Genomic DNA, 55684 nt, shown 5'->3' with positions numbered 1-55684 from the left:
GGGAAGCGAGCCGGAGATCCGTGCCCGCCGCCGGCGACCGAAAGCAGCTCCTCAGAGCCAGCCCCGGCGCTTGAAGTAGAGGAAGGGAAGTGCCGCCGACAGCAGCATCAGCAGGACGGCCCAGGGATAGCCGAGGTGCCATTGCAGCTCGGGCATGAGGCTGAAGTTCATGCCGTAGACGGAGGCGACCAGCGTCGGCGGCAGGAAGACGACCGAGGCGACGGTGAAGATCTTGATAATCTGGTTCTGCTCGAGGTTGATGAGGCCGAGCGTCGCATCGAGCAGGAAGTTGACCTTGCCCGAGAGGAAGGTCGCGTGGTCGCCGAGCGAGACCGCGTCGCGCTGCAGCATCTTGACGCGCTGGCGCACTTCCTTGCTCGGCCGGCGCTGCGGGCTTTCGAGCGCGGCGTGATAGGCGACGAGGCGGGAAATGCTGACAAGGCTCTCGCGCACGCCGCCGAGGAAATCGCCCTTCTGGCCGAGCTGCTCGATCAGCGACTGCAGGTCCTTGGTCTTCTTGGTCGAAGGCGTCGCCTTGCCGCGGAAAACCTCGCGCGAGATGCCGTCGATCTCGTTGCCGATGCGCTCCAGCACGTCCGCCATCCGGTCGACGATCGACTCGACGATCCCGAGCATCACCTCCTCGCCGCAGCCATAGGCCTGGGCATTGACGCGCAGTGCCCGGTGCACAAAGGCGATGAAGGGCTTCGGGTCGGCATAGCGCACCGTCACCAGCGTTTCGCCCTTCAGGATAAAGGTGACCGGCGTCTTCGCCGGCGTGTCGCCGTCGAGATTGGTGAGCGCCGTCAGCGTCATGAATTCCCCGCCGTCCTCCTGGTAGAGGCGCGCCGAAAGCTCGATCTCCTCCATCTCGTCGCGGGTCGGGATCGCCAGGCCGAGCGCCTGCTCGACATGCCGGCTCTCGGCCGGCGTCGGGCTCACGAGGTCGTACCAGAGAACCGGTGCGACGGCCTCTTCGGCGACGGTGTTTTCGGTGACGGCTTCTTCGGACTTGTCACGCAGAACGAGGCGCTCTGCTTCACGGAAATAGATGCGCAGCATGGATATGCTCCTTCGGGCTTTTTATTGCCGTCCGGAGCGGACACGAAAGTCGGGCCCTTACCGGACGGAACGGCAGAACGTGATCGACCTTCGACTGTCAGGGTCCATTTGAAGTGTCCTCGGATGGAGCGACATTTGTCGCGACGCCCTTGAGATGGGCCTGAAACGCCGCCGCGTCAAGCCGGTATTTTCCGCGGTGCAACGAAACGGAATAGACCCGCAGCCGCTTGCCAAAAGACACCGGCCCGTGCATGGCTCGGCGACGCCTTCCGTCCCTCCAGAGATACGTCCGGATCGCCCATGACCGCCGCCCGCTTCTCACCCGACGAACTCCTCGACCGCCTGCGCGGCCTCCATCCGGAGCTCGCCATTCTCGGCCCCACCGATCTCTCGGGCCGCCATCCGGGCGAGCATCCGGATAATCTCGCCGGCGGCGTCCTGGCGCAGCCCGGCTCGACGGCAGCTGCCGCGGCGCTGGTGCGCTGGTGCACGGAAAACGACGTCGCTGTCGTGCCGCAGGGCGGGCTCACCGGCCTCGTCGGCGGCAATGTGAGCCGGGCCGGCGAGGTCATCCTCTCCTCCGCGCGGCTCAACCGCATCCTGGCGATCCGGCCGGACGAAATGACCGCGGAGGTGGAGGCCGGCCTCGCGCTCGAAGCGCTGCAGCAGGCGGCGGCAGGCCATGGGCTGACGACCGGCATCGACCTCGGCTCCCGCGGTTCGGCGACCGTCGGCGGCATGGTTTCCACCAATGCCGGCGGCATCCTCGCCTTCCGCAACGGCGTCATGCGCCACCAGGTGCTCGGGCTGGAGGCCATCCTCCCGTCGGGCGAGATCTATTCGGACATGACCCGGGTGGTGAAAGTCTCCGCCGGACCCGACCTCAAGCAGCTCTTCATCGGCGGAGAAGGCGCCTTCGGCTTCGTGACCAAGGTGGTGCTGAAGCTCGAACCCTTGCGCCCCCACCGCGCGACCGCCATCCTCGGCGTCACCGATGCCGCCGCCGCACTCGCCGTCATCCACTATTTCCGCAGCCTCTCCGGCGTGACACTGGAGGCCGCCGAAATGATGTGGCCGCGCTACATTCGCGATCACGCAGCCCTGAAGGGTTTCGATCTCTCCTGGCTGGAGGACGGTGCCGGCGCCCTGCTGGTCGAACTCTCCGCCGAAACGGTGGAGCAGGCGACCACAGCGCTGGAAAACGGCCTCGAAGCCCTCTGGGAACCGGTGGCACTCAAGGGCGGCATCGTCGCCCAGTCGCTCGACCAGGCGCGAAAATTCTGGGACATCCGCGAGGATTCCGGCTTCTATTATGCGGCGATCCCGGATGCCGCCTCCTTCGATGTCTCCGTGCCGCCGACCTTCCTCGACGCCTATGTCGACGGGCTAATGGCACGCCTCAGGGCCATCGACAGCAGCTACGGGGCTTACGTCTACGGCCACGTCGCCGACGGCAACCTGCACATCACGCTGATCAAACCCGGTCCGCTGCCGGAGGCCGAACGACGTGCCGTCGAGGCAGCCGTCTATACCGGCATCCGCGAGGCCGGCGGCTCCTTTTCCGCCGAGCACGGCGTCGGGCGCGAGAAGCGCCACGCCTACAAGACCTTCGCCGCCCCGGAGAAGCAGGCCCTCGCCCGGACGATCAAGCAGGCGATCGACCCGAAGGGGCTGTTCAACCCCGGCAAGGTGCCATTCTGACGGCAGCTGCCGGACGAAAGCAGAGACTCACTTAGGAACCCCGGCAATCTGAGGCGAGTGCCCCTTCTGACGACACCCTTCCCCTGACCCCATCCCCTTGCTAGTTTGCCGAAACGCAAATCAGCATGGAAGGAACAAGACGGATGGACCTCGGCATTTCGGCAAAGCGCGCGCTCGTTCTCGCCTCTTCGCGCGGGCTCGGGCTCGGCATCGCCCGGGCGCTCGCCGCAGAAGGCGCGCATGTGCTCCTTTGCGGACGCAGTGCCGACAGGCTCGCCGCCAATGTCGCGGCGATCGAGGCCGAAGGCGGAAAGGCCGATTATGTCGCCGCCGACCTGACCGATGCCGGCTTCGTCCCGGCGATGGTCGAGGCGGTCGCGGCGAAGCTCGGTGGCATCGACATCCTCGTCAACAACACCGGCGGCCCGACGCCCGGCACGGCCGAGGAAATGACGCCGGAAAAGCTCGACGGCTTCTTCCAGTCCATGGTGGTGCGGGTGATTACGCTCACCAACGCGCTGCTGCCGCAGATGAGGGCGCAGGGCTTCGGCCGCATCCTGACCGTCGCCTCTTCGGGCGTCTTCGAACCGATCCCCAATCTCGCGCTCTCCAACACGCTGCGCAGCGCGCTGGTCGGCTGGAACAAGACGCTCGCAACGGAAGTCGCAGGCTTCGACATCACCGCCAACATGCTGCTGCCCGGCCGCATCCATACCGACCGGATCGAAGAGCTCGACGGCGCCAATGCGGCCCGCTCCGGCCGCACGATCGAGGAGGTGCGCGCCGCCTCGGTGAAGACCATCCCCGCCGGCCGGCTCGGCCGCGTCGAGGAGTTCGCCGCCGCCGCCGCCTTCCTCTGCTCCGTCCCGGCAAGCTACGTCACCGGCACCATGCTGCGCGTCGACGGTGGTGCGGCCCGGTCGATCTGAGGCCTTCGCGCCGCGGTCTCCGTCCGCGGCGACTTTATCTGGCCCGCCCGCGCAATGCGCAAAATTCCTGTAGCGTCAAGACGACTCTCGACTATAGTGGGTGCGACAAATCGTTCCATGGGAGGAAAATTTGGAACAGGTTCGCACGATACTGACGGTCGCAGGACTACTGATAATCGCCGTCGGCCTTGCGTGGGTGGCGCATGGCATGGGCACGATCCATCTGCCGGCGTCCGACTTTATCACCAAGCAGAGCGTCTGGACGACGAACGGCTCGCTTGTCGCCGTCTTCGGCCTGATCGTGGTCCTGAGCTCGCGGCGCTTCCTGCGCTGAGCACCCGCCTTTCGCCCCGTCTTCCAGCGGACCGGGAGGCGGGGCACATTCTTTTGCGCCTCAGCGAGCAGTGACGCGCGCGATCGCCGATCGGCGCCTTTGTCGGGAGACGGATGCCATGTCGATGCGACGAATACTAACCTTGCTCGGCGTGATCGCCTTGCTGATGGGCCTCGTCTGGATCGGCCAGGGCAGCGGCTATTTCCCCTATCCGGCCTCCAGCTTCATGATCGACCAGAGCCCGTGGATCGCCTATGGCGCCGGCCTCGCCCTCGTCGGCCTTGTGCTGATCGCCATCGCGCGGCGCACTGCGCGCTAATACCAAATCCATTTTCCACCCTTGCCTTCCCTCTTCCTTCGTGGCAATAGCCGCCCTCCATTGCGGGGCGCGCTTGACGACGCCCCGTTTCGCGTTCGGGCGCTTCGCCCGGTTCAAGCATCACACGAACGGTTTGGGAGCGGCGGCCATGGCTGAAGCGCTGGGTCTTGATTTCGGCACGACGAATACGGTTCTGGCAGTCGCCGACGATGCCGGGGCGGCGACCGCTTCGGTCGCCTTCACCTCGTCCGCCGGCACGGCGGACACGATGCGCACCGCGCTTTCCTTCATGAAGGACAAGGCGCTCGGCGCGAAAGCGCTGAAGGTCGAGGCCGGACAGGCGGCGATCCGCGCCTTCATCGACAATCCGGGCGAATGCCGGTTCCTGCAGTCGATCAAGACCTTTGCCGCCTCGGCGCTCTTCCAGGGCACGCTCATCCACGCCCGCCGCTTCCAGTTCGAGGACCTGATGGAGGTCTTCCTGAGGCGGCTGGAAGCCTATGCCGCCGACGGCTGGCCGCGGGAGGCGAAACGCCTCGTCGTCGGCCGGCCGGTGCATTTCGCCGGCGCCAGCGCCGATCCGGCACTGGCCGTCACTCGCTACAACGAAGCGCTGACCCGCCTTGGCTTTCCCGAGATCCACTATGTCTACGAGCCGGTGGCGGCGGCCTTCTACTTCGCCCAGCACCTCGCCCATGATGCGACCGTGCTCGTCGCCGACTTCGGCGGCGGCACCACCGACTATTCGCTGATCCGCTTCGAGACGTCGGGCGGGCGCGTCACCGCGCGCCCGATCGGCCATTCCGGCGTCGGCATCGCCGGCGACCAGTTCGATGCCCGCATCATCGACCACCTCGTCGCTCCGGAGATCGGCAAGGGCAGCCGGTTTTCGAGCTTCGGCAAGGTGCTCGACGTGCCGAGCAATTACTACACCAGCTTCTCCCGCTGGAACCAGCTCTCGGTCTTCAAGACCTCGCGCGAATATGCCGACCTCAAGGGCCTCGTCCGCCAGGCGCTGGAGCCCAAAAAGCTCGAACTCTTCATCGACCTCGTCGAGCACGACGAAGGCTACCCGCTCTACCAGGCGGTCTCGGCGACCAAGATGGCGCTCTCTTCCGCCGAGGAGGCCGAGTTCCATTTCGCGCCGCTCGGCGCCGCCGGCCGAAAGAACGTGCGCCGTGCCGATTTCGAGAGCTGGATCGCCGACGACCTCGCCCGCATCGAAGGTGCACTCGACGACGTTCTCACCTCGACCGGCACGTCCACGGGCGAGATCGACAAGGTGTTCCTGACCGGCGGCACCTCCTTCGTCCCCGCGGTCCGGCGCATCTTCACCGAGCGCTTCGACGCCGCCCGCATCGAAACCGGCAGCGAACTTGTCTCGATCGCCCACGGCCTGGCACTCATCGGCGAGCGCGACGACATCGCGCAATGGGTGGCGTGAGGACGCGCCGTCGCCACCCCTCCCAAACCCTCCCCACAAGGGGGAGGGCTTAACCCACCGAGCGCTTGGCGGCCTCCAGTCTCCCCGGCGACCAATGCCGATCCTCAACGGCTGTGGCCGAAGCATGGCCGCGAGTCCTCTCCCCCCTTGTGGGGGAGATGGCCGGCAGGCCAGAGGGGGGTATGGCGGCAGGGGGTATCACTGCAGGCACCGCTGACGCCCGCGTGTCACCCCCGGCCCGCGCGTCCCGCGCGACCTCCTCCCTCAAGGGGAAGGTGGGAGATCCTCAACCGATCTTCGCCCAGACCTGCGCGACCGTCGCTGCATCGATCCGCAGGCCGAAGGACGCGGCCAGCAGGTCTGCGAGTTCCGCCTCGGAAGCGAGCGTCCGCTCCTCCGTCCGGTCGCCGCGCACATGGCGGATGTCGCGGTTGAAGACGCTCAGGCGTCCGTCGTCGCGGCCGACCGTCATCATCAGGTGCTGAGGAAAGGGCGAAGCCTCCCAGCGCGCGCAGACGACGTTGGCTGCGACATAATCGGGCGGCGCGACCGGTACCCGGTCGAAGCCGTAGAGCGAGAACCAGATTTCGCCGTTCAGCCGCTGCAACACCTGTTCGCCGCTCGCCGCATCGCGCACCACGCGGAAGCGCTCGCCGCCGATCGTCTGCGGCGCCTCCGTCGAAAGGTCGACCGGCAGCCGCGGCCCCGGTCCGCCGAAGCCGGTATCGGCCAGCCAATCCCGGCCGTCGATCGCGACGACGAAGGCGTGATGGGCGCGCGGTCCGCCCGAGGGGGCGCCCATCCGCACTCGCCCGAGGACGGGTGTCGCCGCAAAGCCGAAGGCCGCGAGCGCTTCGCCGAAGAGCCGGTTGAGTTCGAGGCAATAGCCGCCGCGACCACCGGCGACAGTCTTGCGCCACACCGCGGCCGGATCGAGATCGGGAACAGTGCCGAGCAGGACCTCGATGTTCTCGAAGGGGATCGTGGCGATCTGGGCCGCCTGCAGCCGCGCAAGCCCCTCTGCATCGGGGCGGATGTCGGCGCAGGCAAGGCCGATGCGGGCGAGATAGGTGTCTTTGTCGAATGTCATGGCCGGTCTCCGTTTGCGTCCTTCTCGCGGAATTGACAGCCCCACGGCAATCCGCAATTTTGCATGGGACCATGCATGGGCGGATACCCCGATGATCTCCGACTGGAGCGACCTTCAGACCATTCTCGCGATCGCGACCGAAGGCACGTTGAGCGGTGCCGCGCGTCGGCTTGGCGTCAACCAGTCGACGATGTCGCGACGGCTGCAGGCGATCGAGCAGGCGCTCGATGCGGCACTCTTCCAGCGGCTCAACGACGGGCGGCTGCGGCCGACGACGGCCGCCGAGCGGCTGATCGAGACGGCACGGCAGGTCGAGGCGCTGGTCGGCCAGACCAACAGCGCGCTTGCGGCGAGCCCCGTGCCGCTCCGCCTCGCCACCTGCGAGGTGCTGTCGGCTGTCTTTGCCGCACCCGCGCTCGCCGGCTGGCGGGAGTTGGCCGGCGAGCCTGCCGAGCTTTCCGTCTACGACAATCTCTTCGTGCTGCCGACGGACGAGTTCGACGTCATGCTGACGCCGCTCGAATCTGCCCCGACCGACATGGTCGGCCGCCGCATCGGCCGGATCGACTGGGATTTCTACGCCGCGCCGGACTATGCCCGCGCACGGCCGCTTTCCGCGGATGCGACCGGGCTCGACGGGCACGACGTCATCCATGCCGCCGGTTCGCTCGCCGAGGTCGCCACCTACCGCCGGCTCGTGGATCTCGGCGGACGCTCCGTCTTCCGCTCGTCCAGCGTCGTCGCCCAGCGCGACATGGCCGTGACCGGCGCCGGCATCGCGCTCCTGCCCGCCTGCATCGTCCTGCCGGAACACGGCCTCGTACGGCTCGAAAACCGGCTGCAGCCGCCGCCGGCGGAGGTCTGGATGGTGGCGCGACGGGCGACCGCCGCCCAGCCGCGCGTGCGCCGCTTTCTCGACTGGGCGGGCGAGCATTTCCGCGCCACGCCCCCCGCGCTGAAGGCCGGCTGACCGCAGCGGCGACCGCGACCCGCGGCCTCGCCGCTCATATTGCCGCGACCGGTACGAAACTGTTTGCTTCTGCCGGGCGCTGGACTAGAACAGGCCGATGATTACCGCCCGCGACATGACCGCCGCCGAGCTCGCCGCGCTTCTGCATTTCCATGCCGAGGCGGGCGTCGAGTGGCTGGTCGAGGAGACCCCAGTCGACCGGCTGGCGGAATTTGCGGACGAAAGGCTGGCGCGCCAGCGTCCTGCGGCAGCAGCAACAACGGCAACGCCGGGTACCGCCGCCGCGCCCGAACGGCGACGCCCGGAGGCGCCCCAGCCGGCGCCCCGGCCGGCAGCCGCGGTCGCCATTCCCGACGAACATGCCGTCACCGAAGCGCGTTTCGCCGCCGAGAGCGCCCGCACGCTCGACGAACTCAGGACCGCGGTCGAGGCCTTCGGCGGCTGCAACCTGAAGACCAGCGCCCGTTCGACGGTCTTTGCCGCGGGCGATCCCGCCTCCGGCGTCATGGTGATCGGCCCGATGCCGAGCGGCGACGACGACCGCGAGGGGGCGGCCTTCTCCGGAAAGGCCGGCTTCCTGCTCGACCGCATGCTCGCCGCGATCGGGCTTACGCGCGAAACGGTACTGCTCTCGACCGTCATTCCCTGGAGGCCTCCGGGCGACCGGCCGCCCTCGGCGCCGGAAGCGGCGATCTGCCGGCCCTTCATCGAGCGGCAGATCGAACTCGTCGAACCGAAGGCAGTACTGCTCCTCGGCAATTTCACCGCCCGCTTCTTCTTCGGCGGCACCGGCACCATCCACACGATGCGCGGCGAATGGCGCGAGATCGCCTGCGGTAGCCACGCAGTCCCGGGTATCGCGACGCTCCATCCGCAGGAGCTCCTTACCGCGCCGGCCAGCAAGGCGCTCGCCTGGGCGGACCTGCAGGCCTTCCGCGCCCGCCTCGGCGGCTGACCGGCGCAAATTTTCGGCACTGGTAAACGAGACATGAAGAAAGTCATGCAAAAGGCGCATGGCAGTGCGGCAATCTGCGACATTGTCGAATCGATGTTGCAGCGCAATATTGCGGTCGGTGTCGTGGGAGGAACCGTTTAAGAAAGAGCCTCGTCATGACCATGCCCTGCCGCCCCATCCACAGCAGTTTCGAAACGCTCCGCCTTGCCGGCGAGAAGCTGGGCAGCGGCCACGGATATCACCGTTTCGGCTCCGCGACCCACGAGCAGTTGAGCGCAAGAGGCCTCGGCCGTTTCGGGCAACTCGCCCGCCCCTGCGCGATCTTCACCGATTTCCGGGAACGCTGAGCCGGCGCGCCGCGCCGGCCGAAGAGCGCCCTTCCGATCTTGTGCATTGCACAACGAAGGCTCGTGCCGCAGGATCGGGATAAATCGCAAGACACGCGAAAAACGCAAAGGTTCGTACCATGAACGTCAGATTTCATCCGCTTCGCAGTTTCCGCCGGGCCGTCGGCCAGATCGGCACCGCCGTCCAGGCCTCGGAGGAATACAGCCTCGCCCAGGCCGGTGGCGACGCGGAACGCCGGGCGCACCGCGACGTGAGCCCCGCCATCCTCGACATCCCGCTCTGAGACCGCGCTTCCCCGTCTGCCGGTTCAGCGTTCCTTCGCGGCCGGTCGAATGTCTTCGGGGCCGCAGAGGTTGAGCTTGCGGCAGGCATCCTGGTAGGCGTCGTCAATCGCCGCAAACTTGATCGCCTGCCAGCCGAGATATTCCTGCAGGAAATCACGGCTGAGATACAGTCCGTCCTTGCGCCCGTCCCCCTTCCGGACAAGGCAGCCTTCACTGATCGCCCGGTTGAGAAGCCGCTGCAGATGGGTGCGCGACATACGGAAGGTTTCGGCCATTGTGCGGGCATCGATCCGGCCGACGTCGACCAGTTCGGCCTCCGGGACGTCCGTCCCGACCCTGCGCATCAGTTCGTCCATCACCAGCCCGCCGGACTCCGTCCAGAGGAACATCGCGACCCTCGGCGGAGGTTCCCGCCAGCGCGCATCCCCGATCGTCTGCCGGGCGGCGCGCGGCTGGATCAGGCGGAAAAGTTCCGGATGGCCGGCCACCGTGACGGCGCGCGCGCCGCCGTCCATCTGGTCGAGCGCCGCCAGATTGGCGAGCAGCCAGCCGAACATCGCCTCAACGGTCACCTCCGTCGGCTCGAAGCGGCGGGGCCGCTTTGCCGTATCGCCGGCGACCCGCATGAAGCGGTAGGCCTCGAGCTGGTTGAGGAAATTCAGGACCGTGTTGCGGCTTGCCGCGTCCACGCCCGTCACCATGTCGCGCAGTCGGCTGATGGTGAGACCGGAGCGCGGCACGTCGGGATCGTATTCATTATGCAGGGCGAACGCCGCCTGGCTCAGCAACCACCGCTGCTGCGAAGCGAGAAAACGCGCGATGCGCGGATTGCCGTCGTGAACGCCACGCAGTTTCTCCGCAAGAAAGCGGACCGCCAATACGAAACGCGGATGCTCCTGCAAATCCGCAGCGGAATACGCCATTGTCAGCCTCACCTTTCCCAATGGGAGCCGCACCCCACTTCAGCGACACGCCGCCGGCCCGGAAATCCGGTCAGTAGCGCCGCTTACCCGCCCCCCCCCGGAGGGTATTCTTATACCTGAAATATGAATTAGTGCTTCTAGACAAAGAACCGTCGGGCACTCGGCATGAAGCCTAAATGATTGGCGATATTGGCAGAATACATCGTTGAGTGACATAGCGCAACCATATGAGGGCTATGCGCGATGCTACACGCAACCATACGTTGAATTGCTTTCCCGTCGACACAACCCTCGTTTCATCATAAAGGCTTGGCACTCTCCGAACGGAATCGGCCCCGATGCTGACAAGCCTCGCCTCCATTGCCGCCCTCATGGTGTCCACCCTCCTGATGATGACCGGGCTGGGGCTCATGAATTACCTGGTGCCGCTGCGTTCGCTCGCCGAAGGCTGGTCGACCGTCACCGTTTCGGTGATCGCCACCGCCTACACGCTCGGCTTCACGCTCTCCTGCATCGTCACACCAGTCCTGGTGCGTCGGGTCGGCCATGTCCGGGTCTTCGGGGCGCTCATCACCCTGCTCACCGTCTCGATCCTGTTTTCGGCCCTGCTCGTCGAGGTCTATGCCTGGCTTGCCTTCCGGGCGCTCGCGGGCTTTGCCATCGCCGGTAGCTACCTCATCATCGAAAGCTGGCTCAACGAGCGCGTCACCAACGACAATCGCGGCGCGGTCTTCTCCGTCTACATGATCACCTGCCTTCTTGGCTCGATCGGCGGCCAGTATCTCGTGCCGCTCGGCGATCCGAAGGAGATGGGGCTCTTCGTCGCTTGCGGCATCGTCTTCTCGCTGGCGCTTTTGCCGACCATGCTCTCGACCGCGCCCTCCCCGGCCCCGATCGCCGAGGCGCGCTTCGACCTCGCCCGGCTCTACCGGCGTTCGCCGATCGCCTTCGTCGGCTCGCTGCTCGCCGGCGCGCTGTCGGGCACCTGGGGCAGCCTCGGTGGCGTCTACAGCCAGGCGGTCGGCATGGATGCGACAGGCGGCGCGACGCTGCTTGCCGCAGTCCTTGCCGGCGGCGCACTCGCCCAGATGCCGATCGGGCGCATTTCCGACCGCATCGACCGGCGCCTGGTGATGATCGCCTGCGGCCTCTTCGGCGTCGCCGCGAGCCTCGCCATGGCCACCTTAGGAGGGCTCGGCGTCGTCGCCGCCTGCATCGCCGGCTTCTTCGTCGGCGCGGTGCTCTACCCGGTCTACGCGCTCAATGCCGCCCACGCGGCGGACATGGCGGAACCCGGCGAATACGTGACCGTCTCCGGCGGCGTGATGATCCTCTACGGCTTGGGAACCGTCACAGGCCCGCTGATCGGCGGCGGCCTCATGCAGGCCCTCGGGCCGGTCGGTCTCGTCTGGTTCCTGGCCTTCATCTTCGCCGTCTATGCCGGCTATGCCGCCTGGCGCATGGGCCGCCGGCGGGGCAAGGCCCGCGACGAGAAGACCGATTTCCAGGGTGCGCCCATTCCGGTGCTCGGCGCCGACCGGGTGAATGCGACCGTGCCGCCGGACGAAGACGGCGACGACATTCCCGGCAGCGAATCCGCCTGATACCTGCGACCGCGACGAACGTGCCCTACGGCGTCGAAGCCTTGCGTGCCGTTTTCCGTTCGAGTCCGAGCTGGTGTTCGCGGTAGATGATGAAGATGCCCGCGGCAACGACGATCGCCGCGCCGATGAGCGTCGTCAGCGTCGGCACGTCGCCGAAGAGCACGTAGGCGACGACCGAGCCGAGGATGATCGAGGTGTATTCGAAGGGCGCGATCGTCGAGACGTCGGCGTAGCGATAGCTCTCGGTGACCAGGATCTGCCCCATGCCGCCGAAGATGCCGGCGAGCGCCATCAGGCCGAGCTGGGTCCAGGAGAGCGACTGCCAGCCGAGGAACCAAGTGAAGGCGGCGAGCACCGAGGCGGTCAGCGAGAAATACATGACGATGGTCGGCGTCTTCTCCGTCTGTACGAGCTGGCGCACCTGCAGCATGGCGGCGGCGGCGAGCATGGCGGATGCGAGCACGGCGATCGCCCCGATCGCTGCCTCAGACTGCGCGCCCCCGGCGCCGAAGAGCGTCAGCTTCGGCCAGGAGATGATCGCGACCCCGATCATGCCGACGAAGACCGCCGTCCAGCGATAGACGCGCACAGCCTCGCGCAGGAAGACCGCCGCGAAGACGACGGCGATCAGCGGCATCGCGTAGCCGATGGCGATGGCGTCGGGCAGCGGCAGGAGAACGAGGCCGTAGAAGCCGACGCTCATCGACGCCACCCCGATCAGCCCGCGCTTCAGGTGGCCGAACGGATTGTTGGTGCCGAAGGCCGTGCCGATCTCCCGCCGCCAGGCGAGATAGGCGAGGATAGGCAGCATGGCGAAGGCGGAGCGGTAGAAGACGATCTGCCCCGACGGCATGCCGGCGCCGGCCAGCTTGATCGACGTCTGCATGCCGACGAAGACCATGACCGAGCAGACCTTCATGAGGATGCCGCGAAGCGGATCGGAAACGGCAGAGGCCATCTGTTGCTTCTCGTGAGCCCCGGACGGGACCATTCTGATGACGGGAGTGGGCGGCTGCTCGGCATCCGCCGCGAGGCAAGAGCATCCATCATCGGTCGGGGCGGCGCGTCTGGCAAGGCCGGCGGCGGCAGATCGGGTACGCTTTCGGGCAGCAGAAACCGTCGCAAGACACCGATCCGAACCCATCCGGCACCGGTCCTTGCTTGAGGGAGGCCGAATTTATCTGCCCGCGGGAAAGTATTCGTGATAATTTTAACAATCCTTCAGAAATTACTGCAATCATCCCGGCCGAAATCGCGCTGGCTCGTATATGATGTACGTTCGCGGGTGCCGGATTCATGCAAGACACCGAGCAGGAAGAATTCATGCGAACAGATACGGGCCGGATCATTCATCTGGCAGATTACCGCCCAACCGATTTCGTTCTGGAACGCGTTGATCTGACTTTCGAGCTCGATCCGGAGGCGACAAAGGTCGAGGCCCGCCTGATCTTCCACCGCCGCGACGGCGTCGATCCCGCGGCACCGCTCGTCCTCGACGGCGACGAACTGACGCTTTCCGGCCTGCTGTTCGACCAGATGGAGATGGCGCCCGAGCGCTATACGGCGACGCCGGACGCTCTCGTCGTCCGCGACCTGCCGGAGACCTCGCCCTTCGAACTCACGATCACCACGATCATCAACCCGCAGGCGAATTCGCAACTGATGGGGCTCTATCGCTCCAGCGGCATCTACTGCACCCAGTGCGAGGCGGAAGGCTTCCGCCGCATCACCTATTTCCCCGATCGCCCGGACGTTCTCGCGCCCTACACGATCACCATCATCGCCGACAAGGCCGCCAATCCGCTGCTGCTCTCCAACGGCAACTATCTCGGTGGGGGCAATTTCGACGAGGGCCGCCATTTCGCCGCCTGGTTCGATCCGCATCCGAAGCCGGCCTACCTCTTCGCGCTGGTCGCCGGCGATCTCGGCGTGGTCGAAGACAAGTTCACTACCATGTCCGGCCGCGAGGTCGCGCTGAAGATCTATGTCGAGCACGGCAAGGAGTCGCGCGCGGCCTATGCGATGGATGCCTTGAAGCGCTCGATGAAGTGGGACGAGGAGGTCTTCGGCCGCGAGTACGACCTCGACATCTTCATGATCGTCGCCGTCTCCGACTTCAACATGGGGGCGATGGAGAACAAGGGCCTCAACGTCTTCAACGACAAGTATGTGCTTGCCGATCCGGAAACGGCCACCGATGCCGACTACGCCAATATCGAGGCGATCATCGCGCACGAATACTTCCACAACTGGACCGGCAACCGCATCACCTGCCGCGACTGGTTCCAGCTCTGCCTCAAGGAAGGCCTCACCGTCTTCCGCGACCACGAATTCTCCGCCGACCAGCGCTCGCGCCCCGTGAAGCGCATCGCCGAGGTCCGGCACCTGCGCTCAGAGCAGTTCCCGGAGGATGCCGGCCCGCTCGCCCATCCCGTGCGCCCGGACAAGTATCGCGAGATCAACAACTTCTACACGACGACCGTCTACGAAAAGGGCTCCGAGGTCACCCGCATGATCGCGACCATCCTCGGCCGCGATCGCTTCAAGAAGGGCATGGACCTCTATTTCGAGCGCCATGACGGCGAGGCCGCCACGGTCGAGGATTTCGTCCGCTGCTTCGAGGATGCGAGCGGCCGCGATCTCGGCCAGTTCTCACTCTGGTACAACCAGGCCGGCACGCCGCACGTTACGGTGACCGCCGACTACGACGCCGCTGCCAAGACGCTCACACTCGAGATCGGCCAGACGGTTCCGCCGACACCCGGCCAGGCCCACAAGAAGCCGATGCATATTCCGCTGGATCTCGCCCTGGTGCTCGAGGACGGCACGATCGCCGTGCCCGCCTCGGTCGATGGCGCGGAGATGACCGGCAGCGTCCTCCATCTCAAGGAAGCCCGCCACACGGTGACCTTCACCGGCATTCCGTCCCGCCCGGCGCTTTCGCTCAACCGAAGCTTCTCCGCTCCGATTGTCGTCCGCTACGACCAGAAGCCGGCCGACCTCGCCCTCATCGCCCGCCACGAGACCGACCTCTTCTCGCGTTGGCAGGCGATCACCGACCTCGCGCTGCCGGCGCTCAAGGATGCGGCGCTTGCAGCCCGCAAGGGCGAGGCGATCCAGATCGACGTCACCTTCGCCGATGCGCTGCTCGCCGTCGCTGCCGATCCGGCGCTCGAGCCCGCCTTCCGCGCCCAGGCGCTGGCGCTGCCGAGCGAGGCCGACATCGCCCGCGAACTCGGCGGCGACAACGACCCTGATGCCATTCATGCCGGCCGCGAGGCGGTACTGACGGCGATTGCCCGCGCCGGCGCCGATGCCTTCCGCACCCTTTGCGACACGATGACCGCAGAGGGAGCCTACAGCCCCGATGCCGCGAGCGCCGGACGCCGCGCGCTGCGCAACGCCGCCCTGCTCTACCGCACGATCGCCGAGGATACGCCCGCCCTTGCCGCGGAAGCCTTCGCCAAGGCCGACAACATGACCGATCTCGCCCAGGCGCTGACGGTGCTCGCGCACCGCTTCCCCGAGGCGCCCGAGACGCACGCCGCACTTTCCGCCTTCGAGGCCCGCTTCGCCGAAAATGCACTCGTCATCGACAAGTGGTTCCAGATCCAGGCGACGATCCCCGGCGAAGGGGCGCTCGCCCGCGTCATGCGGCTCAAGGAGAACCGGCACTTCAACGAGAACAACCCGAACCGGGTTCGCTCGCTCGTCGGCGCCTTCGTCTTCAGCAACCCGACCGGCTTCAACCGCGCCGACGGCGCCGGCTACCGCTTCCTCGCCGAGGAGATCCTCAGGATCGACGCGAAGAACCCGCAGCTTGCCGCGCGCCTTCTGACCTCCATGCGCTCATGGCGGCAGCTGGAGCCCGGACGTGCGGAGCTTGCACGCGCGGCCCTCGTCCGGGTCGAGCGCGAAGTGCTCTCGAACGACGTCCGCGACATCGTCGACCGCACGCTGAAGGGATGATCGAAAGGGTGGCGTGCGCGCCACCCCGTTTCCCTGACGCCGTCGGCAGACCTGCCGCTATTCCTCGTCGGGATTGTCGATATACCACTGCGCATCGAGATTGGCGCTGTTCTGCAGGTCCTCGTAGCAGAGCGTCATCTCGCGGGCTTCGGAATCCCAATAGGCGTTGGCCTCGCCGCATTCGCTCGCCGTCAGCTTGATGCCGTCCTTCAGCTTGTAGGTGCCAGAAAAGACCTCGGCCACCATCTCCATCAGCCCGGCATTGCGGATCATCTCGCGGAAGTAGGCGAGCTTCGGGTCCTTCGTCTCGTCATAGGTGATCGTGAATTTCGTCTGGTCGCCCTCGCCGGCCTCGTGCGGCTTCAGCACGGTGCCCCAGCTCGCCGCCAGCGTCTGGTATTCTCCCGGGCATTCCTCGGCGCGATAATCTGGAAACTCCACCGAGTCGGCGAACTCCTTGAAACGCTTCGCGTTCTTGCCGAGCATCCAGCAGATCGTCGAATAGGCACGCTGCTCGTTGAGCCCGTGCGAATCCCAGGAGGGCATGTCCTCGGGCTTGGCATCGGGATCGGCCGAGAGAAACCAGATGTTCGCCCAGTCTTCCACCACGACGTTCAGATCCTCGTCGTCGGCCTCGAGCAGCAGCAGCATGGCGAGCCCGTCGACGGCGTCCTCCTCGCGGCCGAGCACCGGCAGCGAGAGCTCCGAGACCAGCATGTGGCCGGCTTCGTGGAAGACCGTGCCGATGGCGACGTTCAGCGTGAACTGGTCGGCCTCCTCCCGCTGCTCGTCGGTGAGTTCGCCGTAGAGTTCCGGCGGCGTCGGCTCGACGGCGGCCACCGGGGCCGCCGGCAGCAACGCCGAAAGAAGTGCAGCGGAACAGGCCGCGGAAAGACGGCGCAACGGTGAAGATAATGCCATTTGAAAAAGTCCCCGAACCCCGCCTCCAGTCGGCGGCCGGCACCCGTGCTACGGCAGCAGGCGGCCTCTTTTCAATCGGAATCAAGCGTTTGGCGAACTTCATCCAAAAAAAGCCGATTCCGATTAAGGGCTTAACATTTTGTTCACCATCCCCGTCTGGACAAGGCGAATCGCCGGTGATTCATTGAGTCAGATTCGAGCGGGCGGCGCTTCGAATCACACGAGGGAACAAGGTGGGATAATGGCGGACGTGCGGCGGGCTTCCGCGGCCGATGGGCGGCTGCGACTCAAATTTTCGGGATTTGGGGGTCGTATTGACGGGCTCGGACGGCGGCTGGCGATTGTCCTGACGGGCGGTGACGGCAATTCGCGGCAGGCGGAAACGCTGCTCCGGCGGGCCATCCCCGTCCTCATCATCGCCTTCCTTGCCGTCGTCGCGACAGCGCGCCTCAACGGCATTCTCGCCGAATATTCCCGCATGGAGGGCGCCTTCCGGCAATCGGCGACGCTTTCGGCGGCAACCGCCGCCGCTGCGCTCGCACCGCAGGGCGCCGTTCTCGCGACCTCCGACCGGCCCTCGGCCGAGGCGGTCCTTGCCGGCTACCTGCCGCAGGACCGGCTGGCCTCCGGCTCCTTCCTGCTGCTGATCGACGGCGAAGGCCGTATCTTCGCATCTTCGTCGGACGGGGCGCGTTATGTCGGCATGGATATGGCCGGGCTCCTGCCGCAGGCGAACAGCATCCGCTATGTCACGGACCGCAGCGGCGCGCTCGAAGCCTTCATCGACGGCATCCGCCACTATGTGGTACTGGTCCCGGTCGGCACGAAGGGCGCCTTCGTGCTGGCGGCACAGTCGCTGCAGCCGCTCGACACCTACTGGCGCAGCGAAGTCTCGCTGAGCGTCACGCTCTTCTCCGGCATTTCGCTCATCCTGCTTGTCATCCTCTATGCCTATTTCCAGCAGGTCAAACGGGCGCGCGAGGCCGACGACACCTTTCTCGAAACCAACCTGCGCGTTGAGGCGGCGCTGTCGCGCGGACGCTGCGGCCTCTGGGATTTCGACCTCCAGAGCCGCAAGCTCTTCTGGTCGCGGTCGATGTACGAAATGCTCGGCCTGCCGCCATCGGGCGCCGTGCTCGGCTTTGGCGATGCCGCCCAGCTGATGCATCCGGACGACGGCAATCTCTATGCGCTTGCCCGCGCGGTCGCCAAGGGCGATCCCCGGCAGATCGATCAGGTCTTCCGCATGCGCCATTCGGCCGGCCATTACGTCTGGATGCGGGCGCGCGCCCAGGTCATCCGCTCCTCGACCGGCTGCATGCACGTCATCGGCATCGCCATGGACGTCACCGAGCAGCACCGGCTCGCCCAGCGCTATGCCGAGGCCGACCAGCGGCTCGCCGACGCCATCGAGTGTACCTCGGAAGCCTTCGTGCTCTGGGACAAGAACGACCGCCTCGTGATGTGCAACGCCCATTTCCAGCAGGTCTACGGCCTGCCGGACAGCGTGCTGGTGCCCGGCACCGAGCGCGCCGTCGTACAGGCTGCCGCCTCGCGGCCGATCATCCAGCGGCGCGTCGCCGATCCCGACCAGACGGGCATGTCGCGCACCACCGAGGTGCAGCTCGCCGACGAGCGCTGGCTGCAGATCAACGAGCGGCGCACCCGCGACGGCGGCCTCGTCTCGGTCGGCACCGACATCACGCTCCTGAAGCGTCACCAGGAGCGCCTGCGCGAGCAGGAGCGCCGGCTGATGGCGACCATCGGCGACCTTTCCTCCTCGCAGCGCAAGCTCGAGCGGCAGAAGGCCGAGCTTTCGGTCGCCAACGCCAACTACCAGGCCGAGAAGGACCGCGCCGAGGCGGCCAACAAGGCGAAGTCGGAATTCCTCGCCAATATGAGCCACGAGCTCCGCACGCCGCTAAACGCCATCCTCGGCTTCTCGGAAATCTTGCTTACCGGCATGTTCGGGCCGATCGGCTCGCCGAAATACTCCGAATACGCCAAGGACATCCACGAGAGCGGCATGCACCTCCTCAACGTCATCAACGACATCCTCGACATGTCGAAGATCGAGGCGGGGCAGATGCGCATCCGTTGCGAGACCATCGACCTCGCACCGCTCATCGAGGAGAGCCTCAGGCTCACCGCGATCCCCGCGCAGCAGCGCAACATCCATGTCGAGCAGCGCGTCTCGTCCGGCCTCACCGTGGAAGCCGACCGCCGCGCCATGAAGCAGATCCTGCTCAACATTCTGTCGAACGCGGTGAAATTCACCAATGACGGCGGCAAGATCGCGCTGCGCGCCCGCAAGATCGACGGCGCCGTGATGCTCACCATCGCCGATACCGGCATCGGCATCCCGAAGACGGCGCTCTCGAAGATCGGCCAGCCGTTCGAGCAGGTGCAGAGCCAGTATGCCAAGAGCAAGGGCGGTTCCGGCCTCGGGCTCGCGATCTCCCGCTCGCTCGTCTCGCTGCACGGCGGCCGGCTCGGCATCCGCTCGCGCGAAGGCTGCGGCACGGTGGTCTCGGTGAAGATCCCCGACTGCATCGTCCGGCAGGCGACGCGGACGGCGTGAGGCATCGCGGCGATCAGCGTATCGGCGGCCCTCCCCGTCGCGCCGTTGAAAACGCCGTGCGAGAACTCCGAAATTTGGCAGCAATGCGGGCGGGCAATACCTGCGCGGAATTGGCGCTTTGCGCCTTCATGTTGGTCGCTTGAGCTGACGCGCGGAAATTCCGCAAGCAGACATTCAAGCGAAGCTGCGTCTCTGCCCCAGAAGCTGACCTCTTGAGCCATCCAGCGTCAGGACATAGTGAGATTTCATCTATGCTCGCCCTGATTGTCTTTTTTCTGGGGCGTGAATATATAGTGGTGGTGGTCTAAAAAGCAATCATTTTCGGCGCCTTAGGGAAGGCCAACTCATGTTCTTTACCATTGTCGAGGAGTTCCACGAAATACCGGCCGGTGTTCGCAGCGCTGCCTTTCTGGTGACGGACTACTGGGATGATTGGTTTAGTTTCCGCACCATGTTTAGCCTATGGCTATTTGATGAAGAGGGGAAACGCCATCAAGTCGGCTCTGTGAAGATTGGTCAGCACGGGCTTCGCTCATCACAGGGCATTCCGGCAGGGACGGAGATGCCGCCAGATACTCGGTATCCGAATTTGCCGCAAACCTTCGACGCCGTCGATGATCGGTTTTTCTCTCTTGGGCAGGACGAAAATTACTACGAGACGCTCAACGGCCTCTCCGAAAACTTGCGTATTCGTGTACTCTTGGGGCTGCGGGACTGCGCGTTCGACCTGAGGATCTTCGAGGCGGAACGTACGCAGCAGGTAATGGTTCGTTCATTGCTGCGTTCCGTCAGCGCGGCGAACGTAAGAGGACGCCTACACCGCCTGTCCACCGGCGACGCAACTCTCACTAAGTTTAAGTTCGCCTACGAATTTCCTGCGATCGGAGACGGTGTCGAAACGCCGATTTTGCTGTTCGAGGTAACGCCAGAATCGCAGCCGCCAACGAATGTCCATGTTCTCATCGGCCGGAACGGCGTCGGTAAGACACGTTGCATGCGCGGGATAGCAGAAGCGCTACTTGGCCGCAGGCCGGAAGATGACCGGCCGATAGGGCGGATCGTCGCCGAACCCGATGTCAATGCCGATGACGGCGAGGCGTGGTCGTTCTCAGGTCTTGCCATGATTTCGTTCAGCGCCTTTGACGATTTCGATCTTCGTCCTCGATCGGACGATCTCATTCGATCAAAGCAGGTCGGTCTTCTTCAGTGGCGTTTCGACGAGGAGCGCCGGCGAGAGTATTCCATGATGAAGACCCCGGCGGACCTTGCCAAGGACTTCCGTGAGAGCTTCGACATCTGTCGTCAGGGCCTCCGGGCAGCGCGATGGAGAGCTGCCGTCGAGACTCTTGAAGCTGATGACCTTTTCGCCGAGGCTAATGTCACGTCGCTACTCGATATGGATGACGAGCAGTGGGGACCGACCGCCGAAAACCTTTTCAAACGGCTGAGCTCCGGCCACGCTATCGTTCTCCTGACCATGACGCGCCTAGTCGAAGTGGTTGACGAGCGCACGCTGGTCTTGCTTGATGAGCCGGAAGGCCATCTTCATCCCCCGCTGCTGTCAGCTTTCATTCGTGCTCTGTCTGACCTCCTCGTGAAGCGCAACGGGGTGGCGATTGTCGCTACGCATTCACCTGTAGTACTTCAGGAAGTCCCTAAACAATGCGCCTGGAAGCTCCGCCGGGCGCGCGCGGTTGCCGTAGTGGAGCGTCCGACTGTCGAGACTTTTGGCGAGAATGTCGGCATTTTGACGCGTGAAGTGTTTGGCTTCGAAGTCACGAAGTCAGGTTTTCACGGTTTGCTAGACGAGGCTGTGAATCGGCGAGGCTTTGATTACGACAATGTTCTCGAGCATTTTGATGGTCAACTAGGAGCAGAAGCCCGCGCCATTGTACAAGCGCTTATCGCCGATCGCGACGCAGAAAGGTTATAGGCGCCTACATGCGACGTTTGAACCGCCCGCCATTTGCTGCCCGCGACGCCTTGAATCTCTGCATCGCGAGCATCCGAGACGAACAGCTTACCAGTCGCCTGGCATTGATCTGCGAGCAGGTTGCAGCAGCGGAAGCCGCCTATATCCAGCATGGCGACCAGCAAGAGCTTTTCCAGATACCTCAGACCCTAGGCATCGGCGACGTCAGCGCCGATGAGATGAAACGGGTCTACAAAGATACGTTCGCCAAGAGCGCGAGAACCCGCAACATCTACGACAAAATAAAGAAGCTGCCTGCGAATGACACCTGTCCGATATGTGGGCAGCGCACGGTAGGGAGCTTGGACCACTATCTTGCACAATCACTGCATTCGGCGCTGGTCGTTGCGCCTATTAACCTGGTTCCGGCGTGTAACGACTGCAACAAGGCCAAACTCGATGCGCAACCGGGAACTGCTGCAGAGCAGACGCTTCATCCATACTTCGACAACGTTGACGATGAGAGATGGTTGTATGCTGCCGTCGAGCTGACAAACCCGGCATCTCTCCGATTTTACGCTGACCCGCCTGCCGACTGGCATCCCGTGAAACGCGAGCGAGTCTTGAATCACTTCCGCAAATTCGGACTGGGTGCACTTTACGCCTCCCATTCAGGTGTGGAGCTGACCAATATCCGGTACGGCCTTCAGCGGATCGCTGAGCGCGGCACCAAGGAGGATATACGAGCGGAGCTGCTGAAGCGCGCGGAAAGCGCTAAGGCTGCACATATCAATTCTTGGCAGACAGCGATGTACCATGCCTTGGCAGAATCCGACTGGTTCTGCACGGGAGGCTTCAACTAAGCAGTCACTCCAATGTCCGCTTCGGGCCGATATCAGGAATTACCCCATATCCCGAAGGTCCGCTATCGCTACCGACGATGCCAAAATCCGCTCGTTCGCCTCCCGCCCCCATCCCGACCATTCGTCGAACTTCGAAAAGACCCGCCGAAAGCGTTCCTTGGTGGGCATTTGCTATAATTCCGGATAACGCTAACCTCCCCGAAATCCGAAACAGCAAGGCAAGGCTCCGCGTGCGCTCCATCTTCCCGGCCATCATCGCCCTCCTCTTCTCCGCCGGCATGGCGAGCGCCGAAGGCCAGGTGATCGAAAAGGTCGAGACCTATTCGGTCAGCGGCCGCACCGGTCCGGAACTCTACGCCTCGATCGGCGCGCGCGGGCCGCTGCTTGCCGGCAAGGTGCGCTCGATCGCCCATACCAGTTTCCGGCTTACCTGGCAGCGCGACTACCAGCAGCGCGGCGCGGCCTGCGTGCTCGCCTCGGCCAAACCCAAGCTCGTCATCACCACCGTGCTGCCGAAGGCCACGGAGCCGCTGGAAGAGCCGGTCCGCAGCAACTGGCGACGCTTCGTCGAAGGGGTCACCGCGCACGAGAAGGTGCACGGCACCTATATCCGGGAGCTGGTGAAGGAGATCGAGAAGGCGACCATCGGGCTTGCCGTCGAGAACGATCCCGGCTGCCGCAAGATCCGCGAGAAGATGCAGCCGATCCTCGGCGAGATCTCGCAGACGGAGCGCCGGAAAAGCCGCGACTTCGACCAGGTCGAGATGAACGACGGCGGCGCGGTACACCAGCTCGTCCTGCAGCTCGTCAACGGCGGGTGAGCGAAGCGATCGCCCGTCTTTTCCGGGCAAGCTCAAAACCGCTTTGCATTTCTCCAGACTAACTGCCTAGTATCAGTGCAAAGTCTGTTCAGGGGCACCGTCCCTGCACCCTTCCCGGAGCATGTCCGCCCATGACCGCCACGACCCTCGCCGCCGACCAGTTGCGCGCTGCCTGTGACCCGGCATCGCTGCCGTTCGAGACCACCGCCACGCTCGAGCCGCTCGACGCCCTGATCGGCCAGGACCGCGCGGTCGAGGCGATCCGTCTCGCCGCGCAGATGGAGCACCACCGCTTCAACCTCTACGTCCACGGGCCCGAGGGCAGCGGCAGGCACTCCACCGTGCTGAAGATCCTCGCCGAGGAAGCGGCCGGCCGGCCGGTGCCGTCCGACTGGGTTTACGTCCAGAATTTCAGTGATCCCGACCGCCCGCTCGCCATCGAGCTGCCCCGTGGCGAAGGCCCGCGGCTGCGGGCGGCGATGACGGCCCTGGTCGAGGACCTCGCCACCCAGATCCCCTCGCTCCTCGTCTCGGAAGAATACCAGAACCGTCGCATGGGCCTGGAGCAGGAGTTCGGTGCGCGCCACGAGACCGCCTTCGAGGTATTGCGCAAGGCCGCCGAGAGCCGCAACGTCGCGATCCTGCGCACGCCGATGGGCTTTTCGCTCGCCGCCATGCACGGCGGCGAAATCCAGAAGGCCGAAGCGCTGGCTCGCCTGCCCGAAGAAGAGCGCAAGAAGCTGCAGGAGGATGTCACCGCCACCGAACAGGAACTCGAGGACTTCCTGATGTCGCTGCCCGAACTCGAGCGGGAGCAGCGCAGCGCCATCAGCCGTCTCAACGAGGACATGGCGAAGGTGGCGGTCGATGCCGCGCTCGCGCTGGCGATGCGCGGCTTCGAGACCATTCCGGCGCTCGCCGCCCACTTCGAGGCGCTGAGGGCCGACCTGATCGCCCATGCCGACCTCTTCCTGTCGCTGGAGCGCGGCAAGGCCAACGATCCCTTCCCCGCCGAGCTTGCCGCCCTTCGCGAGGATCCCCGCTTCCACCGCTACGCGGTCAACGTCATGGTCACCCAGGCCGAGAATGTCACCGGCGCGCCGGTTGTCGTGGAAACGTTGCCGACGCTCGCCAATCTGACCGGGCAAATCGACTATATTCCGATGCAGGGCGCCCTCGTCACCGATTTCACCCAGATCAAGCCGGGGGCGCTGCACCGGGCGAACGGCGGCTTTCTGATCCTCGACGCCCGCCGGGTGCTGACCGAACCCTTCGCCTGGGATGCCCTGAAGCGCTGCCTGGAGACGAAGGCGGTGCACGTCATCACCGCGGCGGAGCGGCTCGGCCTGATCGCCACGACGACGCTGGAACCGGAACCCATTCCGCTCAAGGTGCGCGTCGTCCTCGTCGGCGACCGCCTGCTCCACCTGATCCTTTCGGAATTCGACCCGGATTTCGGGCAGTATTTCCGCGTCGCCGCCGAATTCGGCGACGACATGAACCGCAGTGCCGACTCGGTCGGCCTGTTTGCGCGCCTCGTCGCCACCGTCGTGACGCGCGAGCGGCTGCGCCCCGTCTCGCGCGACGGCGTGGCGAGCCTCGTCGATGCCGCAACCCGTGCCGCCCAGGACCAGCAGAAGCTGTCGCTTCGCATGAGCGAGATCTGGGACATTCTGCTCGAAGCCGACCACAGGGCCGGAAAGGCCGGTTCCGCCGCCGTCACCGCCGAGCATGTCAGGGCGGCGATCGAGGCCGCCGAACGCCGCCGCAGCCTGACGCGGGACCGGCTGCGGGAAGCGACCGTGCGCGGCATCGTCCAGATATCCACCCAGGGCAGCGTCATCGGCCAGGTGAACGGGCTCACCGTCAGCGAACTCGGCGAGGAGCGCTTCGGCGCGCCGGTGCGCATCACCGCCCGCGTGCGCATGGGCACGGGCCGTGTCGTCGACATCGAGCGCGAGGCGCGGCTCGGCGGACCGATCCACTCCAAGGCGGTTCTCATCTTGTCGAGCTTCCTTGCCACGCGCTACGTGCCGGAAACGCCCTTGTCGCTGTGGGCGAGCCTCGTCTTCGAGCAGAGCTATGGCGGGGTCGAGGGTGACAGCGCCTCGCTTGCGGAACTCTGCGCGCTGCTGTCGGCGCTGGCCGACGTGCCGATCTCGCAATCCTTCGCGGTCACCGGCTCGGTGAACCAGATGGGCGAGGTGCAGGCGATCGGCGGCATCAACGAGAAGATCGAGGGCTTCTTCGACCTCTGCCGGGAGATCGGGCTCACCGGGCGACAGGGGGTGATCATCCCGCAATCGAACGTCACGCACCTGATGTTGCGCACCGACGTCGTCGAAGCGGTGGCGGCCGGGCGCTTCCATGTCCACGCCGTCGCCAATGTCGACGACGCGATCGAGCATCTGACCGGCCTCACCGCCGGCAAGCGGATGCTGAACGGCGAATTCGAGGACGGGTCGGTCAACGCCAATGTCGAGGTGCGGCTGCTCGACTTCGCCGAGGCCCGTTCCTCGATGCTGCAATTGCGCCTGCCCGAGCAGACGGAAGACCAGGACGAAGGGTGAGCTGCCTCACGCCCCCGTCGCGGACACGGTTTCCGCAGCTTTCGGACGGCGCCTGAAGACGATGTCCTTTGCCGCAATCAGCGCGCCGACGACGATCAGCGCGCAGGCGAGCGCGACCGACCAGTGGAACTCGCCGTAGCCGAAGGCGAGGAGTGCGAGCACGGAGAGCAGCGGCGCGGCATAGGAAAGTGCGCCGAGCACCATGATGTCGCCGTGCTTGCAGCCCCAGTCCCAGACGTAGAAGCCGAGCCCGAGCGGGACCAGTCCGAGGATCGCGACCGCCGCCCAGGCGGAGGTCGTCTGCGGCCAGACGGTCTCCTCGAGGCCGAGATGCAGGAGAAACGTGACGATCGCCGTGATCAGGCAGTAGCCGGCCACCATGTCGACGGGGACCGCGCCGAAGCGGCGCGAGAGCACCGAATAGCCCGACCAGACGAAGGCGCAGAAGAGCGCGACCAGATGTCCCGGCATGAGCCCGCCGGCAAGGCCGACCTCACCGCCCTTGGTGATGATGGCGACGGCGCCGGCAAGGCCGAGCAGCACGCCGACGATGTGATGGCGCCGCAGTCGCTCGCCCGGCAGGAAGGAGGCGAAGACGACGATCAGCAACGGCCAGAGATAGGCGATCAGGCTGACCTCGATCGCCGGCGCCGACTGGATCGCGAAGAAATAGGCGCAGTGATAGATGCAGATGCCGGCGACCCCGACCGCCCAGACCTGCCACGGCTGCGCCAGCGCGCGGATCGCCTGCGGCCGGAACGGCCAGCTCACGACACCCACCATGCCGCCGAGGAAGAAGGCCATTGCCGCGAGCTGGAACGGCGGAACAGGCCCGGCAGCCTTCGAAAGAAGGGCCAGGAAGGCCCAGGTCAGGATGGCGATGAAGCCGATGAAAGTCGCAACCGTCTTGTTCATGATGCACCGGTGGTTGAGTGTCACCGCGTTTCTGCCACGGCGCGGCGGAAAATGATAGAAGGGATGCGACCGTTCCCTGTCGCAGTCCGGCGCGCGCATCAGCCCTCCGGTCGAGCGCTCGGCCTATGTCCTTGTATTGCTTGCCAGGAGCAAGCAGCTCGGGGACCGAGGGCTGGCGGGGACTCAGGCATCCAGCAGTTTTCGCGCGTCGCGGGCACCATTGCGACGGCTTTCGAACTACGCTTGAGTCATGCCGCAACGATCGCTACGATCAATGGTGCCGGCACTGCCGCAGCAACGTCGCGTCGGCCGCGTGTCACGACAAGGAGACGCCAGTCTTGTACTCGCTTGCCATCGACACGGACCGGGCCATCGAGGAGATCACCAAATACCTTCAGGAGATCGTCCGGCGCGACCATTCGCGCGGCGTGATCCTCGGACTGAGCGGAGGACTGGATTCCTGCGTGCTCGCCGCACTTGCGGTGCGCGCCCTCGGCCCGCAGGCGGTCAGTGTGATCTATATCGGCGATCGCGACAGCGACCCACTCATTGCAGATCGCGCAAAGGAGGTGGCGCGGCTGCTCGGCCTGACCCTCGAGACCACCGACATCAGCGGTGAAATGGCAGAGCGCGGCGTCTATGCGCCACTGTTCATCAGGCTGCTCAGCCTCTCCCCCGTCGTCGCAGCGATCAGCTCGACCGCCTATCGGCTGGTCCACGGCGAAGCTCCGTTCGTCTCCGCGCTCCGGGTCGGCGGCGGAGAGACGCTGACGCCGTGGTACAAGCGGCTTATGTACGATCTGACCATGCGACATGTCGACGAGGGCTTCTCGCAGCGTCACATCTGCCGACGCGCCATCACCGAACGGCTGGCGCGGGAACGGAACCTGTCCCTCATCGGCGCGGCGAACCTCTCCGAATGCGAAACCGGCTGGTTCGTCAAGGGCGGCATCGACGACCTGCCGGTGCAGCCGCTCGCCGGTCTCTACAAGACGCAGGTGCGCCAGCTCGCCGAGGCTCTCGATCTTCCCGAGGCCGTGCGCGCGCAGTTGCCCTCACCCGACATGGCGAGAGGCGTGACCGACGAATTCGGCATCGGCCACCTCTACCGCGACATCGACCTCGTCTTCGACGGCCAGGACCGCGGACTGCCGGCAGATGAGATCGCCAATACGGGAGTGCCGCCGGACGAAGTGCGCGCAATCCTCGAACTGCGCCGGCTCTCTGCGTGGAAGAGAACCTCGCCGCATGAGGCTCCACCGATCAGCGGGAGGTTCGGATCGCCGATCCGGCGCTGAAACAGCGCGCTGCTTTCCGACGGAGAGCCTCTAGCGAAAGACGCCCGGCAGTTTCACCGGCGCCTTGATCCGGAGCTGCTTGTTGACGTTGAAGCGCCCGAAGACGACGGTGATCGCGTGCGGCGCGACGCCGAATTCGCCGGCGAGGAAGCGCACCATGTGGTCCGTCGCCCGGCCGAACCGCGGCGCTTCCGTCACCGAGACCTGCAATTGCCGCCCCTTGGGCTTGCCGATCGCATCGCGGCTGGCGGCCGGCTTGCCGAGGATGTTGACGACCAGCACGTCGTCCTCCCACCAGAAGAACGTATCCCGCCCTTCAGTGCCGTCTTCGGCCGGTTTCGTCTTCGTACGCTGCCGCTTCATCCTGCCTCGTGCCCCCCCCCCCGTGCCCGTGCGCCGTCCCGCCTGCCATAGGCCGGGCCGAGGTGGTTGCGCAAGGAGAGACATCAAGGGACCGGCCAAGACGGCCACATCCCCTTCACCCCTTCACCCCTTCACCCCTTCACCCCTTCACCACCGTCTGGAACACCTTCCGCACCGCCTTCGAGAGCCGCTTGATCTCTGATTCCAGCGTCTTGATGTCGGGGCAGTCGCCGGCGCGGCAGACGAGGTCGATCAGCCCGGCCGGCACCGCGTCGGGCTTGAACGGCCCGTCGATGCAGAGCCGCGTCACCTGCGATATCTCGCTGTAGAGCCTGATCGCCTCGAGACAGAGGTCGAGGTCGTTCACGTCCATCAGCGCGCCGCCAGCCGCCTTCAGCGCCTCCTCGGTGGTGAGGCCGTTCACCTTGACGGCGATGCCGCGGGCGGGTGCGACGAGCGTCAGGTATTGCGCGATGAACTCGATGTCGATCAGCCCGCCGGCAATGAGCTTCAGGTCCCAGATGTCGCGCGGCGGCTTCTCCTCGTCGATCAGCTTGCGCATCTCGGCAACGTCGCGTGCAGTCTTCGCCTCATCACGCGGCCGCTCCAGCACCTCCGCGATGATCCGCTCGGCATCGGCGATCAGGTCCGCGTCGCCGCAGATCGGCCTGGCGCGGGTCAGCGCCATATGCTCCCAGGTCCAGGCCTCCTCCTTCTGGTACTTCTCGAAGGCCCGCAGCCGCGTCGCCACCGGTCCCTTGTTGCCGGAGGGGCGAAGCCGCATGTCGACCTCGTAGAGCACGCCTTCCGCCGTCGGGGCCGAGAGCGCCGAGATCAGCCGCTGGGTGAGCCGGGTGAAGTAGCGCACCGGATCGAGCGGCTTCGGCCCGTCGGATTCGGCGGCCTCGTCGTCATAGTCGTAGAGCAGGATGAGGTCGATGTCGGAACCCGCCGTCAGCTCGAAGCTGCCGAGCTTGCCCATGCCGGCAATCGCGACCCTGCCGCCGGGGAAGCGGCCGTGATGGGCCTCGATCTCGCGCAGAACGGCGGCGAGCGCTGCTTCCAGGATGAGCGCCGCGAGGTCGGTGAAGGCGCGACCCGCCTGCATGCCGCCGATCGTGCCCGTCAGAAGCCGGATGCCGATCAGGAAGCGGTGCTCGGCGGCGAAGATGCGCAGCCGGTCGAGCAGGTCCTCGTAGTGGCGGGCGCCGGCGAGAAAACTTTCGAGACGCCCGGAGAGATAGTCGCGGGTCGGCAGTTGCACCATCAGCGACGGGTCGAGCATGCCGTCGAAGACATGCGGCCTGGACGCGATGATGTCGGCGAGCCGCGGCGCCGAGGACATGATGTTGACGATGAGTTCGAGGAGCGCCGGGTTCTTGCCGAGCAGCGAGAAGAGCTGGATGCCCGCCGGAAGCCCGGAGAGGAAATTGTCGAAGCGCAGCAGCGCCTCGTCGGCGCGGCGGCTCTCGCCGAAGGCCTTCAGAAGTTGCGGCATCAGCTCGGTCAGCCGCTCGCGCGCCTCGACCGACTGCGTGGCGCGGTAGCGACCGTAATGCCAGGTGCGGATGACGCGCGAGATGTCCTCCGGCCGCTCAAAGCCGAGCGTCGTCAACGTCTTCAGCGTGTCGGGGTCGTCGCGCTGGCCGGTGAAGACGAGGTTGCCGTGGGCGCCGGACAACTCCCCTTCATGCTCGAAGAGCTTGGCATAGCGCCGCTCGACCGTCTTCAGCACGCTTTCGAGCCGCGCGGAGAAGCTCGCAGTGTCGGGGAACCCTGCCATCAGGGCGATGCGCCTCAGCTCCGTCTCGGTCTGCGGCAGGACGTGCGTCTGCTCATCGTAGACCATCTGGATCCGGTGCTCGATGTCGCGCAGGAACCAGTAGCATTCGGTGAGTTCGCTCCGGGTCGTGTCGTCGATCCAGCTGGCGTCGGTCAGCGCCTGCAGCGCCTCCTCGGTCGCCCTGACGCGCAGTTGCGGCATGCGGCCGCCGGCAATCAGCTGCTGGGTCTGGGCGAAGAACTCGATCTCGCGGATGCCGCCGCGGCCGAGCTTGACGTTGTGGCCCTTGACGGCGATGGCGCCGAACCCCTTGTGGGCGTGGATCTGCCGCTTGATCGAGTGGATGTCGGCGATCGCCGCATAGTCGAGGTATTTCCGGTAGACGAAGGGCACCAGCTCGCGCAGGAAGCCCTCGCCGGCCGCAAGATCGCCGCCGACCGGCCGGGCCTTGATGAAGGCGGCGCGCTCCCAGTTCTGCCCGCGCCCCTCGTAATAGAGGATCGCCGCCTCGACCGGCACGGCAAGCGGCGTCGAGCCGGGGTCGGGGCGAAGCCTGAGGTCGGTGCGGAAGACATAGCCGTCGGCGGTGCGCTCCTGCATGATCCGCACCAGCCGGCGCATCATCCGCCCGAAGGTCTCGGTCGCATCCTCGGGCGAGACAAGAATGCCGGCGAGCGGCTCGAAGAAGACGACGAGGTCGATGTCGGAGGAATAGTTGAGCTCGCGGGCGCCGAGCTTGCCCATGCCGAGCACGATGAGGCCGCTGCCGGCCGACGGAGCCGAACGGTCGGCGAGCTTCAGCTTGCCGGCGTCCTCGCCCGCGAGCAGCAGGTGGTCGACGGCGGCCGCAACCGCCGCTTCCGCCATGGCGGTGAGCCAGCCTGTCGTCTGCCGCCCGTCGAAGAGATGGGAAAGGTCGGCGAGCGCCACCAGGAAGGAAAGCTTGCGCTTGGCGATCCGCAGCCGCGACATCACCTCGGCCTCGGTCGGCACCGCCCCGTCGCCGTTGGCTTTCCACGCGTCACGGGCGTCCGCCACCAGTCTTGCGAGCAGCGGTTCCAGCGGTTCCGAAACCGCACTTGCGAGCAGCGCCGGCTTGAGGGTTGCGGTCTCGCGCAGATAGGGCGAGAGGCTGATCGCCGCCATCACGAAGGTCTTGAGCGACGTATCCTCGGCCATCAGCGCGGCAACCGCCGGCTCTTGCCGGCCGATCTCCTTCAGCGCCGTGACAGCCGCCTTGAGTTCCGTCTGGTTGAGCGGGCGGATGACGTCCGGCGCGACCGCGCGGAGCCAGGTGTTCGTCTGATCAGCCATGGGGCCTCCTCCCTCGACCGCGGCGCTATCCGCGATTCTCGCCTTTGCCGGAGCAGATTAGAGGAGCGGAGGACGGAAGGGAATCATATCCCTTGGTTCAGGCCTTCTGTCCCGGAAAGACCATGGTTGCGGTCAGCCCCGGCCGTTCTTTGCCCGGCTCGGTATCGGAAAGTTCGAGCCTGCCGCCGTGCAGCGCCATGATCGCCTCGACCAGCGAGAGCCCGAGCCCGGTGCCGGGCTTCGAACGGCTTTCGTCGAGCCGCATGAAGCGCTTGACGACGTCACCCCGCTTCTCGGCCGGAACGCCCGACCCGTGGTCAGAGACCGAAAGGCGCAGCTCGCCCCCGACCTTGGCGACCGAGAGCGTGATCGTGCCGCCGCCGTCGCTTTCCCCACCATACTTTATGGCGTTGTCGACCAGGTTCGAGATCGCCTGACCGATCAGCTCGCGGTTGCCGCGCACCGACAGCCCCGGCGCGATGTCGCTCGCAAGCGTCTGTCCCGCCTCCTCCGCCACCGGTTCGTAGAGTTCGGCGGCGTCTGCGGCGATTGCCGACAGGTCGACGTCGGAAAGCTCGGCCGCGATCGAACCCGCCTCGACGCGGCTGATCATCAAAAGCGCGTTGAAGGTGCGGATCAACTGGTCGGATTCGGCGATGATGCCCTCGAGCGCGACCCGTTTTGCGCCGTCATTGTCCTCGGCCAGAGCATCCGCCGCCTTGTTGCGCAGGCGGGTCAGCGGCGTCTTCAGGTCATGGGCGATGTTGTCGGAAACCTGCCGCAGCCCCTCGTTCAGCCGCTCGATCCGCCCGAGCATGTCGTTCAGCGATTGCGAGAGGCGGTCGAACTCGTCGCCCGAACCGCCGACCGGCAGGCGCTGGGACAAGTCGCCCGCCATGATCTTGGTGCTCGCCGCCGACATCCGGTCGATCCGCTTCAGCGCGTTGCGGCCGATCGCAAACCAGATGACCAGCGCCCCGAAGCCCATGATCGCCAGCGCCACCATCAGCGCCTTGCGGACGAGAAGACGGAATTTCGCCGGCTCGCCGAGGTCGCGACCGATCAGCACGCGCAGCCCATTGTCGAGAATGAGGACATGGGCGGTGGCGATGTGCTTCTTGGCATCGCCGGTTTCGGAGTAGCGCTCATAGAGGAAGGGAAAGTCGGTCCAGCCTTCCTTGTCGAAGATGCCGGGCTGCAGCGAGCCGACATTGCCGGCGAGGATCTCGCCGTTCGGCCCGGCGATCACGTAGAGGTTGGCGCCCGGCTGGCGGGCCCGCCGCTCCATGATCTTCAGCATCTGGTTCATGCCGCCATTGCCGTAGGCACGCTCGATGTCGGCCACTTCCTGCTGCAGGCTGTCGCGGGTCTGCTGGTTGAGCAGCCGTTCCGAAAGCGCCGTCACATAGAAGACGAGGAAGGCGGCGCAGAGCGCGAAGAGGACGATATAGAGCGCAGAGAGCCGGACCGCCGTCGACTTGAAGAGCACACCGATGCGGGACATGGACGGCGTTATCCTTCGTCCTTGATCATGTAGCCGGCGCCGCGCACCGTCTTCAGCAGCGGCTTGTCGAAGTCCTTCTCGATCTTCGAGCGCAGCCGCGACACATGCACGTCGATGACGTTGGTCTGCGGGTCGAAATGGTAGTCCCAGACGTTTTCCAGCAGCATGGTGCGCGTCACCACCTGCCCGGCGTTCTTCATCAGGTATTCGAGCAGGCGGAACTCGCGCGGCTGCAGCAGCAGTTCCCGGCCGCCGCGGCGGACCTCGTGGGAGAGCCGGTCGAGCTCCAGGTCGCCGACCCGGTAGACCATGTCCTGTTCCGGCTTGCCCTTGCGGCGGCCGAGCACCTCGACGCGGGCGAGAAGCTCGCTGAAGGCGTAGGGTTTCGGAAGGTAGTCGTCGCCGCCGGCGCGAAGCCCCGTCACGCGGTCGTCCACCTGTCCGAGCGCGGAAAGGATCAGCACCGGCGTTTCGACGCCGCGCTTCCGCAGCTCGCTGATGACGGACAATCCGTCGCGGCGCGGCAGCATCCGGTCGACGACGAGCACGTCGTAGCCGTTCTCGCTCGCCATGAAGAGGCCGCTCTCGCCGTCGCTCGCATGGTCGGCGACGATTCCCGCCTCGCGAAAGCCCTTGACCATGTAGGCCGCGGCCTCGAGGTCGTCTTCGATCACCAGTATTTTCATGCGCGGGACATTAGCGCCGGCCACGGCCTCCGCACAACCGGTTTCGCCGGTCCCCGGCGCTGTCTGCTGTGGGGAATTCATGCTGGTCTCCTTGCCTGAAAGCAAAGGGCGCCGCGCGGCCCGAAGCCGGTTGCGCGGCGCCCTCGATGTCGGCCGTCTGCCGGATCAGCCCTGGTCGATCGGCAAGGCGACGAAGCGGCTGCCGTTCTGCGATTCGACCTGGAAGAGCGCCTTGGTCCGGCCGTCCTTCTTCGCCTGGTCGATCACCTTCATGACGTCGTCGGCGGTGGAGACGGTCTGGTTGTTGACCGAGACGATCTTCTCGCCGGCCTGCAGGCCCTTGTCAGCGGCATCGGAGTCCGGATCGACGTCGACGATCGTCAGGCCCTTGCCGTCTTCGGCCGGGGCGACGCTGATGCCCATGTTGGCGAGCGCCTGTTCGGTCGAGGGCGCGGTCTTGTCCGGCGTGGTGCTGCCGGCCGAGGCCTGCTGGTCCTTCGGCAGTTCGCCGAGTTCGACCTTCATCGACATCGACTTGCCTTCACGCCAGACCGAGACGTCGACGGTGGTTCCGGGGGCGAAGGCGGCGATGCGCTTGGCGAGGTCGCGCGGATCCTTGACGGTTTCGCCGTTGACGGCCGTCACCACGTCACCCTGCTTGATGCCCGCCTTCTCGCCCGGAGAACCGGCCTGCGGGGCGACGACTAGGGCGCCGCTTGCCTCCGAAAGGCCGAGCGAGTCGGCGATGTCCTTCGTCACCGGCTGGATCTGCACGCCGAGCCAGCCGCGTTCGACGGTGCCCGACTTGATCAGCTCGTCCACGACGCCCTTGGCGACCGAGGCCGGAATTGCGAACGCGATGCCGACGTTACCGCCCGACGGCGAGAAGATCGCGGTGTTGATGCCGACCACTTCGCCGCTCAGGTTGAAGTCCGGACCGCCGGAATTGCCGCGGTTCACCGCCGCGTCGATCTGGATGTAATCGTCGTACGGACCAGAGCCGATATCGCGGCCGCGGGCCGAGATGATGCCGGCCGTCACCGTGCCGCCGAGGCCGAAGGGGTTGCCGACGGCCACGACCCAGTCGCCGACGCGCATGTTCTCGTCCGCGGCGAACTGGACATAGGTGAACTTCTGCTTCGGGTTCTCGACCTTCAGCACGGCGAGGTCGGTGCGGGCGTCGGTACCGACGAGCTTGGCGTCGAGTTCCGTGCCGTCGTTCATGACGACCGTGTAGGCGGCGCCATCCTCGACGACATGGTTGTTGGTGACGATGTAGCCGTCCTCGGAGATGAAGAAGCCGGAGCCCTGCGAGGTCGGACGAAGCCGGCCCTCACCGCGCGGGCGGTTCGGCTTCTGGCCGGGACGTGCGTCCGGGCCGGGCATGCCGAATTCCTTGAAGAAGCGCTTCAGCGGGTGGTCGTCCGGGAGATCCTCGAAGCCGCGGCCGCCAAAGCCGAACTGGAAGTTGCTTTCGTCCTGCGCCGTCTGGACATTCGACTGTACGCGGACGGAGACGACGGCCGGGGAAACCGCCGAAACGACGTCGGCGAAACTCGGAACCTGCGGGGCTTCGACACGGACGGCCTCGGCATAGGCCGGAACGATCATCGCCGGCACCGAGCCCGCAACGATCACGGCAGCAAGACCTGCCGCCGTCGAATTGCGGAGCATCGTCTTGAGCTTGGAGCGTCCATTGCTGTTGAACATGTGACCTACCTTTTCTCTTTTCATCTGACTGTCGGCCGGAAGTCCGGCGTGAAGCGGTGGATGAGGAGAGATATAGGTCGGCGCACGTTACTGCGAACTGTACGGCAGATGAAATCTTGGTAATCTTCGGGAAGGGCCGAAGAGATTTGGCGCCCGGCCGCGCCGCCGCAGAAGATCTCGCACCGACGCGCGGATGCCGTAAAAACCGGAAAACTCTGTCGAAATAGCGGGATGCCGGGCCTTCGCTCCGGCTGCGGCGCAAGCGCCGCGCTCAGTCCTCGATCAGCGCCTTCAGCCGCGCCTCTTCCTCGGGCGACAGCCTTTCCGGCGCCGGACGATGACGGCCCCGCGCATAGACGAGTGCCGCAAAAGCCCCGATCACCAGCAGCACGACGGGCGCGCCCCAGAGAACATAGGTCTTGGCCGAAACGCGGGGCTTTAAGAGCACGAACTCGCCGTAGCGCGACACCACGTAGTCGATGACTTGCTCGTCGCTGTCTCCGTCGACGATGCGCTGGCGAACAATGAGCCGGAGGTCGCGGGCGAGATCGGCGTTGGAATCGTCGATCGACTGGTTCTGGCAAACGAGGCAACGCAGCTGCGCGGACAGATTGCGTGCCCGCTGTTCCAGCGCCGGATCGGCCAGCACCTCGTCCGGATTGACGGCGAAGGCGGGCAGCGGCGCGAATAGAAGGAGAAGCAGAAGAAATAAACCAAAAACCCCTCTGGCCTGCCGGCCATCTCCCCCACAAGGGGGGAGAAGACGCGCGGCAATGCTCTGCGCCCACGTCGACAGCCAGCGGAGGCGGCAAAGCCCCTCCCCCCTGTGGGGAGGGGTTGGGGAGGGGTTTGTCAGCGGATGAACCGTTCCCGTCATTCCGCCGCCTCCAGCGCCACCTTGGCGGGCTTCGTCCGGCGGGTCGGTGCGCCGACGCGCAGCCGCCGGTCGGAGAGCGAGACGAAGCCGCCCGCCATCATGATGAGGGCGCCGATCCAGATGCAGAGAATGAAGGGTTTCCACCAGATGCGCACGACGATGCCGCCCTCGGCCATCGGGTCGCCGAGCGAGACGTAGAGCTGGCTGGTGCCGAAGCTGCGGATGCCGGCCTCGGTCGTCGGCATCCGCCGCGCGGTGTAGAGACGCTTCGAAGACCACACCTCGCCCATCGCGACGCCGCCCTTGGCGAGCGTGAAATGCGCCCGGTCCTCGGTGAAGTTCGGCCCCTTCGCCGCCATCATCCGGTCGAAGGTGACGGTGTAGCCGCCCGCCTCCACGGTCATGCCGGGCTTCATTTCGGTCACCGTCTCCGTCTCGAAGGTCGTCACCGCGACGATGCCGAGCACCGTCACGCCGAAGCCGAGATGGGCGAGCGCCGTGCCGAAGGCCGAGCGCGGCAGACCGGCGAGGCGCTGGAAGGCGACCGACGTCGAGACCTTGTTGAAGCCGGCGCGGTACCAGAGATCGGTGAGCGCGCCGAAGACGATGAAGAAGCCGGCGGCGAGCCCGAAGACGGCAAGCACCGGGCCGCCGTGCTGGACGTAGAAGAGGATCACGGCCGCGACGAGCGCAAGTCCCGCCGCGACGTAGAGCCGCTGGAAGGCGCCGAGCAGGTCGCCGCGCTTCCAGGCGAGCATCGGCCCGAACGGAACAGCGACGAGGAGCGGCGCCATCAGGAGGCCGAAGGTCAGGTTGAAGAAGGGCGGGCCGACCGAGATCTTGTCGCCGGTCAGCGTCTCGAGGAGCAGCGGATAGAGCGTGCCGACGAGCACGGTCGCCGCCGAAACCGTGAGGATCAGGTTGTTGAGGACGAGCGCCCCTTCCCGCGAGATCGGCGCGAAGAGCCCGCCCGATTTCAGCGCCGGCGCCCGCAACGCAAAGAGCGTGAACGCCCCGCCGATGAAGACTGTCAGGATGCCGAGGATGAAGATGCCGCGGCTCGGATCGGTCGCAAACGCATGCACCGAGGTCAGCACGCCGGAGCGCACGAGGAAGGTGCCGAGCAGCGACAGCGAGAAGGCGAGGATCGCAAGCAGCACCGTCCAGATCTTCAGCGCCTCGCGCTTTTCCATGACCAGCGCGGAATGCAGCAGTGCCGTGCCGGCGAGCCACGGCATGAAGGAGGCGTTTTCGACCGGGTCCCAGAACCACCACCCGCCCCAGCCGAGTTCGTAATAGGCCCAGTAGGAGCCCATGGCGATGCCGGCGGTCAGGAAGGTCCAGGCGGCGAGCGTCCACGGCCGCACCCAGCGCGCCCAGGCGGCATCGATGCGCCCGTCGATGAGGGCGGCGATCGCGAAGGAGAAGCAGACGGAGAAGCCGACATAGCCGAGATAGAGGAGCGGCGGATGGATGGCGAGACCGGCATCCTGCAGCACCGGGTTGAGGTCCTGGCCTTCCGCCGGCGCCGGCGAGAGGCGGATGAAGGGATTGGAGGTGAGCAGGATGAAGAGGGCGAAGGCGGTGGCGATCCAGGCCTGCACGGCGAGCACGTTCGCCTTCAGCCGTTGCGGCAGGTTGGCGCCGAAGAAGGCGACCATGGCGCTGAAGAAGCTGAGGATCAGGAGCCACAGCATCATCGAGCCTTCGTGGTTCCCCCAGACGGCCGAGAAGCGGTAGATGTCGGGAAGCAGCGAGTGCGAGTTCTGCCAGACATTCTGCACCGAAAAGTCGGAGACCATGTAGGCGTAGCTCAGCGCGCCGAAGGAGATCACCACGAGTGCGAACGTCGCGAGCGTCCCAGTCGTTGCGACGCCCATCAGCGCGGTATCGCCGCGCTTCGCGCCGATCACCGGCAGCACCGAGACGACGATCGCCGTCGCCAGCGCCAGCACCAGTGCGTAGTGCCCGAGTTCGATGATCATTTCACCGTCTCCTTGCCGCTCAGTTCGACGCCCTGCGCCTTCAGGCGGTCGGCGACGTCCTTCGGCATGTAGGTCTCGTCGTGCTTGGCGAGCACGGTGTCGGCGACGAAGACCGGATCGCCGGCGACGAAGGCACCTTCGGCGACCACGCCCTGCCCTTCGCGGAAGAGATCGGGCAGGATGCCGGTATAGGTGACGGGCACGGTGCCGATCGTGTCGGTGATGGTGAAGGTCACGGTCGATCCCTCGCCGCGCTTGACCGAGCCTGCCTCGACGAGGCCGCCGAGCCGGATGCGCGTTCCCGGCGGCACCGTCACGGTGGAGAGATCGCCCGGCACGTAGAAATAGGCGACCGACTGGCTGAAGGCGAACATCACCAGCAGCACGGCGGCGACGATGAAGCCCACGCCGCCGGCAATCACGGCCAGTCTCTTCTGTTTGCGGGTCATTTCAGTGCTTCCTCCACCGGCAGGCCGAGTTCACGGGCCGCCGCGATCAGCTGCTGGCCTTCCTGCCCCTCCGCGGGGAAGGCGGCGAGCGCGGATTTCAGCGCCGCGACGGCGTTTTCCGGCTCCTTGAGCATCGCGTAGGACCGGACGAGACGCATCCAGCCTTCGAAATTGTTCGGGTTTTCCTTGAGCTTGGCGTCGAGCCCGGCGACCATGCCGCGGATCATCTCCATGCGGTCGCCCGTCGACATGCCCTGGGCTGCGGCGACGTCGGCCGCCGTCGGGTTGCCCGGCGCTTCCGGCTTTGCCTCGCCGCTGTTTGCGGCAATGTGCTCGTTGACCAGCGGCAGCCACGGCGCGTCGGAAGGCGATGCCTTGGCGAGCGCCTCGAAGGCGGCGCGGGCCTCCTCGCGCTTGCCTTCCTGCTCGAGCGACAGCGCGATGTAGAAGGAGGCGCGCGGATTGGCGCTGCCGAGCTTCACCGCCTGTTCGAAGGCCGAGCGCGCGTCGGCGGTGACGATGCCGTCACTTTCCGCCGTCATCGTTTCACCGAGCCCGATCATCCGCTCCGGGCTCTGCCCGAGCAGGCGGATCGCGTTGCGGTAGGCAAGTTCGGCGTCGCCGTAGCGCGACATCTTGAAGTAGATCGGTGCCAGCACGTCCCAGCCCGCCCCGTCGTCCGGGTTCTGGGCAAGGTGCCGTTCCACCTTGGCGACCAGCAGTTCGAGATTGTTGCCGGGGTTTTCGAGCCGTGCGGCGAGCGGCTCGGAAGGCATTCCGGGGCTGCCGGTCAGCATGTAGAGCCCGAGCCCGATCGCCGGAAGACAGACGACGATGAAGGCCTGCGCCAGCAGGTGCCGGCCGGATTTCGCTTCCTTGCCGGCCTTCGCCTCGGCCGACGCGGCGAGGAGGCGCCGGCCGATCTCGGCGCGGGCGTAATCGGCTTCCTCGCCGCCGATCAGGCCGAGCGTCTTGTCGCGTTCGAGTTCGTTCAACTGGTCGCGGTAGACCGCGGCCTCCCCGACCGCGTCCTCGACGAGGACGGTATTGCCGCGAAAGAGCGGCCCGAGGAGGACGACGGCCGTGACGGCCGTCAGCAAGGCGGTGGCGATCCAGAACAACATGAGAACCCAATTACTGTATGCCGGGTGACATTCCAACCGGCAAACGGCCGATGACGCACATTTGAGGCGTTTCGCCGCAAGCAATGCCCTACGGGATCGGAGGCGCCACAGCCTTGACTTACGTCAAGGGCGTCCAGGTGCCGTTCGGATTGCGGCAGGCCGCGCCGCGCACCTCCGTCTCGCCGCCCTTCACCTTCAGCTTGTGGGTGTACTGGCGACAGTTCTGCTGGCCGACCTGGTAGGGCGCGGCGGCGATCACCTGGCCGGAAATGTCGTTGCCCTTCCAGGCTACCGGCTGGCCGCCGGGTGCAGCCTCCAGCGCACGGTATTCGGCTTCGAGCGCGCGCTGCGTCTGGCTGTTCGACAGCTCGACGCCCGAGCGGGCGACGATGCCGCCCTGCAGCGCGGAGATATAGAGGGCCGATCCGGAACTCTTGCCGCCCGTGGTTGCGCAGGAGGACAGTGCCACGGCCACAAGCGTCGCCGTCACCGCGATACGAAAGCGCGTATTTCCCATGTCCCCGGCCCGACCTTTTTCGACCACCCTCGATATACTCCCTCTTAGCTGCGGCAGACACGTGGCATCATTGTGACAGCCTTCTTTTTTCACGGAAATCTGCCTCACGCAATGTCCCTCGTGACCGCCGGAAGCACCAATCGCGCCCGCAATCCGCCACGCGCGCCACGCGAAAGTCCGAATGCCCCCTGATATTCGGAGGATATCTCGTTGACGATCGAAAGCCCGAGCCCGGTGCCCGGTTTGCTCTCGTCCAGCCGCCGGCCGCGCTTCAGCGCCTCGACGATCTCGCCGGGTTCCAGACCCGGCCCGTCGTCCTCGACGGTCACTTCGATCCAGTTGCGGCGCGTCACGCCCTCGCCGGGCTCGTGGCCCTCGGCCGGGCCGGCGGTGACGACCACGCCGGTCGCGGCGAAGCGGGCGGCGTTTTCCAGGAGGTTGCCGACCGTCTCCTCGACGTCCTGCTGCTCCATCGCGAGCACCAGCCCCGGCGCAAGCTTCAGCTCGAACTGCGTCTCCGGGTTCAGCCGCCGCATCACCCGGATCAGCCGTTCGAGCACCGGCTCCAATTCGGTGCGCGCCAGCACCGATTCACGCTGGGCGGCGATGCGGGCGCGGTTCAGATAGGTGGAAACCTGGCTCTGCATCGCCTCGGCCTGCGCGGTAACGACGCTCGCCTGCGATTTCGGCAGCGCCCGCGTCTCGTTGAGCAGCACCGCGATCGGCGTCTTCAGCGAATGGGCGAGATTGCCGACCTGCATGCGGGCGCGCTCGACGATGCGGCGGTTGCTGTCGATCAGCGCATTGATCTCGTTTGCCAGCGGCTGGATTTCGCGGGGAAAGACGCCCTCGATCCGCTCCGCCTCCCCGGCACGGATCCGCTCCAGCGCCCGGCGGGCGCGCTCCAGCGGCTTCAGCCCGTAGAGAATGGCGATACCGTTGACGATCAGGCCGCCGAGGCCGATCAGGGCAAGGCCGGTATAGAGCCTCGTGGTGAAGAAGCGGACATCCTCCTCCACGACGTCGAGGTTTCCCGAAACGCGAAAGCGCGCCGCCCGGCCGTTGGCGTCCAGCACGACCTCCGTTTCGGCGACCCTCAGATGGTTTCCGTAGGGGTCGGTCATCGGATAGAAGCGTTCGTAGTGATCGTCGAAGGGGACGGTATTGATGTCCGCCACCGGCAGGTCGGTGAGGCCGAGCGAGGTGGAGGCGAGCGGCGCGGTGCTGAAATTGCCGAGCGGCTCGACCAGCCAGTACCAGCCAGTCTTCGGCTGAGAGAAGCGCAGGTCGCCGAGTTCGGGACTGCCGGCCAGGCTGTCGCCGTCTCCGATCGAGACGGAATTGATGACGTTGTAGAGCTGGGCGCGCAGCAGGTTGTTGAAGCCGCGTTCAGCGCCCTGCCGGTAAAGCGCCGAGATCACTACCGCCATCGTCACGAGTGCGACCGCCGACCACGCCGTGGCCAGCAGCAGCACCCTGACGGTCAGCGATCTAGCGCGCATCTTTGGGCGCTTGCATCCGGTAGCCGAGACCGCGCACCGTCTCGATCAGGTCGAGGCCGATCTTCTTGCGCAACCGCCCGACGAAGACCTCGATGGTGTTGGAATCGCGATCGAAATCCTGATCGTAGAGATGCTCGACGAGCTCCGAGCGCGATACCACCTCGCCCATGTGGTGCATGAGGTAGGAAAGCAGCCGGTATTCGTGGGAGGTGAGCTTCAACTGCGTGCCCGATACGCTCGCCTTCGAAGACTTGGTATCGAGCCGGACGGGGCCGCAGACGATCTCGGAGGAGGCATGGCCCGCCGCACGGCGGATCAGCGCGCGGATGCGCGCGAGCACTTCCTCCACATGGAAGGGCTTGGCGACGTAGTCGTCGGCGCCGGCGTCGATGCCGGCCACCTTGTCGCTCCAGCGGTCGCGGGCCGTCAGGATCAGCACCGGCATCGCGCGCCCCGCCGCACGCCATTTTTCCAGCACGGTCAGGCCGTCCATTTCCGGCAGGCCGATATCGAGGATCACCGCGTCATAGGGTTCGGTGTCGCCGAGGAAGTGCCCCTCCTCGCCGTCGAACGCCTTGTCGACCACGTAGCCCGCCTCTTCCAGCGCCTCGACGAGTTGCCGATTGAGATTAACGTCGTCCTCGACGACCAGAATGCGCATGCTGCCAGTCCCTCTCCGTCTTGTCCGGCCGGCCGCGTCCCCGCGCCCGGCTCAGGCCGTCGCCTGCCTCGTGCGCCTTACTGTGAAACCCGCATCGTGACCTTGCGCGGGCGCTCGTTGCCGCTACCGGGGATCAGCACCGTCACCACGCATGTGCCGCCCGAACTGCGAACCGACAGCACCTGCCCGCCGAGCTCCGCCGCCGCCTGGGCTGCAGCCCCGTAGCAGTCGGCGCCACCACGGCTGCTGCCGTTGTTGCCGTCGTTACCGTTGCCCTGCGCCTGGGCGAGAACCACCGGCGCCGGGGCGGTCGCGACTGCCGCCTCCGGCGCGGGCATAGCCGCAAGGCCGGAGGCAAGGCTCGCTATGATCAGGAATGATGCCATGGACTACTACTTCCGAAAGATATTCGTTGTTGTGAAATATTTACCCGACAGCATCTGAATGGCAAATGAATGCGGCGGACAACTTCTGTTTATCACCCGCCGATCGCCTTCTTCGCCGAAAGCCGGCCGTAGATCGCCAGCAACCCGCCGAAGGAGCCGACCAGCGAGACGATCGCGTCGGCGAGCTCACCCTGTTCGGCGATGCCGACATCCACGCCCTTCACGCGCAGCACCGAGGCGCCGATCGCGATCAGCGCGCCCCACACGGTCTTCGACTGATACCACGGTTTGTACTCGACAATCTCGGACATGGTCTTCTCTCCTTCTTCGATGATTTCATTCAAAGCGAAAGCACGGCTTCGGCCGCGCCGCCGTCGACCACCCGCCGGCCGAGCTGGCGCACCCTGACCGCGAGGCTTGCGACCGGCCCGCCGAAATCGGCGGTCTCGTCCGCGGCCGTGTACGTGTGGCGCGGCGCCGCCGTCTCGACCGTGCGCTTGACCGCGCTGCCCCCGAGGATCTCCAGCCGGTAGCGCTCCTCAGCCTCGTCGAGCGGGATTTCCGCCGCTTCCCAGTCGTCGGCATCGATCCGCCCGCGGCGGACCCAGGTAATCTCGATGCTCCCGTCCACAAGCCTGCGGCCGGCAAGATGCACCGGCGCGAGCGGCGTCAGCGCCCGCCGTCCGCCGGCGAAGGAAAACGGACCGGCCGGCGCCGCGGTCATTCCAATCGCCTCCGCGATATAGTTAAGCGGCCGCCCCGCCTCGTCGGAGACAAGACCGACCGGCGGCACCGCCGCGTCGAGCGCGATCACCCTGGCACCCGCCGGTGCCCCTGCGGCCGTCGCATCCTCGCTGCCGCCGAGCCCGCGCAAGAGGCGCGTCAGCTGCCAGCGGCCGGGGGCGATCTCTTCCGCCGCGGCAAAGCCGATCACCTCCCACGCGCCGGACGCGGAGCGGACGGCGAGCCGGTTGGCGCCGTTCAGCACCGCAAGCGTCGAGGCCGAGGCGAAGCTGCCATAGGTGAGGTCGATGAAGATCGCGTGCGCCTCGTCGAAGCGGCCGGTGACGCTGGACTCCAGCGCTTCGGCAAGGCGCCCGAGCGTCGCCGGGCGGTCGAGCACCACCCGAAGGGCGTAGCCCTCGTTCTCGACGCAAGACGAAATCGCAATCCTTCGCCACGGCCGCGCGAAAGCGGCGACCCGGGCGAAATCCTCGTCCTTCCCCGCTGCGTAGCGCGGCAAGTCGAGGAATTCGACGGCCGGCGCAAAACCGTCCGACGCGGGATTGGGAACGTCGCGGCCCGGCCCCGCGGCGACCCGCACGGGCGACCCGCCGTCGGCAAGCTCGCTCAGCGTCAGGCGCCGGGCCGCCCCGTCCTCGCATTCGGAAATCACGAGCCGGCCCTCCGGTCCGTCAGCAAGGGTCAGCACATCGCCCGGCATGAAGGCGAGCGTGTTCGGACCGAGCGCCGTCTCCAGCGTCCGGCGTTCCGCGCGATGCTGGCGCAGCAGCGCCTCGGCGGCGGCAAGTGCCGTCTCCTCGGAAAGTGCGGCGGAAAGGTCGAGCGACAGCACCCGGCTGGTCGCCGCCGGTGCCCGCCGCGAGCGGGCGCTCGCTTCGGCATAATCGGCAGCCGCATCGTAGAAGGTGAGGATCGCCTCGCCGGCGAAATCGCTGTCATGACCGCGCCGCTCGCGCCAGAGCGGCTCGTCCTTCAGATCGGCAAGCACGTCCACATGCGTCGCCGGCAGGCTCGCCTCGTCGCGCGAGCGGAAGCGCAGCACCCCGCCGTCCTCGATCACGTCGATGCGGAAGGCCTCGGTCAGCGGCTCGATCAGGCTTCGGGCCGACGCCACGTCCGCCTGCACATAGCCGCCGAGATCGCCCGTCACCGCCGAGACGTCGTAATCGGCAAAGCCGTGGTCCTCGCAGATCGCCCCGATCACGTCCGCGACCGTCCCCGCCCCGAGCCGGCCGTTCAGCCAGTGCCCGGTCCGCCAGTTGCCGCCGTCCGACCAGAGCGAGAGATTGCCCGGAAAGGCCGGATAGGGCCGCGCATCCCAGGCCCAGAGATAGATGTGCGACGGATCGACCATCCCGGCCGGCGCCGCGGCGTCTCCCCAGTGGTCGTAATGGGCCGAGAGAAACCGCCGCTGCACGGCGTCGGCCCGCAGTCCGCGCGAATGATAGGGCAGCCCGCCCTCGGCCGATTTCGGATCGCCGAAGACGTTCGGCTGGTTGGCGCCGCGGTCGACCGCCGGACAGCCGAGTTCGGTGAACCAGACCGGCTTTGCTCGCGGTATCCAGCCGGTCGGCACCGGCTTCTCCACCCCCGCCACCCGGTCGAAATGCCGGTTCGACCACCAGCCCTCGATGTCCTTCACCCGGAACACCCAGGGCTTTGCCGCGGCCCCGTCGGTAATCGGCGTGCGGACACGCGCCGCCCGGTCGGCCGCACTCGCATAATACCAGTCGTAGCCCTCGCCGCCGGCGATCTGTCGGGCCATCGCCGCCGCATCCGCTGCAAGCCGGAAGCCGTCGGGGTTTTCCGCCGCCAAGTCCTCGTCCCGCCAGTCGGAGAGCGGCATGTAGTTGTCGATCCCGACGGCATCGATCGCAGGAGAGGCCCAGAGCGGGTCGAGGTGGAAGAAATGGTCGCCGGAACCGTCCGCCGGATGGTAGCCTGAATATTCGCTCCAGTCGGCGCCGTAGGTGATCTTCGTCGCCGCCCCGAGGATCGCGCGCACGTCGCCGGCAAGCGCCGCGAGCGCTTCGACGAAGGGAAAGGCGTCCGTCTCGTCGCGGATCGTCGTCAGCCCTTTCAGCTCCGAGCCGATCAGGAAGGCGTCGACGCCGCCCGCGGCTTTCGCAAGCAGCGCACAGTGCAGCACCATGCGGCGATAGCCCTCGTCGGTGCCGTGCCAGGCGACGCTCCCGCCGGAGACGGTGAAGTCGGCCGCCGTCGCCGTCCCGCAGAAGGCCTCGACCGCCGCCCTCGCCGCGGCCGTCCGGTCCGCCGCCGGTTCACAGGTGATCCGCCCGCGCCAGGGATAGGCCGCCTGCTCCGCCCCGCCATGCGGATCCGGCAGGCCGTTGCCGGCCGGAATGTCCATCATCATCAGCGGATAGAGCGTGACCTTCAGCCCGCGCGCGGCAAGATCGCGGATCGCATCCACGACGCTCTCGTCGCTCGGCGTGCCGCCATAGGCCGGACCGCCGCCGTGCAGTGAAACGACATGCGCCGCGCTGCGGCCGATGCCCGCGACCCGCCAGGGCCGGCTCTCGCCGTTCCGCGCCGCCACCTCCACGCCCGGCACCACCCGGCATTCGCCGGCCCTCAAGTCCGTGCCGAACCAGGTGACGACCAGCGCCACGCTTTCGAGGTTCGGGCAGAGCGCCTGCAATTCGTCGATCGAGGCCTGCCAGTCGGTCTCCGCCATCAGCGTGTTGCGGTTCAAGATACGGGCGCTGCCCTCGCCGGTCGACTCGCGCACCGCCACCCCTGCATAACCGTGCTCGGTCGCGCCGGGGATCACGTTGACCGCGCGGATCTGCCTCTCCAGCGTGCCGACCGGCCGCATCACCTCGAACTGCAGGAGCGGAATGCGGTTGCCGAAATCGTCGAGCGGCAGCCGTTCGAAAACCACATAGGCGAGCCCGCGATAGGCCGGTGCCCTGCCCTCGCCCTGCTTCGCCTCGATCAGCGGATCGGCAGACTGGGTCGCGCTTCCCGTGTGGACGCGCATCTCGATCCCGGTAAGGTCGAGTTCCTGTCCGTCCGCCCAGACCCGCCGGACACCGGCAACCGGCCCTTCGCAGAGCCCGACCGCGAGATTGGCGAAATAGCGATAGGTCTTCACCCGCGTACCGCCCGCCTTGCCGCCGGTCCGCTCCGTCGTCGCCTCCTCCTCGAAGCGCGTCGCCCAGATCAGCGTGCCGCCGATCCGCGTCGTGCCGTAGACGCGCGGGATCGCCGTGCCCTCGCTCGCACCGGGCAGCCGTGCCGTCGAAAGCCGCGCGCCGCTGACGGTCCGCGTCCCGGAAAGCAGCGCCCGGTCGAGCGCGTTGCCGGCGAGCGCGCCTGCCGCGCGCCCGAGAACCGCCCCGAGCGGTCCGAAAATGCCGCCGACGGCGGCACCCGCCGCCTGGAACAGAAGCGTGGCCATGCCTCACCTTTCCGGAAAACGATAGATGCCGGCGATCCGCCGCGCCCACGGAGGCACAAGCGGCGAGCGCACGACGCCCGCCTGTTCGTAGGCGTGGATGAACCGGCCCCCGGCCCCAAGAATGCCGGCATGTTTTGCCGAAAACTGCGGCCGGAAGCGGAAGAGCAGGAGGTCGCCCGGCACCGCGCTGCCGCGGTCCGCCACGCTCAGGAAATGCCGTTCGGCCGCCGCCGTCAGCCGGTCCTCGCCGCTCCGCTCCGCCCAGTCGGGCGCATAGGGCGGCGGCACCTCCGGCTCGCAGCCGTAGAGTTCGCGCCACACCCCGCGCACCAGCCCGAGGCAGTCGCAGCCGACGCCGCGCAGCGACGCCTGATGCCGGTAGGGCGTGCCGATCCAGCCCTCGGCGCAGGCGAGCGCCGCCCCGGTGATCGAAGACATCGAGCCTCTCCTTCGGTGCTATTCGAACAACGGCCCGCCGTCGTGCAGGCTTTCTCCGCTCACGTAGGAATAGGCGAAGTCGCTGCCCGGCATGTGCGGGAAGCCTCGAAAATTCAGCGCGTTGGAGAACTTCTCTCGACAGGTGGAAAAGGCCTTGTCGCAGCCGACCGAAACCGCCACCGCCTCTCCCGTCGCAGGCAGCGCCGAAAGCGGCAGCCAGAGCGACAGCGCCGTTCCGCCCTCTGCCGCGCGGCTCTCCTCGACCAGCGCCGTCGTCCCGTCGGCAAGCGTCAAGCTGCCCAGCCGGAAATACCCGTCGGCGAAGGCTTCGAGCCCGCTCACCAGCAGCCGGTCGCGGGCCGGCACCGCCGTCACCACGGCCTGCGCCCGCCGGCTGGGCACCGAGAGATCGACGCCGCAGCGCCGGTCGCCGAGGGTGGCGTCGCAGCGCCGGTTGTAGATCCGTCCTGTCTCCTGCGAGAGCCGGTGGGCGAAGCTCCGGAGTTCCGCGGTGAATGCGCCCGCCGCCCGCGTGACCTCGCCGATCTCCTGCACCTTGATGAGCAGCGCCCCGTCCGGTGCCTGCCAGTCCACCTTGAAGACCTCGACGCGCGCGCCGTCATAGCGGCCGGCAGCGAGATCCGCCTCCGTCACCGCCTCGCTCGAAAAGCCGCCGGTCACCTCGCTCGCCGGCGCCGCCAGCCCCTTTTCCTCGCGCATCTCGCTCGCCTGAAATCCGCTCGCCGCGCGGTAGCGCGTGCCGCCGAAGTCGAGTGCCTCGTCGTGGTCGGTGAAGCCGAGCACCACGCCGTCGCGCCGCGTCACCCGCCAGCAATGGCAGAGCGTCGTCGCGTCGCCTTCAAGATGTGCGGCAAGCGCCGGCGAAATCTCCCTCATGGCAGCACCTCGACCAGCGGGATCGCGGGAATGCGCCCGGCATTGAAGGCTTCGAGGTTCACCTCGATCCGGTCTATGTCGAAGCGCACCGGCACGTCGAATTCGAAGCCCGCCGTCACACGGCTACCCACCGCCGGCGCCTCGGCAAAAGTCACGATCCCGGTCGCCGCATCGCAGGTGACGCCGGCTTCCGCTTGCACCCCGCCGATCCCGACGAGAACCGAACCCGCGACCGGCTTTTCGATCCGCCGCCGCCATTCCCCGCCGGCATCGCCATAGGTCTTGCGAAGCGGGAAATCCCGCGTCTCGCCGTCGCCCGTGCCGATCTCCTGGTCGAAGGCGGTGATCGCCGCCCCCGGTGGCCCCGAGCGATGGTCGAGCGGGTCGCGGAAGCGAAAGCCGTAAAGCGCCCCGCTGCGCGCCTCGAAGAAGGCGAGCACCTCGTAGAGGTCGCCGACCGAACGGATGCCGGAGCCCGCATCGTAGCGCCGGCGCGAGTTGCGCCAGCGGGCGTTCCGTGCCTCCCGTCCGTTCGAAAGGCTGGTGATGTCGACGCGCCGCTCCGGCCCGCCGCTCGTCGAAAGCGAAAGCCGCATCGGGAAGCGCACCTCGTGAAATCCGCCGGCCATGCTCTCCTCCCTGTCATATCATCGAGACTTGGTATCAGAGGTTCCGCCGGCCGCGCGCCACACTGCGCGCCAGCATCGCGGTCACCTGTCCCTCGCTCTTGCGGAAGCTCTCGGCGTCGCTCGCCGTCACGTTGAAGACGATCTGCGTCGTGCCGCCGCCGCCCGAAACGCCGAGCGTGCCGTCGGCACCGCGTTTCAGCGGCAGCACCGCCTCCGCGCCCGCCTCGCCCATCAGGCCGAAGTCACCGCCCATCGGAAAATAGGTCGGCGCCGAGACCACCCCGCCCGCGGCAAAGGGCGTCACCCGCCCCGGCACGCCGCCGTCGGCAAAGGCGAAGAGCGAGCCGAGCCCGCCTGCAAGCCCCGACGTCAGCTGCGCCATGAGCGTGTCGAGCGGCTTCAGCCCGGCCGACAGCGCAACGCCCGCCAGCCGTTCGCCGACGGCCTTGAGCGTGTCCTCAAGCCCCTTGCCGCCGAGGGTCGCGCTCTTCAGCGCCCCGGTCAGTGCGGCGCCAAAACCCTGCGAACGCCGCTCCAGCTCTCCCAGCACGCCGATCGCTGCCGACGCGTCGAGCGAAAGCCCGAGGGTCACCGTCTCGTCCTCGTTCATCACCTCATCTCCTCATCGGGAAAACGGCGCATCAGCGCCTCCAGCCCGGCGCGCGCGAGCCGGGGTGCGGCCGGCGCGAAGGTGCCGGTGATTGCGGCAAACTCGCGCGGCGAGAGCCGCCAGAAGTCGTCGGGATCGAGCCGCAGGAGGCCGAGGCCGGCATGCATCGCCGCCCGCCAGGGAAAGGCGACCGTCGCGGCCCTCTCCGTCCCCTCGCCTGCGGCTCTCAGCGCTCCGGGCGCACGCCCTCCTCGTCGAGGAAGGTCGCCGTCAGCAGGTCGCGGACGAGCGCCGCCGTCGCGCTCACACCGCCGTCGATCGCCATCTCGGCCACCGCCTCGTCGGAGAAGCGGTTGCCGCCGCCGCGAAGCCCGGCACCGATGATGCGGATCAGGTCCTCCGCCTTCAGCTTCCCCTCGGAAAACCGACCGGCGAGGCCTGCGAGGCTCTCCGCGCGGAAGGCCGTCTCCAGTTCCGCCAGCGCCCCGAGCGTCAGGCAGAGAATGCGCCTCTCGCCGTCGATCATCGCCTCGACCTCGCCGCGGTGGCGGTTCGCCCGCCGGACCGTCGCGCCCCCTCTCATCGAAGCCCCCATCAGAGCGCCCCGAAGGCGAGCTGACCCGCCGATTCGAGCGCCAGATCGAAGGTCAGTTCCCCGTCATGGGCGCCGGCATATTCGAGCGCGGTGATCTGGAAGGGGCCGGAAACCGTGCCGAAATCGGGGATCACCACCTGCCAGGCGAGGATCGTGCCGTCGAAGAAGGCCGCCCGCACCACGGCATCCGAGCTCTGGTCCTTGAAAAGCCCGCTGCCCGAAAGCGAAGCCCTCTGCACGCCTGCACCGCCGAGCAACTCGCGCCAGCGCCCGGCACTCTCGGCATCCGTCACGTCGACGGTCTCGGCATTGAAGGCGAGCTTCTTCGACCGCAACCCCGCGACCGTCGCATACCCGCCACCGTCATGGACCTTCAACAGCAGGTCCTTGCCCTTCTGCGCCACCATGGCCTCGTTCCTTTCGGTTGTTGGAATGTGGGGGTGAGGTGAGGGAAATCTTGTGACGGACCCACCCCTCCCAACCTCCGTCATGCCGGCCTTGAGCCGGCATCCAGTCGCGCGATGTCCATCGCGCGGGAAGACTCATCGTCTCGTCGGACATGCATTTTTTCGGCTCGCCGACGCTCGCCGGCTGGATGCCGGATCATCCTCGGGTTTAACCGAGGACGGGCATGACGGAGGCGATGTAAGGTCCACCCTCTCCCCCCTTGAGGGGGGGGAGATCGACGCGCGGCACCGCGCCGGCCACACCTCTCCCCTGGCGGGAGAGGAAGCGATTTCGGCATCTTAGGCCGAAGGCGTAAGTGCCAGAAATCGCAGGTGAGGGGACATCTATGCAAACGCCTCGCGCCAGAACCGAGCGGAAGCAGGCCTCCGCGATCTCAGCGGCGCGCCTTGACCCAACCCGCCGCGCGGGCCTCGTCTTCAGAGCAGAACCAGCGTTCGCCATATCGCGGCCGGACGGTGGTCTCGTGGTAAAACATCTGCCCCGGCACATGATACATGCGCCGCCCGGAATCGATCGAGATATTGCCTTTGATGTTGCAGGCCGGATCATACAGAGACCGCGGCAGCAGAGTATAGCCACCGCCTCCAAGGAAGGCGGCGAGGGACAAGGCCATGACCGTGAGTGCGAACTTGCTCATAGAAGCAACTTGCCGCAACCACCTTGAACTCCGGTTTATGAAAACCTTAAAATGCAACCTGCCGGCGATCCGCTTTCGTCCGAAGAGGGGGAGAAAAGCCCCTCACTCCACCACCGCGCGGAACCGCATCTCCGCCACGTAATGCCGCGTCGCCGCCACCCGCCTACTCGCCGTGCGGCGATGGGAAAGCGAGATGAGGTGCGCACTGGCAAGTGCAAGATCGGCGTCGTCGAGCAGTGCCCGCACTTGGGCGGCGATTTCCTCCGCCTCCCGCCGGCCGGTCGCCGACCACGCTTCGAAGTCGAGGAGGCATTCGAGCCCGTCCTCGCTCGCCGTGCCGTAGGCGCGCGTCTCCACCGTCCCCGTCACCAGACAGGGCAGCGTGCCCGCGTCCCGCCGCCGGTCGACGATGCCGTCCGGCCCGAGAAGGGCGACAAGCGCCGCGTCGCCCGAGAGCCGCGCATGCACCGCCTGCAAAAGCTCATTGACCGGCGCCATCGCCGCCCTCCCCGTCCTTGCCGGCGTCCGCCGCCTCCCGCGCCTTCGCCGTTCGCGCGGCAACTGCAGCCGCAAGCGCCCGCGTCAGCGCCTCCCTGAAATCCCGGTGGGTCACCTGCAGCGCGAGCTTCATCGCCCCTCCTCCCGGCAGCGGCAGAGGAGATAGCGGCCGCTCTCGTCCGGATCGTGCGCCGTCTCCACGACAAAGACCCGCCCGCCCTTGACGAGCCGCATGCCGGACGAAACGTCGCCGCGGTGGCGCATCCAGATCGCGTGGGTGATGGTCACCCACCCGCCCGCCTCCTCGCCGACCGACGCCGTGACCGGCTCGATCCGCGCCCAGAGGCCCGCAACCGCGGACCATGTGACGGTTGCCCCGCCCTGCCCGTCGGGCGTGTCCACCGGCGCTTCCAGCGTCAGCCGCGCCGTCATCCCGCCGGGGTCGAAGGCCGCCGTCGCCATCAGAGCCTCCGCCGGGCGAAGGGCGCCACCAGCCGGTCGTAGCCGGCCGGGATCGCCGCCGGCTGGTCGGCCGGGGCGACGGCGCCGCGATAGGAAAACATCAGCGCCACATGCATCAGCATGGCGCGCTTCAGCGTGTCCGGCACGTCCACCCCGGTGTCGCCGAAGCCGGCGCGAAAATCGATCTCGATGCCGTTCATCGCCCGGCCCGGCGCCGGCGGATCGCGCAGCCAGAGCCGCGCCGGCCGGCTCTCGCCGTCGAGCAGGTGATCTTGAAGCGATACGTGAAGGGGGGTTCCGGCGCCGTCATAGACGGTCACGTTTTCAATGGCTTGCACCGGCCCCCTGTCAATCTGAATCACGCCGCCCGCCGGCCAGTCGTCGCGGTAGAGCCGGTGGCCTTGCGTGATCAGCATCAGGCCGGTCTGGCGTTCGAGATGCTCGCGCGCCACCGTCACGAGACCGGCAAGCAGGCCATCCTCATCGGGATCATCAAGGCGCAAATGCGCCTTCACCTCGGCAAGCGTCAGCGGCTCCGCCACCGGCGGAGTGATCAGGGCGTAGGTCATGGGGGCTCCGTCGTTGGGGCGAACAGCGAGTAGCGAACAGGCAGTGGGCAGTAGACCGGCCACGGATCGGTCTCCCCCCTTGTGGGGGAGATGCCCGGCAGGGCAGAGGGGGTATCACTGCAAGCGCTGCGGTGGGTCACCCCACCCCGGACCTGCGGTCCGACCCTCCCCCTCAAGGGGAGGGTGAACTGCCCACCGCCCACTCCCCACCCCCCTCATCGTCACCCGAACTTCACCAGCTTGATCGCCTCGAAGTTCTGCACGCCGCCGCCGACGCGCTTGGTCGTGTAGAAGAGCACGTAGGGCTTGGCCGAATAGGGGTCGCGCAGGATGCGCACCCCGGTGCGGTCGACGACGAGATAGCCGGCGCGGAAGTCGCCGAAGGCGATCGACAGCGCGTCCGGGGCGATGTCCGGCATGTCCTCGGCCTCGGTCACCGGAAAGCCCATCAGCGCCGCCGCCTGGCCGGCCCCCGCCGGGGGCTGCCAGAGGTAGTTGCCGTCGGCATCCTTGAACTTGCGGATCTCGCCCTGCGTCTTGCGGTTCATCACGAAATGGGCGTTCTGCCGGTGGCCGGCCTTCAGCGCGTAGATCGCCGAGATCAGCACGTCCGAGGCGCCGCTTGCGGCAAAGCCGCCCGCCACCCCGGTGCCGACATGGCCGAGGCTGCCCCAGGCCCAGTTCGCCTCGGCGACCGTCGCGTAGCTCAGGAACCCCTTCGGCCGGTTCACCCCGTCGCCGGCAACGAAGGCCGCGCCCTCCTGTTCGGCGAAGGCCACGTCCACCTCGCCGGAAATCCACGCCTCGATGTCGACCGCCGCGTCGTCGAGCAACGCTTGCGTCGCCGCCGGCATGGCATAGAGCTCCATGGTCGGGAAGGTGAGCTCGGCAAGCTCCGGCGTCGCCGTCTGCGGCCGTGCCGCCGTCTCCGCCACCCAGCCGGAGGCCATGCCGGCCGGCGCGAACGGCTTCTTCAGCACCGCGCCGGAGACCTGACGGACGGTCGCAAGTGCCCGGATCGGCGAGACCGAGGCAAGCCGCCGGCCGATCTCGGTATCGGTCTCCGGCGGCACCAGATAGCCGCCGTCACCCGGCACGCCGGCCGAAAGCGCCTTGGCCTCCAGCTCGCGCAGCCCCGTCTCGTCGCCGCGGCGGATATAGCTCTCGAAGGCCGCCTTCAGCTCGGCCGCCTCCGCGCGGCCCATCCCGTCGGCCGTCCCGCCGGTCGCACTCCCGCCCGTCCGTTCGAGCGGCGGGCGCAGCTTCTTGATGACGAGCTGGTCGAGAAGCCGGCCCTGCTCGTCCATCGCCCGGTTGATGCGCTCCACCTTGTCGCGGGTGACGGTGTCGGCGGTGAGCTTCCTCTCGACCTCCGAAAGTCTCTCGTCGTTCGCCTCGCGGAATGCCTCGAAGGCCTGCATGAAATCCTCGAAGGCCGCCGAGACTGTGTCCGGCACCGCCTTCACCTCGGGTGCCGCGCGTCCCGGCACGCCGCCCTCGTCCGCCGCACCCGTCCCGTTCGCCTGGTTCTCGTTCATCGCCTCTCACCCTTCGTTGACGTTGCTGGATCTGAAATTGCCGGCCGCCATCCGCCGGGCCGCCCGCCGCATGATGCGGACGAGTTCGGTTTCCCGGTCGCGGAAGAACCGCGCGTTCTTGACGTTCGAGACCCGCGCCGAGGGCTGCATCGGAAAGGTCACGACGGAGATTTCCCAGAGATCGGCCTCGAGGATGCGGCGGATGCCGCTCGCCCGGTCGCTCTTCGCCCGCACGGTGCGGAAGCCGATCGACAGCCCGTCGAGCGCCCCGCTCTTCAGGAGCGCATGCACCTCGCGGGCACGCGCCACGCCCTTCGCCAGCTCGCCCTCGACATAGAGGCCGCGGCCGTCCTCGCGGATCACCCGCCAGGCGCCGATCGGCTCGGCCGGGTCGTGCTGGTAGAGCATCCGCACGCCGCCCGGCCCCCGCGCCGCAAGCGAGTGCTCGAAGGCGCCGGCCATCACCACGTCGCGGCCGAGATCCACCTCGCCGAAGACGCTGGCATAGCCGGAAAAGACGCCGTCGCCGGTCACGCCGGCCAGCGTCAGGCTCGCGAATTTCTCGGTGAGCGACACCGGGTCACGATAGGCCGGGCCGCGACTGGCCTGCCCGCGATAGGCACGCATCGGCATTCTCCTTCGATCGATGGAATGGGTATGGAAGCGCGGGCCGCTCGTGGCCGTTACCGGCTCGGGCGGCCGCCGCGGTCGAGGAAGCGGACCAAGAGGCCGAGGCTCCACCAGGCGAGAAGGCTCGCGGCGGTTGCACCGGCAAGCACGATGTCCTCCGGCGAAAGCCTCGCCAGCAGGTCCAGTTTCTGGGCGAGCCACAGGCCCGCCGGATCGCCGAAGATCAGCCCGCAGGCAAGCCCGGTCAAGAAGCGGCCGGCCGCCTCCTGCCTGCCCTTCGGCAGCATGTAGACGAGCGAGATCGCCGACCCGGCGAAGGCGCCGAGCACCTTCGCGGTGAATTGCGCGCCGTCCTGGCTCCAGTCGGTCATTTTATTAACCTCTTCTAATTAACATGGAATCCGCGTCGCCCGCAGGCCTCTGCAGGCGCGAAAGCGCTCCTCGCGCGCCGCATGAAGAGCGTGCGAATTACAGAGTCGGATGAATCCCTTGGCCGGCGTTCCTGCGATTTCGATTCCGGTTCTTCAGAGACCGATTCAAGCTCTTCGCAGATCGCTTGAGGACGCTTCCCGACTGTCTCAGTCGGTCTGCGGACCGTAGCCGACCGCCGCCCGCTTTTCCGTGTCGGAGAGGAAATCCGCACCGCCGAGCCGCGCCCAGAGCGCGTCCCGTTCGGCGGCGAGGCCCGCCACCTGGTCGAGGTCGGGGGCAAGCGTCAGCGCCTCGCCGAAGAGGCCGGAGAGGAAGCCGGAAAAGCTCTTCGCCGTCCGGTTGACCAGCGGCAGCACGGTCAGCCGGAAGAAGGCGCGGTTCGCCTCCTGGTAGTTGGCATAGGTGTTGTCGCCGGGAATGCCGAGCAGCATCGGCGGCA

General features: G+C 66.7%; 54 protein-coding genes (1 of these 54 only partly in view). 17 read left to right on the top strand and 37 right to left on the bottom strand.

Annotated features, from left to right (window positions below):
• Window positions 1–51: 51 nt before the first annotated feature.
• Window positions 52–1062, bottom strand: coding sequence for a magnesium transporter CorA family protein (locus tag ACM6UT_RS03435; RefSeq protein WP_416795977.1), 1011 nt, complete (start codon window positions 1060–1062; stop codon window positions 52–54).
• Between the two features lie 300 nt (window positions 1063–1362).
• Between ACM6UT_RS03435 and ACM6UT_RS03430 the strand changes: the two genes are divergently transcribed.
• The 5 genes from ACM6UT_RS03430 to ACM6UT_RS03410 all read left to right on the top strand — a co-directional run bounded on the left by ACM6UT_RS03430 (window position 1363) and on the right by ACM6UT_RS03410 (window position 5789).
• Complete coding sequence (locus ACM6UT_RS03430; protein ID WP_416795976.1) at window positions 1363–2763, top strand: FAD-binding oxidoreductase; 1401 nt, start codon at window positions 1363–1365, stop codon at window positions 2761–2763.
• Window positions 2764–2906: 143 nt separating this feature from the next.
• A complete protein-coding gene (locus ACM6UT_RS03425; RefSeq protein WP_416795975.1) occupies window positions 2907–3692 on the top strand; it encodes an SDR family oxidoreductase in 786 nt (261 codons plus the stop codon).
• Between the two features lie 130 nt (window positions 3693–3822).
• A complete protein-coding gene (locus tag ACM6UT_RS03420; RefSeq protein ID WP_416795974.1) occupies window positions 3823–4026 on the top strand; it encodes a hypothetical protein in 204 nt (67 codons plus the stop codon).
• Between the two features lie 124 nt (window positions 4027–4150).
• Window positions 4151–4345, top strand: a complete 195-nt coding sequence (locus ACM6UT_RS03415; protein WP_416796279.1) for a hypothetical protein — start codon at window positions 4151–4153, stop codon at window positions 4343–4345.
• Between the two features lie 148 nt (window positions 4346–4493).
• Entirely contained in the window at window positions 4494–5789 is a 1296-nt protein-coding gene (locus ACM6UT_RS03410; protein WP_416795973.1) for an Hsp70 family protein, read from the top strand.
• A 286-nt stretch (window positions 5790–6075) separates the two neighbouring features.
• On the opposite strand, the gene ACM6UT_RS03405 is transcribed toward ACM6UT_RS03410, so the two are convergent.
• Entirely contained in the window at window positions 6076–6879 is an 804-nt protein-coding gene (locus ACM6UT_RS03405; RefSeq protein WP_416795972.1) for an arylamine N-acetyltransferase family protein, read from the bottom strand.
• Between the two features lie 91 nt (window positions 6880–6970).
• Between ACM6UT_RS03405 and ACM6UT_RS03400 the strand changes: the two genes are divergently transcribed.
• From ACM6UT_RS03400 to ACM6UT_RS03385, 4 genes are all read left to right on the top strand, one after another.
• Window positions 6971–7849, top strand: a complete 879-nt coding sequence (locus ACM6UT_RS03400; protein ID WP_416795971.1) for a LysR family transcriptional regulator — start codon at window positions 6971–6973, stop codon at window positions 7847–7849.
• A 97-nt stretch (window positions 7850–7946) separates the two neighbouring features.
• Window positions 7947–8804, top strand: coding sequence for a uracil-DNA glycosylase (locus tag ACM6UT_RS03395; RefSeq protein WP_416795970.1), 858 nt, complete (start codon window positions 7947–7949; stop codon window positions 8802–8804).
• Window positions 8805–8959: 155 nt separating this feature from the next.
• A complete protein-coding gene (locus ACM6UT_RS03390; protein ID WP_416795969.1) occupies window positions 8960–9151 on the top strand; it encodes a hypothetical protein in 192 nt (63 codons plus the stop codon).
• 119 nt (window positions 9152–9270) lie between these two features.
• Window positions 9271–9435 (top strand): hypothetical protein, encoded by a 165-nt coding sequence (locus ACM6UT_RS03385; protein ID WP_416795968.1) that lies wholly within the window; start codon window positions 9271–9273, stop codon window positions 9433–9435.
• Window positions 9436–9459: 24 nt separating this feature from the next.
• Here ACM6UT_RS03385 and ACM6UT_RS03380 read toward each other — a convergent pair whose 3' ends face one another.
• Window positions 9460–10359, bottom strand: a complete 900-nt coding sequence (locus ACM6UT_RS03380) for a hypothetical protein (protein ID WP_416795967.1) — start codon at window positions 10357–10359, stop codon at window positions 9460–9462.
• A gap of 338 nt (window positions 10360–10697) precedes the next feature.
• Between ACM6UT_RS03380 and ACM6UT_RS03375 the strand changes: the two genes are divergently transcribed.
• Complete coding sequence (locus ACM6UT_RS03375) at window positions 10698–11963, top strand: MFS transporter (protein ID WP_416795966.1); 1266 nt, start codon at window positions 10698–10700, stop codon at window positions 11961–11963.
• A gap of 25 nt (window positions 11964–11988) precedes the next feature.
• Here the strand turns inward: ACM6UT_RS03375 and ACM6UT_RS03370 are convergent, their stop codons facing one another.
• Window positions 11989–12921, bottom strand: a complete 933-nt coding sequence (locus ACM6UT_RS03370; protein WP_416795965.1) for a DMT family transporter — start codon at window positions 12919–12921, stop codon at window positions 11989–11991.
• A gap of 365 nt (window positions 12922–13286) precedes the next feature.
• Here ACM6UT_RS03370 and pepN point away from each other — a divergent pair, with 365 nt between their 5' ends.
• On the top strand, window positions 13287–15932 hold the full coding sequence (gene pepN, locus ACM6UT_RS03365) for an aminopeptidase N (RefSeq protein WP_416795964.1): 2646 nt from the start codon (window positions 13287–13289) through the stop codon (window positions 15930–15932).
• 57 nt (window positions 15933–15989) lie between these two features.
• On the opposite strand, the gene ACM6UT_RS03360 is transcribed toward pepN, so the two are convergent.
• Window positions 15990–16853, bottom strand: a complete 864-nt coding sequence (locus ACM6UT_RS03360) for a DUF4344 domain-containing metallopeptidase (protein WP_416795963.1) — start codon at window positions 16851–16853, stop codon at window positions 15990–15992.
• A 241-nt stretch (window positions 16854–17094) separates the two neighbouring features.
• On the opposite strand from ACM6UT_RS03360, the gene ACM6UT_RS03355 reads away from it, so the two are divergent.
• The 5 genes from ACM6UT_RS03355 to ACM6UT_RS03335 all read left to right on the top strand — a co-directional run bounded on the left by ACM6UT_RS03355 (window position 17095) and on the right by ACM6UT_RS03335 (window position 25600).
• Complete coding sequence (locus tag ACM6UT_RS03355; protein ID WP_416795962.1) at window positions 17095–19434, top strand: PAS domain-containing sensor histidine kinase; 2340 nt, start codon at window positions 17095–17097, stop codon at window positions 19432–19434.
• A gap of 346 nt (window positions 19435–19780) precedes the next feature.
• The gene (locus tag ACM6UT_RS03350; protein WP_416795961.1) at window positions 19781–21367 is read left to right on the top strand and encodes an AAA family ATPase; all 1587 of its coding nucleotides are present in this window, start codon (window positions 19781–19783) and stop codon (window positions 21365–21367) included.
• Window positions 21368–21375: 8 nt separating this feature from the next.
• Entirely contained in the window at window positions 21376–22209 is an 834-nt protein-coding gene (locus ACM6UT_RS03345; protein WP_416795960.1) for a hypothetical protein, read from the top strand.
• 278 nt (window positions 22210–22487) lie between these two features.
• A complete protein-coding gene (locus ACM6UT_RS03340; RefSeq protein ID WP_416796278.1) occupies window positions 22488–23030 on the top strand; it encodes a DUF922 domain-containing Zn-dependent protease in 543 nt (180 codons plus the stop codon).
• A 131-nt stretch (window positions 23031–23161) separates the two neighbouring features.
• Window positions 23162–25600, top strand: coding sequence for a Lon protease family protein (locus ACM6UT_RS03335; RefSeq protein WP_416795959.1), 2439 nt, complete (start codon window positions 23162–23164; stop codon window positions 25598–25600).
• A gap of 6 nt (window positions 25601–25606) precedes the next feature.
• On the opposite strand, the gene yddG is transcribed toward ACM6UT_RS03335, so the two are convergent.
• Entirely contained in the window at window positions 25607–26539 is a 933-nt protein-coding gene (gene yddG / locus ACM6UT_RS03330) for an aromatic amino acid exporter YddG (protein ID WP_416795958.1), read from the bottom strand.
• A 314-nt stretch (window positions 26540–26853) separates the two neighbouring features.
• Between yddG and nadE the strand changes: the two genes are divergently transcribed.
• Window positions 26854–27813 carry an NAD(+) synthase gene (gene nadE, locus ACM6UT_RS03325; protein ID WP_416795957.1) on the top strand — a complete coding sequence of 320 codons (960 nt, stop codon included), beginning with the start codon at window positions 26854–26856 and terminating at the stop codon, window positions 27811–27813.
• A 30-nt stretch (window positions 27814–27843) separates the two neighbouring features.
• On the opposite strand, the gene ACM6UT_RS03320 is transcribed toward nadE, so the two are convergent.
• The 31 genes from ACM6UT_RS03320 to ACM6UT_RS03170 form a co-directional block, all read right to left on the bottom strand.
• Complete coding sequence (locus ACM6UT_RS03320; protein ID WP_416795956.1) at window positions 27844–28176, bottom strand: DUF167 domain-containing protein; 333 nt, start codon at window positions 28174–28176, stop codon at window positions 27844–27846.
• A gap of 139 nt (window positions 28177–28315) precedes the next feature.
• Entirely contained in the window at window positions 28316–31273 is a 2958-nt protein-coding gene (locus tag ACM6UT_RS03315) for a bifunctional [glutamine synthetase] adenylyltransferase/[glutamine synthetase]-adenylyl-L-tyrosine phosphorylase (protein WP_416795955.1), read from the bottom strand.
• Between the two features lie 97 nt (window positions 31274–31370).
• Entirely contained in the window at window positions 31371–32777 is a 1407-nt protein-coding gene (locus ACM6UT_RS03310) for a sensor histidine kinase (RefSeq protein WP_416795954.1), read from the bottom strand.
• Window positions 32778–32785: 8 nt separating this feature from the next.
• Window positions 32786–33544: a response regulator transcription factor gene (locus tag ACM6UT_RS03305; RefSeq protein ID WP_148160179.1), complete on the bottom strand. Its 759-nt coding sequence runs from the start codon at window positions 33542–33544 to the stop codon at window positions 32786–32788.
• A gap of 84 nt (window positions 33545–33628) precedes the next feature.
• A complete protein-coding gene (locus ACM6UT_RS03300) occupies window positions 33629–35197 on the bottom strand; it encodes a Do family serine endopeptidase (RefSeq protein ID WP_416795953.1) in 1569 nt (522 codons plus the stop codon).
• A 247-nt stretch (window positions 35198–35444) separates the two neighbouring features.
• Window positions 35445–35876: a cytochrome c-type biogenesis protein gene (locus tag ACM6UT_RS03295; protein WP_416796277.1), complete on the bottom strand. Its 432-nt coding sequence runs from the start codon at window positions 35874–35876 to the stop codon at window positions 35445–35447.
• Window positions 35877–36046: 170 nt separating this feature from the next.
• The gene (locus tag ACM6UT_RS03290) at window positions 36047–38035 is read right to left on the bottom strand and encodes a heme lyase CcmF/NrfE family subunit (RefSeq protein ID WP_416795952.1); all 1989 of its coding nucleotides are present in this window, start codon (window positions 38033–38035) and stop codon (window positions 36047–36049) included.
• Window positions 38032–38484, bottom strand: a complete 453-nt coding sequence (gene ccmE, locus ACM6UT_RS03285; RefSeq protein ID WP_416795951.1) for a cytochrome c maturation protein CcmE — start codon at window positions 38482–38484, stop codon at window positions 38032–38034. Before ccmE ends, ACM6UT_RS03290 begins: the two co-directional genes overlap by 4 nt.
• Window positions 38481–39608: a c-type cytochrome biogenesis protein CcmI gene (gene ccmI, locus ACM6UT_RS03280; protein ID WP_416795950.1), complete on the bottom strand. Its 1128-nt coding sequence runs from the start codon at window positions 39606–39608 to the stop codon at window positions 38481–38483. The genes ccmE and ccmI overlap by 4 nt, the downstream gene beginning before the upstream one ends.
• Window positions 39609–39726: 118 nt before the next feature.
• Complete coding sequence (locus ACM6UT_RS03275; protein ID WP_416795949.1) at window positions 39727–40125, bottom strand: hypothetical protein; 399 nt, start codon at window positions 40123–40125, stop codon at window positions 39727–39729.
• A gap of 104 nt (window positions 40126–40229) precedes the next feature.
• Window positions 40230–41627: an ATP-binding protein gene (locus ACM6UT_RS03270; protein ID WP_416795948.1), complete on the bottom strand. Its 1398-nt coding sequence runs from the start codon at window positions 41625–41627 to the stop codon at window positions 40230–40232.
• Window positions 41617–42288 (bottom strand): response regulator transcription factor, encoded by a 672-nt coding sequence (locus tag ACM6UT_RS03265; RefSeq protein ID WP_416795947.1) that lies wholly within the window; start codon window positions 42286–42288, stop codon window positions 41617–41619. The genes ACM6UT_RS03270 and ACM6UT_RS03265 overlap by 11 nt, the downstream gene beginning before the upstream one ends.
• 77 nt (window positions 42289–42365) lie before the next feature.
• Entirely contained in the window at window positions 42366–42674 is a 309-nt protein-coding gene (locus ACM6UT_RS03260) for a hypothetical protein (protein ID WP_416795946.1), read from the bottom strand.
• 92 nt (window positions 42675–42766) lie between these two features.
• Complete coding sequence (locus ACM6UT_RS03255; RefSeq protein WP_416795945.1) at window positions 42767–42985, bottom strand: hypothetical protein; 219 nt, start codon at window positions 42983–42985, stop codon at window positions 42767–42769.
• A gap of 29 nt (window positions 42986–43014) precedes the next feature.
• The gene (locus ACM6UT_RS03250) at window positions 43015–46842 is read right to left on the bottom strand and encodes a baseplate multidomain protein megatron (RefSeq protein WP_416795944.1); all 3828 of its coding nucleotides are present in this window, start codon (window positions 46840–46842) and stop codon (window positions 43015–43017) included.
• A gap of 3 nt (window positions 46843–46845) precedes the next feature.
• Entirely contained in the window at window positions 46846–47280 is a 435-nt protein-coding gene (locus ACM6UT_RS03245; protein WP_416795943.1) for an NlpC/P60 family protein, read from the bottom strand.
• An 18-nt stretch (window positions 47281–47298) separates the two neighbouring features.
• Window positions 47299–48177 (bottom strand): DUF2163 domain-containing protein, encoded by an 879-nt coding sequence (locus ACM6UT_RS03240; protein WP_416795942.1) that lies wholly within the window; start codon window positions 48175–48177, stop codon window positions 47299–47301.
• Window positions 48174–48806 (bottom strand): phage distal tail protein, Rcc01695 family, encoded by a 633-nt coding sequence (locus ACM6UT_RS03235; protein ID WP_416795941.1) that lies wholly within the window; start codon window positions 48804–48806, stop codon window positions 48174–48176. Before ACM6UT_RS03235 ends, ACM6UT_RS03240 begins: the two co-directional genes overlap by 4 nt.
• A gap of 34 nt (window positions 48807–48840) precedes the next feature.
• A complete protein-coding gene (locus ACM6UT_RS03230) occupies window positions 48841–49416 on the bottom strand; it encodes a phage tail tape measure protein (protein ID WP_416795940.1) in 576 nt (191 codons plus the stop codon).
• Window positions 49416–49646 (bottom strand): rcc01693 family protein, encoded by a 231-nt coding sequence (locus tag ACM6UT_RS03225; RefSeq protein ID WP_416796276.1) that lies wholly within the window; start codon window positions 49644–49646, stop codon window positions 49416–49418. Before ACM6UT_RS03225 ends, ACM6UT_RS03230 begins: the two co-directional genes overlap by 1 nt.
• Window positions 49643–49999 (bottom strand): gene transfer agent family protein, encoded by a 357-nt coding sequence (locus tag ACM6UT_RS03220; protein ID WP_416795939.1) that lies wholly within the window; start codon window positions 49997–49999, stop codon window positions 49643–49645. Before ACM6UT_RS03220 ends, ACM6UT_RS03225 begins: the two co-directional genes overlap by 4 nt.
• Window positions 50000–50010: 11 nt before the next feature.
• Window positions 50011–50418, bottom strand: coding sequence for a phage major tail protein, TP901-1 family (locus ACM6UT_RS03215; protein ID WP_416795938.1), 408 nt, complete (start codon window positions 50416–50418; stop codon window positions 50011–50013).
• 434 nt (window positions 50419–50852) lie between these two features.
• Entirely contained in the window at window positions 50853–51116 is a 264-nt protein-coding gene (locus ACM6UT_RS03210; protein ID WP_416795937.1) for a sunset domain-containing protein, read from the bottom strand.
• Window positions 51117–51218: 102 nt separating this feature from the next.
• Window positions 51219–51614 carry a DUF3168 domain-containing protein gene (locus tag ACM6UT_RS03205; RefSeq protein WP_416795936.1) on the bottom strand — a complete coding sequence of 132 codons (396 nt, stop codon included), beginning with the start codon at window positions 51612–51614 and terminating at the stop codon, window positions 51219–51221.
• Complete coding sequence (locus tag ACM6UT_RS03200) at window positions 51598–51747, bottom strand: hypothetical protein (protein WP_416795935.1); 150 nt, start codon at window positions 51745–51747, stop codon at window positions 51598–51600. The genes ACM6UT_RS03205 and ACM6UT_RS03200 overlap by 17 nt, the downstream gene beginning before the upstream one ends.
• Window positions 51744–52076, bottom strand: coding sequence for a phage head closure protein (locus tag ACM6UT_RS03195; protein WP_416795934.1), 333 nt, complete (start codon window positions 52074–52076; stop codon window positions 51744–51746). Before ACM6UT_RS03195 ends, ACM6UT_RS03200 begins: the two co-directional genes overlap by 4 nt.
• Window positions 52076–52645, bottom strand: coding sequence for a head-tail connector protein (locus ACM6UT_RS03190; RefSeq protein ID WP_416795933.1), 570 nt, complete (start codon window positions 52643–52645; stop codon window positions 52076–52078). Before ACM6UT_RS03190 ends, ACM6UT_RS03195 begins: the two co-directional genes overlap by 1 nt.
• A gap of 221 nt (window positions 52646–52866) precedes the next feature.
• Window positions 52867–54183: a phage major capsid protein gene (locus ACM6UT_RS03185; protein ID WP_416795932.1), complete on the bottom strand. Its 1317-nt coding sequence runs from the start codon at window positions 54181–54183 to the stop codon at window positions 52867–52869.
• A 6-nt stretch (window positions 54184–54189) separates the two neighbouring features.
• Window positions 54190–54810, bottom strand: coding sequence for an HK97 family phage prohead protease (locus ACM6UT_RS03180; protein ID WP_416795931.1), 621 nt, complete (start codon window positions 54808–54810; stop codon window positions 54190–54192).
• 56 nt (window positions 54811–54866) lie between these two features.
• A complete protein-coding gene (locus ACM6UT_RS03175) occupies window positions 54867–55184 on the bottom strand; it encodes a DUF6107 family protein (protein ID WP_416795930.1) in 318 nt (105 codons plus the stop codon).
• Between the two features lie 207 nt (window positions 55185–55391).
• A protein-coding gene (locus tag ACM6UT_RS03170; protein ID WP_416795929.1) for a phage portal protein crosses the window boundary here: on the bottom strand, window positions 55392–55684 show its 3' portion. Its footprint extends 880 nt past the window's final position; the window shows 293 of its 1173 coding nt (coding positions 881–1173); its start codon lies beyond the right edge, outside the window; it ends in the stop codon at window positions 55392–55394.

This window comes from Ciceribacter azotifigens (assembly GCF_048159625.1).
Lineage (GTDB): Bacteria > Pseudomonadota > Alphaproteobacteria > Rhizobiales > Rhizobiaceae > Allorhizobium > Allorhizobium azotifigens.
Note: the sequence above shows the minus strand (reverse complement) of the source record. Positions and strands in the feature narration are given on the sequence as shown.

Bases quoted from the DNA above. Each gene is read 5' to 3' on its own strand.
- ACM6UT_RS03435 (WP_416795977.1), bottom strand. From the start codon at position 1,062: ATGCTGCGCATCTATTTCCGTGAAGCAGAGCGCCTCGTTCTGCGTGAC.
- ACM6UT_RS03430 (WP_416795976.1), top strand. From the start codon at position 1,363: ATGACCGCCGCCCGCTTCTCACCCGACGAACTCCTCGACCGCCTGCGC.
- ACM6UT_RS03425 (WP_416795975.1), top strand. From the start codon at position 2,907: ATGGACCTCGGCATTTCGGCAAAGCGCGCGCTCGTTCTCGCCTCTTCG.
- ACM6UT_RS03415 (WP_416796279.1), top strand. From the start codon at position 4,151: ATGCGACGAATACTAACCTTGCTCGGCGTGATCGCCTTGCTGATGGGC.
- ACM6UT_RS03410 (WP_416795973.1), top strand. From the start codon at position 4,494: ATGGCTGAAGCGCTGGGTCTTGATTTCGGCACGACGAATACGGTTCTG.
- ACM6UT_RS03405 (WP_416795972.1), bottom strand. From the start codon at position 6,879: ATGACATTCGACAAAGACACCTATCTCGCCCGCATCGGCCTTGCCTGC.
- ACM6UT_RS03400 (WP_416795971.1), top strand. From the start codon at position 6,971: ATGATCTCCGACTGGAGCGACCTTCAGACCATTCTCGCGATCGCGACC.
- ACM6UT_RS03395 (WP_416795970.1), top strand. From the start codon at position 7,947: ATGATTACCGCCCGCGACATGACCGCCGCCGAGCTCGCCGCGCTTCTG.
- ACM6UT_RS03390 (WP_416795969.1), top strand. From the start codon at position 8,960: ATGACCATGCCCTGCCGCCCCATCCACAGCAGTTTCGAAACGCTCCGC.
- ACM6UT_RS03385 (WP_416795968.1), top strand. From the start codon at position 9,271: ATGAACGTCAGATTTCATCCGCTTCGCAGTTTCCGCCGGGCCGTCGGC.
- ACM6UT_RS03380 (WP_416795967.1), bottom strand. From the start codon at position 10,359: ATGGCGTATTCCGCTGCGGATTTGCAGGAGCATCCGCGTTTCGTATTG.
- ACM6UT_RS03375 (WP_416795966.1), top strand. From the start codon at position 10,698: ATGCTGACAAGCCTCGCCTCCATTGCCGCCCTCATGGTGTCCACCCTC.
- ACM6UT_RS03370 (WP_416795965.1), bottom strand. From the start codon at position 12,921: ATGGCCTCTGCCGTTTCCGATCCGCTTCGCGGCATCCTCATGAAGGTC.
- pepN (WP_416795964.1), top strand. From the start codon at position 13,287: ATGCGAACAGATACGGGCCGGATCATTCATCTGGCAGATTACCGCCCA.
- ACM6UT_RS03360 (WP_416795963.1), bottom strand. From the start codon at position 16,853: ATGGCATTATCTTCACCGTTGCGCCGTCTTTCCGCGGCCTGTTCCGCT.
- ACM6UT_RS03355 (WP_416795962.1), top strand. From the start codon at position 17,095: ATGGCGGACGTGCGGCGGGCTTCCGCGGCCGATGGGCGGCTGCGACTC.
- ACM6UT_RS03350 (WP_416795961.1), top strand. From the start codon at position 19,781: ATGTTCTTTACCATTGTCGAGGAGTTCCACGAAATACCGGCCGGTGTT.
- ACM6UT_RS03345 (WP_416795960.1), top strand. From the start codon at position 21,376: ATGCGACGTTTGAACCGCCCGCCATTTGCTGCCCGCGACGCCTTGAAT.
- ACM6UT_RS03340 (WP_416796278.1), top strand. From the start codon at position 22,488: ATGGCGAGCGCCGAAGGCCAGGTGATCGAAAAGGTCGAGACCTATTCG.
- ACM6UT_RS03335 (WP_416795959.1), top strand. From the start codon at position 23,162: ATGACCGCCACGACCCTCGCCGCCGACCAGTTGCGCGCTGCCTGTGAC.
- ACM6UT_RS03320 (WP_416795956.1), bottom strand. From the start codon at position 28,176: ATGAAGCGGCAGCGTACGAAGACGAAACCGGCCGAAGACGGCACTGAA.
- ACM6UT_RS03315 (WP_416795955.1), bottom strand. From the start codon at position 31,273: ATGGCTGATCAGACGAACACCTGGCTCCGCGCGGTCGCGCCGGACGTC.
- ACM6UT_RS03310 (WP_416795954.1), bottom strand. From the start codon at position 32,777: ATGTCCCGCATCGGTGTGCTCTTCAAGTCGACGGCGGTCCGGCTCTCT.
- ACM6UT_RS03305 (WP_148160179.1), bottom strand. From the start codon at position 33,544: ATGAATTCCCCACAGCAGACAGCGCCGGGGACCGGCGAAACCGGTTGT.
- ACM6UT_RS03300 (WP_416795953.1), bottom strand. From the start codon at position 35,197: ATGAAAAGAGAAAAGGTAGGTCACATGTTCAACAGCAATGGACGCTCC.
- ACM6UT_RS03290 (WP_416795952.1), bottom strand. From the start codon at position 38,035: ATGATCATCGAACTCGGGCACTACGCACTGGTGCTGGCGCTGGCGACG.
- ccmE (WP_416795951.1), bottom strand. From the start codon at position 38,484: ATGACCCGCAAACAGAAGAGACTGGCCGTGATTGCCGGCGGCGTGGGC.
- ccmI (WP_416795950.1), bottom strand. From the start codon at position 39,608: ATGTTGTTCTGGATCGCCACCGCCTTGCTGACGGCCGTCACGGCCGTC.
- ACM6UT_RS03275 (WP_416795949.1), bottom strand. From the start codon at position 40,125: ATGGGAAATACGCGCTTTCGTATCGCGGTGACGGCGACGCTTGTGGCC.
- ACM6UT_RS03270 (WP_416795948.1), bottom strand. From the start codon at position 41,627: ATGCGCGCTAGATCGCTGACCGTCAGGGTGCTGCTGCTGGCCACGGCG.
- ACM6UT_RS03265 (WP_416795947.1), bottom strand. From the start codon at position 42,288: ATGCGCATTCTGGTCGTCGAGGACGACGTTAATCTCAATCGGCAACTC.
- ACM6UT_RS03260 (WP_416795946.1), bottom strand. From the start codon at position 42,674: ATGGCATCATTCCTGATCATAGCGAGCCTTGCCTCCGGCCTTGCGGCT.
- ACM6UT_RS03255 (WP_416795945.1), bottom strand. From the start codon at position 42,985: ATGTCCGAGATTGTCGAGTACAAACCGTGGTATCAGTCGAAGACCGTG.
- ACM6UT_RS03250 (WP_416795944.1), bottom strand. From the start codon at position 46,842: ATGGCCACGCTTCTGTTCCAGGCGGCGGGTGCCGCCGTCGGCGGCATT.
- ACM6UT_RS03245 (WP_416795943.1), bottom strand. From the start codon at position 47,280: ATGTCTTCGATCACCGGGGCGGCGCTCGCCTGCGCCGAGGGCTGGATC.
- ACM6UT_RS03240 (WP_416795942.1), bottom strand. From the start codon at position 48,177: ATGAGGGAGATTTCGCCGGCGCTTGCCGCACATCTTGAAGGCGACGCG.
- ACM6UT_RS03235 (WP_416795941.1), bottom strand. From the start codon at position 48,806: ATGGCCGGCGGATTTCACGAGGTGCGCTTCCCGATGCGGCTTTCGCTT.
- ACM6UT_RS03230 (WP_416795940.1), bottom strand. From the start codon at position 49,416: ATGAACGAGGACGAGACGGTGACCCTCGGGCTTTCGCTCGACGCGTCG.
- ACM6UT_RS03220 (WP_416795939.1), bottom strand. From the start codon at position 49,999: ATGAGAGGGGGCGCGACGGTCCGGCGGGCGAACCGCCACCGCGGCGAG.
- ACM6UT_RS03215 (WP_416795938.1), bottom strand. From the start codon at position 50,418: ATGGTGGCGCAGAAGGGCAAGGACCTGCTGTTGAAGGTCCATGACGGT.
- ACM6UT_RS03210 (WP_416795937.1), bottom strand. From the start codon at position 51,116: ATGAGCAAGTTCGCACTCACGGTCATGGCCTTGTCCCTCGCCGCCTTC.
- ACM6UT_RS03205 (WP_416795936.1), bottom strand. From the start codon at position 51,614: ATGGCGCCGGTCAATGAGCTTTTGCAGGCGGTGCATGCGCGGCTCTCG.
- ACM6UT_RS03200 (WP_416795935.1), bottom strand. From the start codon at position 51,747: ATGAAGCTCGCGCTGCAGGTGACCCACCGGGATTTCAGGGAGGCGCTG.
- ACM6UT_RS03195 (WP_416795934.1), bottom strand. From the start codon at position 52,076: ATGGCGACGGCGGCCTTCGACCCCGGCGGGATGACGGCGCGGCTGACG.
- ACM6UT_RS03190 (WP_416795933.1), bottom strand. From the start codon at position 52,645: ATGACCTACGCCCTGATCACTCCGCCGGTGGCGGAGCCGCTGACGCTT.
- ACM6UT_RS03185 (WP_416795932.1), bottom strand. From the start codon at position 54,183: ATGAACGAGAACCAGGCGAACGGGACGGGTGCGGCGGACGAGGGCGGC.
- ACM6UT_RS03180 (WP_416795931.1), bottom strand. From the start codon at position 54,810: ATGCGTGCCTATCGCGGGCAGGCCAGTCGCGGCCCGGCCTATCGTGAC.
- ACM6UT_RS03175 (WP_416795930.1), bottom strand. From the start codon at position 55,184: ATGACCGACTGGAGCCAGGACGGCGCGCAATTCACCGCGAAGGTGCTC.